Here is a 57,671-nt window from a genome sequence, read left to right on the forward strand (position 1 = left end):
CCCCCCCCCCCCCCCCCCCCCCCCCCCCCCCCCCCCCCCCCCCCCCCCCCCCCCCCCCCCCCCCCCCCCCCCCCCCCCCCCCCCCCCCCCCCCCGCCACCCACCCTCCCGAAAGCCACCACCCCACCAGCCCCGCGCAGCGGCCCCCACCCCGCCATCCGCCGGTAAGCCCCCGTTCAGCCGCTTCCGATCTGCACAATCCGGGAAGACCCAAAGAACGGGACTCAGGACACCCCGCCCAGGGAGGTACGGCCATGGCGTCAGGGCAGGAGCTGGAAGCCACAGCACGGCCGAGCAGCGCCGAGCAAGCCACCGAGCCACCCCTCCCCGGCACCTGGCAACCCCTGGGCGCCCGCTTCCGCCCCAGCCCCACCCCCCACCACCCCACCCCCCACACCCAGCACCCCAGCCCCACCCCCCACCACCCCAGCCCCCACCCCCAGCACCCCACCCCGGGCACCAACTTCGCCCTCTGGACCCCCGGCGCCGAGGCCGTCGACCTGTGCCTCTTCGACGAGGACGGCCGGGAGAGCCGGCACCGCCTCACCGAGCAGGACTTCCAGGTCTGGCACGGCTTCCTCCCCGGCGTCCTCCCCGGCACCCGCTACGGCTTCCGCGTACACGGCCGCTGGGACCCGTGGACGGGAGCCCGCTGGAACCCGGCCAAGCTGCTGCTGGACCCGTACGCCCGCGCCATCGACGGCTGTTACACCTCCCACGACGCCGCCTGCGCCGCCGTCCGCAACTGGCCGGAGGCGGACGTCGCCGACACCGTCCGGGACAACCGCGACTCCGCGCCGTACGTGCCCAGATCCGTGGTCGTGCACGATGACGACGACTGGTTCGACGACCACCGCCCGAAGACCCCCTGGGCCGAGACGGTGATCTACGAGCTGCACGTCCGCGGCTTCACCATGCGCCACCCCGACATCCCGCCGCACCTCCGCGGCACCTACGCCGGCCTCGCCCACCCCGCCGCCATCGCCCACCTCACCCGTCTCGGCGTGACCGCCGTCGAGCTGCTGCCGGTCCACCAGTACGCCAGCGAGGACCACCTGCAGACCCGCGGCCTGGTCAACTACTGGGGCTACAACACGGTCGGCTACTTCGCCCCGCACGCCGGCTACTCCGCCTCCGGCTCCCGCGGCGGCCAGGTCGGCGAGTTCAAGCGGATGGTCCGGGCCCTGCACGCCGCCGGGATCGAGGTGATCCTGGACGTGGTGTTCAACCACACCGCCGAGGGCGGCGCCCTCGGCCCGATGCTCTCACTGCGCGGCATCGACAACGCCGGCTACTACCGCCTGCCGCCGAACCGCCCGCGCGGCTACGCCGACTACACCGGCTGCGGCAACACCCTGGACACCCGCCGTCCGCAGGTGATCCGGCTGGTCACCGACTCGTTGCGGTACTGGGTCGCCGAGATGGGCGTGGACGGCTTCCGGTTCGACCTCGCCGCCGCCCTCGCCCGCGGCGGCCCGGGCGGCGGCGACGGCGTGGACATGGACCACCCCTTCCTCGCCGCGGTCTCCCAGGACCCGCTGCTGAGCCGGGTGAAGCTGATCGCCGAGCCCTGGGACGTCGGCCCGGGCGGCTACCAGGTCGGCGGTTTCCCCCCGCTGTGGGCCGAGTGGAACGACAAGTACCGCGACGCCGTACGGGACTTCTGGCGCGGCGCCCGCCCGGACGTCCGCGAGCTCGGCTACCGCCTCTCCGGCTCCTCCGACCTCTACCAGCGCGGCGGCCGCCGCCCGTACGCCTCGGTCAACTACGTGACGGCGCACGACGGTTTCACCCTGCGCGACCTGGTCTCCTACGACCGCAAGCACAACGAGGCGAACGGCGAGGCCAACCGGGACGGCACCGACGACAACCGCTCCTGGAACCACGGCGCCGAGGGCGAGACCACCGACCCGACCGTCAACGCCCTCCGTCTGCGCCAACTGCGCAACCTGATCGCCACCCTGCTGCTCTCGGCGGGCGTCCCGATGCTCACCGCCGGGGACGAGCTGGGCCGCACCCAGGGCGGCAACAACAACGCCTACTGCCAGGACAACGAGGTCAGCTGGCTGGACTGGTCGCTGCTGGCGGAGCCCGGCTGGCGGGAGCTGTGCGAGCTGACCGCCCGGCTCGTCCGGCTTCGCCGGGCGCACCCGGTGCTCCGCCGGCGGGCGTTCTTCTCCGGCCGGGCCACCGCCCCCGGCGGACAGCCGGACCTGGCCTGGTTCACCCCGCTCGGCAAGGAGATGACCGAGGCCGACTGGTTCGCGCCGACGGCCTGCCTCGGCATGCTGCTCTCCGGCTCCGCGATGTCCGAACGGGACGACGCCGGGCGCCCGTTGCGGGACGACAGCTTCCTGCTGCTGCTCAACGCCGGCCACCGCGAGGTGCTGTTCACCCTGCCCGGCGAGCCCTGGGCGGCCCCGGAGGCCGCGTACGAGACGGTGGTCGACACCGCCGCCGCCGGCACCGGCGAGCCGCACCCGCACGGCGCCGTCGTCCTGGGCGGGCGCTCACTGCAACTGCTGCGCGCACCCGCCCCGAACCCCTGAGCCCAAGCCCCGACCCCGCGCCCCCACCCCCCACCCCCCGAAGCCCCGACCCCGGAACCCCTGAGCTCCGACCCCCTGCCCCCCGCCCGTCAGCCCCGGGCGTGCCCCAGCTCCACGTTCTCCAGCACCCCGATCGCGTCCGGCACCAGCACCGCCGCCGAGTAGTAGGTGCTGACCAGGTACGAGGCGATCGCCTTCTCGTCGATGCCCATGAAGCGGACGTTCAGACCGGGCTCGACCTCGTCCGGGAGGTTGATCTGGGTCAGCCCGACCACGCCCTGGTTGTCCTCGCCGACCCGCATCGCGATGAACGAGCTGGTCTGCTGGTCGGAGACCGGGATCTTGTTGCACGGGAGGATCGGCACCCCGCGCCAGGTCGGCCGGTGCTTGCCGAGGACGTCGACGGTGGCCGGGTAGACGCCGATCTTGTTGCACTCCCGCTCGAAGGCGGCGATCGCCCGCGGGTGGGCGAACAGGAAGTCGGTGTCGCGCCGCATGCTCAGCAGCTCGTCCAGGTCGTCCGGGGTGGGCGCCCCGGAGCGGGTCTGGATCCGCTGGTCGAAGTCGGTGTTGCCGAGCAGGCCGAACTCCGGGTTGTTGATGAGCTCGTACTCCTGCCGCTCCCGCAGGGCCTCGACGGTCAGCCGCAGCTGCTCCTCGGTCTGGTTCATCGGCTTGTTGTAGAGGTCCGCGACCCGGGTGTGCACCTTGAGCACGGTCTGCGCGACGCTCAGCTCGTACTCGCGCGGCTTCAGCTCGTAGTCCACGAAGGCGCCCGGCAGCTCGTACTCGCCGTGGTGGCCGGCCGAGAGGTCGATCTTCGCCTCGCCGTGCGCGTTCTGGGCCTGCGCGGCGTCGGCGGCGAAGCCCAGCAGTTGCTCGCGCAGCGAGTCCGAGCGGTCGACCAGCTCCTGGAAGACCGTCCAGGGCAGCGCCATCGCGACGCCGGAGGTCGCGGCCTTCACGGTGTACGGCCAGGTGCCGCTCTGCTCGGTGAGCGCCTCGTCGCCGATGTGGTCGCCGTCGGCGAGGGAGCCGAGCACGGTCGGCTCGCCGTACTTGCCGGTGCCGATCCGCTCGACCTTGCCGTGCGCGACCAGGAACACCTCCTCGATCGGCGTGCCCTCCTCGACCAGCACGTCGCCCACCACGAAGTCCCGCTGCACGAACCGGCCGGCCAGCTCCTCCAGCACCGCGTCGTCCTGGTACCCGTGCAGCGCCGGCACCTCGCGCAGCGTGGGGGCGATCACGCTCACCGTCGACCCGGACGTGGAGAAGCTCACCCGGCCGCGCCCGGTGGCGAAGCTGAGGCGGCGGTTGACCCGGTAGGTGCCCGCGCTGACCTGCACCCAGGGCAGCATCTTCAGCAGCCAGCGGGAGGTGATCTCCTGCATCTGCGGCTTCGACTTGGTCGTCGTCGCCAGGTTCCGGGCTGCGGTCGTGCTGAGGCTGAGCCGGGCCCGCACCTGCACCATCGCGGAGCCGCCGGGGGCCGGGGTGGGTTCGGTTTCGACCGTCATGTCCACACTCCTGTCACTCAGGTATCAATGAGCATCCGTCAGGAGATTCCATCGGCCGATCGGCCGGGGCTCGCAAGAGGCGCACGGCGCAGTCGTCCCTGCACGAACCGCCGCGCACGCCCCGCCGTCCACCCCGCACCGCCCGTCCGGGTGGCCGGTTCTCGCCGGACGGCACCGACAGGGGCGAAAAACCGGATGAGAAATGACGGGCTCTCTGCCTACCCTCACCGCGATGGCCGAGAACCGACATGACACCGACAACCAGCCCGGCGACGCGCCTGCCGACGTGCCCGCCACCACGCCCGGAGGCGCTCCCGCCGACGCGCCCGCCAACGCAGCCGTGACCGAGCACCGCCACTCCACGGTCCGCTCCCTGCTGCGCCTGTGGCCGTACGCGCGCGCCGTCCGCGGCCGGCTGGCCGTGTCCGTGACGGCCGCCTCCCTCGGCATGCTGAGCACCCTCGCCGTCCCCGTGGTCCTCGGCCGGATCGTGGACGGCCCGCTCGCCACCCACGACCCGGCCGCCCTGTGGCCGCTGGTCGGCCTGCTGCTGGTCGTGGGCCTCTTCGAGGCCGGGCTCTTCTACACCCGCCGGGTGGTGCTGGCCCGCCCGCTGGCCGGGCTGGAGACGGCGATGCGCGGCGACCTCTTCGCCAAGCTCCAACGGCTGCCGGTCTCCTTCCACGACCGCTGGGGCTCCGGCCAGCTGCTCTCCCGGGCCACCGCCGACATGTACACCATGCGGCTGTTCCTGGCCTTCCCGCTGGTCTTCCTGATCGTCAACTCGGTGATGTTCCTGGCCGGCACGGTGGTGATGTTCACCCAGGACTGGCGGCTCGCGCTGATCGCCCTGGTGCCCGTCGTCCCGCTGTTCCTGCTCACCCGGAGCTTCGAGTCCCGCTACTCCGGCGCCTCCCGGCTCGCCCAGGACCAGAACGGCGACCTCGCCACCATCGTCGAGGAGTCCGTCCTCGGCATCCGGATCCTCAAGGCCTTCGGCCGCCACCGCTCGATGGCCGAGCGCTTCCGCGAGCAGTCCCGCGAGCTGCGCCGCACCGAGCTGCACAAGGCCCACCTGCTCGCCAAGCTCTGGGCCGTCATCATCGGCCTGCCGGAGCTCGCCCTCGGCTGCGCCCTCGCCGTCGGCGCCGTCCTGGTCGCCCACGACGAGCTGAGCGCCGGCACCCTGGTCGCCTTCCTCTCCACCGCGCTCGCGCTGCGCTGGCCGGTCGAGTCGCTCGGCTGGCTGCTCGCCTACGCCAACGAGGCCGCCACCGCCACCGACCGCTTCTTCGAGGTGCTGGACGAACCGGACACCCCGGATCCGGGCACCGTCACCGAGCTCGGCGCCCCCGACGGCATCCGCTTCACCGGCGTCCGCTTCCGCTACCCCGACGCCCCCGCGGACAGCCCCGACCTGCTGGCCGGCATCGACCTGCACATCCGCAGCGGCGAGACGATGGCCCTGGTCGGCGCCACCGGCAGCGGCAAGACCACGCTCACCGCCCTGCTCCCCCGTCTGCACGAGGCCACCGCCGGCACCATCACGCTGGACGGCCGGGACGTCCGCGACCTGCCCCGGGAGCGGCTGCGCGAACTCGTCGCGGTCGCCTTCGAGGAGCCCACCCTGTTCTCCGCCACCGTCCGGGAGAACGTCCTGATGGGCGCCCCCGGCGCCGACGGGGACCAGCTGCGCTCGGCCCTCGCCACCGCCCAGGCCGGCTTCGTCGACAGGCTCCCCGAGGGCGCGGACACCGAGGTCGGCGAGCAGGGCCTGAGCCTGTCCGGCGGCCAGCGCCAGCGGCTCGCGCTGGCCCGCGCGGTGGTCGGCGACCCGGCCTTCCTGGTGCTGGACGACCCGCTCTCCGCGCTGGACGTGCACACCGAGGCCCTGGTGGAGCGGGCGCTGCGCGAGGTCCTCGGCACCACCACCGCCCTGGTGGTCGCCCACCGCCCCAGCACCGTGCTGCTCGCCGACCGGGTCGCGGTACTGGCGGACGGCCGGATCGAGGCCGTCGGCACCCACCAGGAGCTGCTGCGCGACTGCGCGCACTACCGCGAACTGATGTCGGGTGAGGCCTCCCCCGCTCCCGTGCCCGACGCCCCCGCACCCAGCGCCCCCGTGCCCGGCGCCCTCGCACCCGACGCCCTCGTGCCCGGAGGAAGTACAGCCCCGTGACGACCACCGCCGAACCCGCCGCCCCGGCCGAGGAGGAGCTGCCCCCGCCCCCGGCCGACGAGGAGGACATCCCCGTCCCGCCCGGCGCGCCCCGGGCGCTGCTGCGCTCGCTGCTCGGCCCGCACCGGGCCCGGATCGCCGTCGCGATGCTGGTGATCCTGGTCCAGCAGGCCGCCCTGCAGTCCGGCCCGCTGCTGGTCGCGATCGCGATGGACCGCGCCATCCCGGCCCTGCGCGCGCACGACTCCGGCCCGCTGATCGCGGTCATCGCCGCCTACCTGTGCTGCGCGCTGCTCAGCCCGGTGCTGCAGTGGGCGTTCATCAAGATCAGCGCCCGGGTCAACCAGGACATCCTGCTGGAGCTGCGCGGCCGGATCTTCCGGCACGCCCAGCGGCTCAGCCTGGACTTCCACGAGCGCTACACCTCGGGCCGGATCATCTCCCGGGCCACCAGCGACATCGACGCGCTGCGCGAGCTGCTCTCCGAGGGCCTGCAGGAGCTTCTGACGGTCTTCCTGTCGCTCTGCTACATCTCGGTGCTGCTGCTGGCGCTGGACTGGCGGCTCGGCCTGGTGTCGCTGCTGTCCGGCGTGCCGCTGGCGCTGATCGCCCGCTCCTTCCGCAGCCGCTCGCGCCGGGTCTACCGCCGCTCCCGGACCTCGGCAGCCTCGCTGATCGTCCGTTTCACCGAGACCATGAACGGCATCCGCCCGGTGCAGGCCTTCCGCCGCGAGAAGGCCAACGACGCCGCCTTCGCCGTGGTCAACCGGCAGTCCGCGACCGCGACCGCGGACGGCCTGCTGGAGATCGCCCGCTACGTCGGACTGTCCCGCGCCACCGCCAACCTGTGGATCACCGGCGTGGTGCTGGTCGGCGCGTACCTGGTCGTCGACGACTCGCTGGAGCTGGGCGTGCTCACCGCCTTCACGCTCTACCTGCGCCGGCTCTACGACCCGATCGACCAGCTGGCGATGTTCCTGAACAGCTACCAGTCGGCCGCCGCGGCCCTGGAGAAGATCGCCGGTCTGCTCGCCCACGAGCCGACCGTGGCCGAACCGGCCCGGCCGACGGAGCTGCCCCCGACCACCCGGAAGGGCCGGGCGGTCTCCTTCGAGGGGACCCGTTTCGCGTACCGCACCGGCAAGGAGGTGCTGCCGCCCTTCGACCTGTCGATCCCGGCCGGGCAGACGGTCGCGGTGGTCGGGGCGACGGGCGCGGGCAAGTCGACGGTCGCCAAGCTGCTGGCCCGCTTCTACGACCCGACCGGCGGCCGGATCCGGCTGGACGGCGTGGACCTCCGCGAGCTGGCCACCACCGAGCTGCGCCGCGGGGTGGTGATGGTGACCCAGGAGTCCTTCCTGTTCTCCGGCACCGTCGCCGAGAACATCGCGATCGGCCGCCCGGGTGCCTCCCGCGAGGAGGTCGAGCGGGCCGCCCGCGACATCGGCGCGTACGAGTTCATCGCGGCCCTGCCGGACGGCTTCGACACCGACGTGCGCAAGCGCGGCGGCCGGATCTCGGCCGGCCAGCGCCAGCTGGTCGCCTTCGCCCGCGCCCTGCTGGCGGACCCGGCGGTGCTGATCCTGGACGAGGCGACCAGCTCCCTGGACGTCCCGGGCGAGCAGGCCGTCCAGCGGGCGATGCGCACGGTGCTGGCCGGCCGTACGGCGGTGATCATCGCGCACCGGCTCTCCACCGTGGAGATCGCCGACCGCGTCCTGGTGATGGACGGGGGCCGGATCGTGGAGGACGGCTCCCCGCGGGAGCTGATCGACGGCTCCGGCCGCTTCGCCGACCTCCACCGGGCCTGGCGGGACAGCCTGGTCTGAGGGGCCCGGCCCCGACCCGTGAATGTGCCCGACCGGGTGCGCCGTCACGCACCCGGCCGGGCCGCCCCCTTGGCCTCCCCCGGCCTCCCCCTCTTCCCGCTCGTCCTCCGGGGGCCGTCAGCCGACGGTCACCCCGTAGTCGGTGTGCCAGTCCGGCGAGGGGCGGTCCTCCTGGGTGGCCACCACGTCCAGCGTCCCGCCGGGCAGCACCTGCCCGGCGACGGCCGCCGGGTCGATCACCACCGCCGGGTCGACGAAGACCGCGTCGTGGTAGCGCGGCCCGCTCGGCAGGTGGCAGGTCAGCGTCCGCGGCCCGGTCGCCGTGCAGTCGTACGGCACGGTGCCGGTCAGCGTGGTGTGCTCCGGCGTGGTGATCGCCAGGTCGACCGGGTGGGTCGAGTACGAGGGGCCCGCGTTGTACACCCACAGCGGCAGGGTGACGGTCTCGCCGGGTTTGCCGGTGAGGTCGCCCGGCTGCGGCACCGGGTGGCCGGCCTCCCAGGCCGAGGAGGCGCCGACCATGAAGTGCGCCCTGGTGTCGGCGGTGGTGAGGCGGTACGGCGTGGTGTGGCCGGACTGGTCCGGGTCACCCGGGTAGAAGGCCTGGACGTCGCCGCTGACGGTGGTGAACGGAGAGGTGATCGGCGCGACGTACAGCGCCAGCCGCTCCACCGAGCTCGCCCCGGGCGCCAGGCCGGCCGGGACCTGGTAGGAGCTGCCGGTACCGAAGTAGGTCAGGGTGACCGGCGGGTCGGCCGACTGCACCACGCCGGGCGACGGGAAGTGCACGACCACCAGGGTCGCTCCGCCGGTGGCCGCCGGGCCGTGGTTGGTGACCCGCACCTCCAGGGTCCCGGTCTCGCCGGGCACCACCGGGTCCTGCGGCGGGCAGAGTTCGACGGACAGCCGTGCGGCCGCCGGTGGCGCCGCGAGCGGGGTGGTGGCCGCCCGGGCCGGCCACGCCACGAGGACGACGGAGAGCGCGGCGAGGGCGGCCGCGCGCAGGGTTCGGATCATGGGCATCACGCTCCCCCCGCCCGACACCCGGGGCAACCGGATGACTGCCGTCCGAGTTGGCGCACGGCAGTCATCCGTCACTCCGTCAGCGCAGCAGCCCCGCGTCCATCCCGACCGACTCGGCCGGCAGCGCGACCAGCCCCGGCTCGGCCGGGGAGGCCAGCCGCGGGTGGGCCGGCAGGACGCGGACGGTGTAGCCGAACGGTCCGGTCCGGCACAGCTCCAGCGAGCCCTCGTAGCGGGTGCGGCCGTCCAGGTCGGGCCCGCCGACCGGCTTGAGGGCGAGCAGGCAGGCGTCCGAGATGCCGTCCGACTCGTCCACCCGGCCGGAGACCACCTGTACCTCGACGTCGTCCGGCGCCAGCGAGCCCAGCGCGACCTGCACCCGCAGCGCCAGCGAGCTGCCCAGCTCCTGGGCCTCGGCCGGACAGTCCGCCTCGACGTGCTCGACCCGGACGGCCGGCCAGGCCTCCCGTACCTTCGCCTTCCAGACCGCCAGCTCCCGCGCGGGGGCGCCACCGGTGCCCGTCAGCTCGCGCTGGGCCAGGGCCGCCGGGGCGTACAGCCGTTCGACGTACTCGCGGACCATCCGTCCGGCGAGCACCTTGGGACCGAGGGTGACCAGGGTGTGCCGGACCATGGCGATCCACTGCTGCGGCAGCCCGTCCGCGTCCCGGTCGTAGAACCGGCCGGCGACCTGGTGCTCGATCAGGTCGTAGAGCGCGGCCGCCTCGATGTCGTCGCGCCGCTCGGCCTCGCCGCTGTCCGGGTCGAGCACCCCGCCGCTCTCGTCGGCGGTGGGGATCGCCCAGCCGTTGCGGCCGTCGTACCACTCGTCCCACCAGCCGTCCAGGACGGACAGGTTGAGGCAGCCGTTGAGCGCCGCCTTCATCCCGGAGGTGCCGCAGGCCTCCAGCGGGCGCAGCGGGTTGTTGAGCCAGACGTCGCAGCCCGGGTAGAGGTGCCGGGCCATCGCCATGTCGTAGTCCGGCAGGAAGACGATCCGGTGCCGGACGGCCGGGTCGTCGGCGAAGGCGACCATCTGCTGGATCAGCCGCTTGCCGCCGTCGTCGGCCGGGTGGGCCTTGCCCGCCACCACGATCTGGACCGGCCGGGTGGGGTGCAGCAGCAGGCCGCGCAGCCGCTCCGGGTCGCGGAGCATCAGGGTGAGCCGCTTGTACGAGGGCACCCGGCGGGCGAAGCCGATGGTGAGCACGTCGGGATCGAGCACCGAGGAGACCCAGCCGAGTTCGGCCTCGCCGGCCCCGCGCTGGCGCCAGGAGGCGTGCAGCCGACGACGGGCCTCGTCCACCAGCTGGGCGCGCAGGGTGCGGCGCAGCTCCCAGATCGCGGAGTTGCCGATCGCCTCCAGGCCGGTCCAGCGGGTGGCCTCGCCGGTGGTCATCGCCTCCTCGGCGCGCTCGGCGCCGATCTCGGCGGCGCCGAGCCGGACGACCGCCGGGTCGATCCAGGTGGCGGCGTGCACGCCGTTGGTGACCGAGGTGATCGGCACCTCGGCGGGGTCGAAGCCGGGCCAGAGGCCGTTGAACATCGAACGGCTGACCTCGCCGTGCAGGGCGGAGACCCCGTTGGCGCGCTGGGCCAGCCGCAGGCCCATGGCGGCCATGTTGAACAGCTTCGGGTCCCCGCCGCGCCAGGTCTCGGCGCCGAGCGCGAGCACCTGGTCGACCGGGACGCCGGGCAGCGCGACCTCGCCGCCGAAGTGACGGGCGACCAGCTCGCGGTCGAAGCGGTCGATGCCGGCCGGGACGGGCGTGTGGGTGGTGAAGAGGGTGCCGGCCCGGACGGACTCCAGGGCGGCGGCGAAGTCGAGGCCGTCGGCGCCCGGGTCGGCCGGGCCCGCGGCGACCAGCTCGCGGATCCGTTCGACGCCGAGGAAGCCGGCGTGGCCCTCGTTGGTGTGGAAGACCTCGGGGGCGGGGTGCCCGGTGAGCCGGCAGTAGGCGCGTACGGCCCGGACGCCGCCGATGCCGAGCAGCATCTCCTGGAGCAGCCGGTGCTCGCTGCCGCCGCCGTACAGCCGGTCGGTGACGTCGCGTTCGGCGGGCGAGTTGGCCTCGATGTCGGAGTCGAGGAGCAGCAGCGGCACCCGGCCGACCTGGGCCTTGCGGATGTGGGCCGCCAGGGTGCGGCCGCCGGGCAGCGCGAGGTCGACCCGGCAGGGGGTGCCGTCGGCCTCCCGCAGCAGACTGACCGCGAGCTCGTCCGGGTCGAGCAGCGGGTAGCGCTCCTGCTGCCAGCCGTCCCGGTCGAGCGACTGGCGGAAGTAGCCGTGCCGGTAGAACAGGCCGACGCCGATGATCGGGACGCCGAGGTCGCTGGCGGCCTTGAGGTGGTCGCCGGCCAGGATGCCGAGCCCGCCGGAGTACTGGGGCAGCGCGGCGGCGATGCCGTACTCGGGCGAGAAGTAGGCGACCGCGGCGGGCAGCGCGGCGGCCTCGGCCTCCTGCCGGGTCTGGTACCAGCGCGGGCCGCTCAGGTAGTCGCGCAGGTCGTCGGCGAGGTCGCCGAGTCTGCGCAGGAAGCGCCGGTCGGCGGCGAGCGCGGCGAGCCGGACGGCCGGGACCTCCCCGAGCAGCCGCACCGGGTCCTCGCCGGTCGCGGCCCAGACCTCCGGGTCCACGGACCGGAACAGGTCCCTGGTCTCGGGGTGCCAGGACCAGCGCAGGTTGAGGGCCAGCTCGTGCAACGGCTGGAGTTGTTCGGGCAGGACGGTGCGGACGGTGAATCTGCGGATTGCCTTCACGGCGTGAAGCGTAGCCGCGGCGGTCGGTCCGACAGTGCGTCAAGTGGGCTATTGGGCATCCGTTCGGCCTATTGATGAGATCGCATTCGGCGCATTGGTCTGCACGGGGGGCGCGCGAGGCGCACATTTCGGGGTCCCGCGCTACCAATGCGTGAACTCTGCGGTACGGATCCATTTCCGACCGCGCATCCGCTCGGGACAAGGTCCGAAACTACTGTCGTACCGGTGCAAAAACCTTGTCGCCGATGCGAGGATGGCCGAAGGTCGTTGATGCTGTGGAGAGTCCGGCGACGGGTGGCGTCCCCCTCTAAGCAGCACGTCCGAATCCTTTTCGCGTTGGCCGTTCCCCTTCTCCTTAGCCCGTTCGGCGCTCACCGCGCACCGGCGCGTGTCCTCACGCCCGGCCCGCTCGTTCACGGGTGGACCGGGCCGCCCAGGGGCGTGCTCCCGGAGGCGTGCGCCGGGACGCGCACGGGCTCCGGGGCGTCCCGCCACCGGCTCGGCGGGCGCCGGGCGGGTTGCCGGGGACAGCGGCGCGGGCAGGCTCCGGTCGCACGTCCTCCCCACCCAGCAGTCCTCCCGGTACTCCCTGGCCCGACCCCGGCCCGCGGGAGCTGCCGCTGATCTCGGGCAGGAGCTTGGCATGCACGGCGACACGCGGGACCAGTCCACACCGGTGGCCGAAACCCTCGACCCAGCGGTCGCGGAATCCGCCGGACGGATGGATTCTGACAGTCGTACAGATCCGGCGATGCCGGCGCCCAGGGCGTCCGGGCCGGTCGGTACCGGATCCTCCGAAGCCCGGTCATCCGCGGCGGCCCGAGAACCCGGGGCCGCGGAGGACCGGACCACGTCACCCCGCCGGCGCACCACCACGCGCCGCACCACCGCCACCGCGTCGGCCACCACCCCCGAGGCCGCCGCCGGGAGCGGCTCCGCACCGCGCCGGACCGCCGCCGCCAAGAAGACGGCCGCTCCGAAGGCGCCCGCCGCGAAGACCACCGGCCGGTCCGCCGCCAAGTCCGCCGCGAAACCCGCCCCGAAGCCCTCCGCCCGCAAGACAGAGAGCGACACCGTGATCGGCCGCATCCCCGTCCTGGACGTCAGCCCCCTCGTCGACGCCGGCCGCCGACCGGCGAAGGCCGTCGCCGGCGAGACCTTCCTGGTCACCGCGACCGTCTTCCGCGAGGGCCACGACGCCGTCAACGCCAACGTGGTGCTGCGCGACCCGCGCGGCCGCAGCGGCCCGTGGACGCCGATGCGGGAACTCGCCGAGGGCACCGACCGCTGGGGCGCGTACGTCACCCCGACCGCGCCCGGCCGCTGGTCCTACCTGGTGGAGGCGTGGAGCGACCCGATCGCCACCTGGCGCCGGACCGCCTCGGTGAAGCTGCCCGCCGGGATCGACACCGCGCTGGTCCTGGAGGAGGGCGCGCGCCTGTTCGAGCAGGCCGCGGCCGGGGTGCCGAAGAAGGACGGCCGCGCCGACGTCCTGGCCGCCGCCGACGCGCTGCGCGACCCGACCATGCCGCCGCTGTCCCGGCTGGCCGCCGCCCTCGCCCCCGAGGTGCTGGAGGTGCTGGCCCGTCACCCGCTGCGCGAACTGCTCAGCGCCTCCCGCCCGCTGCCGCTGCAGGTGGACCGCGAGCGCGCGCTGTTCGGCTCCTGGTACGAGTTCTTCCCCCGTTCGGAGGGCGCCGTGGTGGACCCGAGCGGCGTCGAGCCGCCGCGCTCGGGCACCCTGCGCACCGCCGCCGAGCGGCTGCCGGCGGTCGCCGCGATGGGCTTCGACGTGGTCTACCTGCCGCCGGTGCACCCGATCGGCCGAGCCTTCCGCAAGGGCCCGGACAACACCCTGACGGCCGGTCCGCACGACGTCGGCTCGCCCTGGGCGATCGGCTCCCCCGAGGGCGGCCACGACGCCGTCCACCCCGACCTCGGCACCATCGAGGACTTCGACCACTTCGTCAACGAGGCCCGGGAGCTGCACCTGGAGGTGGCGCTCGACTTCGCCCTCCAGTGCTCCCCCGACCACCCCTGGGTGAACAAGCACCCGGAATGGTTCAGCCACCGCGCGGACGGCACCATCGCCTACGCCGAGAACCCTCCGAAGAAGTACCAGGACATCTATCCGATCAACTTCGATCAGGACATGGATGGAATCGTCAAGGAAACCATCCGGATCCTTCGCTTCTGGATGTCCCACGGTGTGCGGATCTTCCGGGTCGACAACCCGCACACCAAGCCGGTGGTGTTCTGGGAGAAGGTCCTCGCCGACATCGCCCGCACCGACCCCGATGTCGTGTTCCTGGCGGAGGCCTTCACCCGTCCGGCGATGATGCACACCCTGGCGAAGATCGGTTTCCACCAGTCGTACACGTACTTCACCTGGCGCACCACCAAACCGGAACTCACCGACTACCTCACCGAACTCACCGGTGACGCGGCCGCCTACATGCGCCCCAACTTCTTCGCCAACACCCCGGACATCCTGCACGCCTACCTGCAGCACGGCGGCCGTGCCGCCTTCGCGGTCCGCGCGGTGCTCGCCGCCACCCTCTCCCCCAGCTACGGCGTGTACGCCGGCTTCGAGCTGTACGAGAACGAGCCGGCCCACCCGGGCTCCGAGGAGTACCTGCACTCGGAGAAGTACGAGCTGCGCCCGCGCGACTGGAACCGCACCGACACCCTCGCCCCGCTGCTGACGGTGCTGAACCGGCTGCGCCGGCGCCACCCCGCCCTGCAGCAGCTGCGCGACCTGCGCTTCCACCCCACCGACAACGACCAGGTGCTCGCCTACTCCAAGACCGCGACCACTCCCGAGGGGCTCACCGACCAGGTCATCACCGTGGTGAACCTCGACCCGCACCACGTCCAGGAGGCCACCGTCACGTTGGACGGCGACGGCCCGTACGCGGTGCACGACGAGCTCACCGGCGCCGTCTACACCTGGGGCCGGCACAACTACGTCCGGCTCGATCCCTCAGCCGAGCCGGCTCACCTCCTCACGGTTCGGAGGAACCCAGCGTGACAGTGAACGAGCCCGTCCCCGACACCTTCCCCGAGACCTCGAAGAAGAACCTGGACCCCGAGTGGTTCAAGCGTGCGGTCTTCTACGAGGTGCTGGTGCGGTCCTTCCAGGACAGCAACGGCGACGGGGTCGGGGACCTCAAGGGGCTCACGGCCAAGCTCGACTACCTCCAGTGGCTCGGGATCGACTGCCTCTGGCTCCCCCCGTTCTTCGCCTCGCCGCTGCGCGACGGCGGCTACGACGTGTCCGACTACACCTCGGTGCTGCCGGAGTTCGGCGACCTCGCCGACTTCATGGCGTTCACCGACGCCGCGCACGCCCGGGGCATGCGGGTGATCATCGACTTCGTCATGAACCACACCAGCGACCAGCACCCGTGGTTCCAGGCCTCCCGGACGGACCCGGACGGGCCGTACGGCGACTTCTACATGTGGGCGGACGACGACAAGCAGTACCCGGACGCCCGGATCATCTTCGTCGACACCGAGACCTCCAACTGGACCTACGACCCGGTCCGCAAGCAGTACTACTGGCACCGGTTCTTCTCGCACCAGCCGGACCTCAACTACGACAACCCCCGGGTCCAGGACGAGATGATCGCCGGGCTGCGGTTCTGGCTCGACCTCGGCATCGACGGCTTCCGGCTGGACGCGGTGCCGTACCTGTTCGCCCGCGAGGGCACCAACTGCGAGAACCTCCCGGAGACCCACGAGTTCCTCAAGCGGGTCCGCAAGGAGATCGACGCCGACTACCCCGACACCGTGCTGCTCGCCGAGGCCAACCAGTGGCCGGAGGACGTCGTCGACTACTTCGGCGACTTCACCTCGGGCGGCGACGAGTGCCACATGGCGTTCCACTTCCCGGTGATGCCGCGGATCTTCATGGCGGTCCGCCGCGAGTCCCGCTACCCGGTGTCCGAGATCCTCGCCAAGACCCCGCGGATCCCGGGCGGCTGCCAGTGGGGCATCTTCCTGCGCAACCACGACGAGCTGACCCTGGAGATGGTCACCGACGAGGAGCGCGACTACATGTACGCGGAGTACGCCAAGGACCCCCGGATGCGCGCCAACGTGGGCATCCGCCGCCGGCTCGCCCCGCTGCTGGAGAACGACCGCAACCAGATCGAGCTGTTCACCGCCCTGCTGCTCTCCCTGCCCGGCTCGCCGGTGCTCTACTACGGGGACGAGATCGGCATGGGCGACAACATCTGGCTCGGCGACCGGGACGGCGTGCGCACGCCGATGCAGTGGACCCCGGACCGCAACGCGGGTTTCTCCTCCGCCGACCCGGGCAGGCTCAGTCTGCCGCCCATCATGGACCCGGTGTACGGCTACCAGGTGACCAACGTCGAAGCGCAGCAGAGCAGTTCGAGTTCGCTGCTGCACTGGACGCGTCGCATGATCGAGATCCGCAAGCTCAATCCGGCGTTCGGCCTCGGCAGCTACGCCGAACTGCCGTCCAGCAACCCCGCCGTGCTCGCCTTCGTGCGCGAGCACGAGGGGGACCTGGTCATGTGCGTGAACAACTTCTCGCGGTTCGCCCAGCCGACCGAGCTGGACCTGCGGCAGTACGGCGGACGCTACCCGGTCGAGCTGATCGGCGGGGTGCGCTTCCCGTCGATCGGTGAGTGGCCCTACCTGCTCACCCTGGCCGGGCACGGCTTCTACTGGTTCCAGCTCCGGCAGCCCCCGCGCCTGAGCGGGACCAGGCGGTCGAAGTAACGATCCGCCGCACCCGTCACACCAGCACCACCAGACCCTCCGGGGGCGCGAGTTGAACCCCAGCGCCCCCGGAGTTCTCTGCACCACCGCGTACGGAGAACAGCCCAACGGCCACCCACACGAAGGCGTGACACCCGAGCCGTGCTCGCGTGCCGCGACCGCCGCGCCGCCGAAATCCGGAAGACTGACGGACCCGGCCACGACCCGTCGGGCAGTCCGCGTGCTTCCGGGGAAAGGGAGTCATGTCCGAAACCTCCCGCTCTCAAGCCCATGTGCAGCACGACGACCCGGCCGGAGCCACCGCGCCGGCCGGCGCGCGGGGCTCCGGGGCCCGGAGAACCGCACTGGGGGTCAGCGAGCTCGTCCAGGCGGCGCTCCCGCTGATCGCCGCGTGGCTGCCCACCCAACGCTGGTACGCCGGGAAGGGCCGGCCCATCACCGGGCTCACCCCTGTGGTCGGCACCCCGCTGCAGGTCGGCGACCCGGCCCTGCTGCACCTGCTGCTGCGGGTCGAGCACGCCACCACGGCCGGCGCGCCGCACGGCGACATCTACCAGCTGCTGCTCGGCATCCGCTCCCAGGGTCTCGGGGACATCGGCCCCGGCGCGGTGCTCGGGCGGCTCACCCAGGGCCCGTACGACGGCGCGACCCTCTACGACGCGGTGCACGACCCCGAACTCACCGGCCGCCTGCTGGAACACCTCGCCACCGGCGACCGCTTCGGCTCGCTGTCCTTCCGCCGCACCCCCGGCTCCGGACTGCCCGCCAACCTCCCCGGCCGCGCCTCCACCGCCGAGCAGTCCAACAGTTCGGTCATCTACGGCACCTCGTACATCCTCAAGCTGTTCCGCCGCATCCACCCCGGCACCAACCCCGACCTCGAACTCTCGCTCGCCCTGTCCCGGGCCGGCTCCACCCGGATCCCCCGGGTCGCCGCCTGGTTCGAGAGCCGGATGGAACGCGCCGAACCCGCCACCCTCGGCCTGCTCCAGCGCTACCTGCCGGACGCCGAGGACGGCTGGGAGCTCGCCCTCGACCAGGTCGGCCGGCTCAAGGGCGACCGCTCCCCCGGCAACTTCGCCATCGAGGCGCACCGGCTCGGCCGGGCCACCGCCGAGGTGCACCGGGTGCTGGCCCGCTCGATGCCGGTCGCCCGGCTCGACCGCGCCCAGACCGGTCGGCTGGCCACCGCGATGGCCGACCGGCTGGACAGCGCCGTCGCCGCCGTCCCCGGGCTGCTGCGCTTCCGGGCCGCGCTGCGCACCGCCTTCCAACAGCTCGCCGACGCCCACCCGGACGGCCTGCCGGTCCAGCGCATCCACGGCGACCTGCACCTCGGCCAGGCCATGCGGACCCCGCACGGCTGGGTGCTGCTGGACTTCGAGGGCGAGCCGGCCAAGTCGGTCAACGAGCGGCGCGAACCGCAGCCCGCCCTGCGCGACGTCGCCGCGATGCTCCGCTCCTTCGACTACGCGGCGGCCCACCTGCTGGCCGGCGGCCCGGTCGACCCGGAGCTGGCCCACCTCGCCGCCGCCTGGGCCCAGCGCAACCGCACCGCCTTCTGCGCCGGCTACACCGCCGGGGGCGGCGCCGACCCGGCCGCCTCGCCGGAGCTGATGCGGGCCCTGGAGATCGACAAGGCGGTGTACGAGGTGGTGTACGAGGCCCGGCACCGGCCGAGCTGGCTGCCGATCCCGTTGGCCGCGATCAACCGCCTCGCCCTGTCCGTCTGACGCTCCACCGTTCCGCGCACCGCCCGCAGGAGTTCGCCCACCCCCCGCCGCAGGAGGACCAAGCCGTGACGCCGCTCGACCCGACCGGCCGCCCCAACCGCTCAGTTCCGGCCACCTTCCTCGCTGGGCCGCAACCCTCCGGGCCGGACCCCTCCGGACCGGAGGCCTCGGCGCCGGAGGTTTCGCTGCCGGAGGCCTCGGCGCCGGAGGTTTCGCTGCCCGACGTCCCGGCGCCGGAGGCCCCGGCGCCGGCCCCGGCCGAGGAGCCCCGGGGGGCCGAGCACCCCGCCACCCCCCTCGGGGCGCTGCGCCTGCCCGAGGCGCCGCTGCCGCCGGCCGAGGTGGACCGGCTGGTGAGCGGGCAGCACCACGACCCGCACGCGCTGCTCGGCGCGCACCCGGTGCACGGCGGCACCGCGATCCGGGTGCTGCGCCCGTTCGCCGAGCGGGTGGTCGTCGAGACCGCCCAGGGCCCGGCCGAACTCACCCACCAGCAGGGCGGGTTGTTCACCGGACTGGTGGCCGGGCGGGAACTGCCGGACTACACCCTGCTGGTGACCTACCCGGACGGCGAGCCGCTGCGCCAGCACGACGGCTACCGCACCGCGCCCACCCTCGGCGAGCTCGACCTGCACCTGATCTCCGAGGGCCGGCACGAGCAGCTGTGGCGGGCGCTCGGCTCGCACGTGCGCACCGTCGACGGCGTGGCCGGCACCGCGTTCGCGGTCTGGGCGCCGAACGCCGCCGGGGTGCGGCTGATCGGCGACTTCAACCACTGGAACGGCACCGGGCACCCGATGCGCTCGCTCGGCTCCTCCGGGATCTGGGAGCTGTTCGTCCCGGGCCTGGCCGAGGGCACCACGTACAAGTACGAGGTGCACACCCGGCAGGGCTGGGTGCTCGACAAGGCCGACCCGCTGGCCCGGGCCGCCCAGTGCCCGCCCGGCACCGCCTCGGTGGTCACCTCCTCCGACTACCGCTGGCAGGACGACGAGTGGATGGCCCGCCGGGCCCGTGCCTCGCACCACCGGGCCCCGATGTCGGTATACGAGCTGCACCTGCCCTCCTGGCGCCCCGACCTCACCACCTACCGCGCCATCGCCGAGGAACTGCCGCGCTACCTGAAGGAGCTGAACTTCACCCACGTGGAGTTCATGCCGGTGATGGAGCACCCCTTCGGCGGCTCCTGGGGCTACCAGGTGTCCGGCTACTACGCCCCCACCGCCCGGCTCGGCGGCCCGGACGACTTCCGGCACCTGGTGGACACCCTGCACCGGCACGGCATCGGCGTCATCGTCGACTGGGTGCCCGCGCACTTCCCCAAGGACGACTTCGCGCTCGCCCGCTTCGACGGCGAGCCGCTGTACGAGCCCGCCGACCCGCTGCGCGCCGAGCACCCGGACTGGGGGACGCTGGAGTTCGACTACGGCCGCAAGGAGGTGCGCAACTTCCTGGTCGCCAACGCGGTCTACTGGTGCGAGGAGTTCCACATCGACGGCCTGCGGGTGGACGCCGTCGCCTCGATGCTCTACCTCGACTACTCCCGCGAGGGCGGCGCCTGGACGCCCAACCGGTACGGCGGCCGGGAGAACCTGGACGCCGCCTCCTTCCTGCAGGAGATGAACGCCACCGTCTACCGGCGCTGCCCGGGGGTGGTCACCATCGCCGAGGAGTCCACCGCCTGGGACGGCGTCACCCGCCCCACCGACGCCGGCGGCCTCGGCTTCGGGCTGAAGTGGAACATGGGCTGGATGCACGACTCGCTGGTCTACATGTCCAAGGAGCCGGTGCACCGCAAGTACCACCACAACGAGATCACCTTCTCGATGGTGTACGCCTACTCCGAGAACTACGTCCTGCCGATCTCGCACGACGAGGTCGTCCACGGCAAGCAGTCCCTGGTCTCCAAGATGCCCGGGGACTGGTGGCAGCAGCGCGCCAACCACCGGGCCTACCTGGGCTTCATGTGGTCCCACCCGGGCAAGCAACTGCTGTACATGGGACAGGAGTTCGCCCAGGGCGCGGAGTGGGACCACGAGCAGGGCCCGCAGTGGTGGGTGCTCGACGAGCAGTGGCCGGCCCACCAGGACCACCTCGGGGTGCGCCGCCTGGTCCGCGACCTCAACCGGCACTACCTCGACACCCCGGCCCTGTGGGAGCTGGACACCACCCCGGACGGCTTCCGCTGGCTCGACGGCGGGGCCGCCGACGACAACCTGCTCTCCTACGTCCGCTACGCGGCCGACGGCAGCCCGCTGGTCGCGGTCTGCAACTTCTCCCCGGTCGTCCGGCACGGCCGCCGGGTCGGCCTGCCCCGTCTGGCCGGCCGCGACCAGCTGTGGGAGGAGGTGCTGAACACCGACGCCGAGGAGTACGGCGGCGGCGGGATCGGCAACTCCCACCCGGTCAAGGCCGACCCGGTCGAGTGGGACGGCCAGCCCCGCTCCGCCGAACTGGTCCTCCCCCCGCTCGCCACCCTCTGGCTGCGCCCGGCACGCTGAGGACCCGAGCGCCTGCCCGGCCCGGGCAGGCGCTCGGCCCGGCCGCGGCACCGGGAACCCGGGCTCCTCGGCGGCGCCCCGGGCCGTGACCTTCGTCCCTTGCCCTGCGGGGCCGACTCTGCTCGCGGACGGGTGTTCGCGGTGCGAAGGTATGGTCGAGATGACCACCTTCCGAGACGACGGGACGGAGACATCCGCGTGGCGCGCAGCGTGTACGTGACCGGTATCGACCGGGGGGACGGCCGCCAGGCGGTCGAACTCGGGGTCATGGAACTGCTCACCCGCCAGGTGGACCGGGTCGGGGTCTTCCGCCCGCTGGTGCACGCCGCCGCACCCGGGCAGCCGGGCTCGGACCACGTCGTCGAGCTGCTGCGCGGCCGCTACCGGATCGACCAACCGGGCACCGAGTTGTACGGGCTCACCTACGAGGAGGCCGCCGCGCTGCAGGCCGCCCGGGGGCAGGACGAACTGGTCTCCGTGCTGGTCGACCGCTTCCGCGCGATGGAACGGCGCTGCCAGGCGGTGCTGGTGCTCGGCACCGACTTCGCCGACACCAACATCCCGGACGAGCTCGCCTTCAACGCCCGGCTGGCCAACGAGTTCGGCGCCGCCGTGCTGCCGGTGATCGGCGGGCACGCCGAGGACCCGGACGCCGTGATCGCCGAGGTGCGCAACGCCCACCGGGCGTACACCGACCTCGGCTGCGAGACCCTGGCGGTGATCGCCAACCGGGTCGCCCCGGCCGGCAAGCAGCGGATCCAGCGCGCGCTCACCGAGAAGCTGCCGATCCCCGCCTACGTCATCCCGGAGGAGCCGGCCCTGGCCGCGCCGACCGTCGCCCAGCTGGTCGAGGCGACCGGCGCCGAGGTGCTGCTCGGGGACGCGGCCGGCCTGGCCCGGGACGTGCGCGGCTACGTCTTCGGCGGCGCCATGCTGCCGACCTTCCTGGACGCGCTGACCGAGGGCGCGCTGGTCGTCACCCCCGGGGACCGCGCCGACCTGGTGATCGGCTCGCTCGCCGCGCACGCCGCCGGCGCCCCGCCGATCGCCGGGGTCCTGCTGACGCTCGGCCAGCACCCCGGCCCGAACGTGCTGGCGCTGGCCGCCCGGCTCGCCCCCGGCACCCCGGTCGCGGTCGTCCCCGAGGGCAGCTGGCCGACCGCCGCCACCCTGACCCACCTGGAGGGCAAGCTCACCGCGGCCAGCCCGCGGAAGGCCGAGATCGCCCTCGGCCTGTTCGAACTACACGTCGACACCGCCGAGTTGACCAACCGGATCGAGGTCGGCCGGTCCGAGCGGGTGACCCCGATGATGTTCGAGCACGAGCTGCTGGAGCGCGCCCGGGCCGGCCGCCGGCACGTCGTCCTGCCCGAGGGCACCGAGGACCGGGTGCTGCGCGCGGCCGAGATCCTGCTGCGCCGCAACATCTGCGACCTCACCCTGCTCGGCGAGCCGGACGCGGTGCGCCGCAAGGCCGCCGCACTCGGCATCGAGCTCCCGGAAGCGGGGACGCCTCCCGGCCCCCGGGCCGGGGGAGAGCCGGGCGCCGACCGCGCCCGGGTCCGGATCGTCGACCCGAGCACCAGCCCGCTGCGCCGCCAGTTCGCCGAGCTGTACGCGAAGCTGCGGGCCCACAAGGGGATGACGGTCGAGCTCGCCCTCGACGTGGTCACCGACGTCTCCTACTTCGGCACCCTGATGGTCCAGGAGGGCATCGCAGACGGCATGGTGTCCGGTGCGGTGCACTCCACCGCGGCCACCATCCGGCCCGCCTTCGAGGTGATCAAGACCTCGCCGGGCGCCGCGATCGTCTCCTCGGTCTTCTTCATGTGCCTGGCCGACAAGGTGCTGGTGTACGGCGACTGCGCGGTCAACCCCGACCCGGACGCCCAGCAGCTGGCCGACATCGCCATCCAGTCCGCCGCCACCGCCGCCCAGTTCGGGGTGGAGCCGCGGGTCGCGATGCTCTCGTACTCGACCGGCACCTCCGGCTCGGGCAAGGACGTCGACAAGGTGCGCAAGGCGACCGAGATCGTCCGCGAGCTGCGCCCGGACCTCCTGGTCGAGGGCCCGATCCAGTACGACGCGGCGGTGGACGAGCACGTCGCGGCCACCAAGCTGCCCGGCTCGCCGGTGGCCGGGCGGGCCACCGTGCTGATCTTCCCGGACCTCAACACCGGCAACAACACCTACAAGGCCGTCCAGCGCTCGGCCGGCGCGATCGCGGTCGGCCCGGTGCTGCAGGGGCTGCGCAAGCCCGTCAACGACCTCTCGCGCGGGGCGCTGGTGGAGGACATCGTCAACACCGTCGCGATCACCGCCATCCAGTCCCAGGACCGCACGCAGGACCGCAAGGAGCCGAAGGCATGACTGAAGGAACGCGGGTTCTGGTGCTGAACGCCGGCTCCTCGTCGGTGAAGTACCAGCTGATCGACATGCTGGACGGCACCCGGCTGGCCTCCGGGCTGGTCGAGCGGATCGGCGAGGCCGGCGGCCGGCTGGTGCACACCCCCCGCGCGGGCGAGCGGCGCGAGGCGCCGCAGGCCTTCCCCGACCACTCGGCCGCGCTGAAGGCCGTCGCCGAGGAGCTGGCCGCCGACGGCCTGGGGCTGGACTCCCCCGAGCTGGCCGCGATCGGCCACCGGGTGGTGCACGGCGGCAAGCGGTTCACCGCGCCGACCGTGATCACCGACGAGGTGCTCAAGGAGGTCCGCCGGCTGATCCCGGTCGCCCCGCTGCACAACCCGGCCAACATCACCGGGATCGAGGTGGCGCGGGCGCTGCGCCCCGACCTCCCCCAGGTGGCCGTCTTCGACACCGCCTTCCACGCCACGATGCCCGAGGCCGCGGCCCGGTACGCGATCGACAAGGACGTCGCCGACGAGCACCGGGTGCGCCGCTACGGCTTCCACGGCACCTCGCACCAGTACGTCTCGCGGGCCACCGCCCGGCTGCTCGGCAAGGACCCGGCCGAGGTCAACGTGATCGTGCTGCACCTGGGCAACGGCGCCTCGGCCTCGGCCGTCAGCGGCGGCCGCTGCGTGGACACCTCGATGGGCCTGACCCCGCTGGAGGGCCTGGTCATGGGCACCCGCTCGGGCGACATCGACGCCGGCGTGGTGTTCCACCTGCACCGGGTGGGCGGTCTGTCGATCGACGAGATCGACGACCTGCTCAACCGCCGCAGCGGCCTGCGCGGGCTGTGCGGCGAGAACGACATGCGCGAGATCATGCGCCGCGCGGACGAGGGCGACGCGGACGCCCGGCTCGCCTTCGACGCGTACGTGCACCGGCTGCGCAAGTACATCGGCGGCTACTACGCGGTGCTCGGCCGGGTGGACGCGATCGCTTTCACGGCGGGGGTCGGGGAGAACGCCGCGCCGGTGCGCGCGGCGGCCACGGCGGGGCTGGACGAGCTGGGCATCGCCGTCGACCCGGAGCTGAACTCGGTGCGCTCCGGCGAGGCCCGGATCATCTCGCCCGCGTACGCCCGGGTGGCGGTCGCGGTGGTGCCCACCGACGAGGAGCTGGAGATCGCCCGGCAGGCCTTCGCGCTGGTGCACCGGGAACCCGGCCGGTCCGGGGAATGACACCGAATCGTCTCGCTCCTCGGAACGTTCCGTCGGCGATTCCTCCAGGTCCGCGCCGAATGCGCGGATAACTCGAACGGATAGACTGACCGATATGCGCCGAGCGAAAATTGTCTGCACCCTGGGTCCGGCGACGGACTCCTACGAACAGCTGAAGGCCATCGTCGAAGCGGGCATGAACGTCGCCCGACTGAACATGAGCCACGGCAACCACGCGGACCACGAGGAGCGGTACCGCAAGGTCCGCCAGGTCTCGGAGGACACCGGCAAGGCCATCGGCGTCCTGGCCGACCTCCAGGGTCCGAAGATCCGTCTGGCGACCTTCGCCAACGGTCCGGTGACCGTCGACAACGGTGACGAGTTCACCATCACCACCGAAGACGTCCCCGGTGACCAGCACATCTGCGGCACCACCTACAAGGGCCTGCCCGGCGACGTGAAGCCCGGCGACCCGATCCTGATCAACGACGGCGTCATCGCCCTGGAGGTCGTCAGCGTCGACGGCCCGCGGGTGAAGACCGTGGTGGTCGAGGGCGGCGTGCTCTCGAACAACAAGGGCATCAACCTGCCCGGCGCGGCCGTGAACGTGCCCGCCCTGTCCGAGAAGGACAAGGACGACCTGCGCTTCGCGCTGCGTCTGGGCGTCGACATGATCGCCCTGTCCTTCGTCCGGAACGCGGACGACATCAAGGACGTCCACGAGGTCATGGACGAGGTCGGCATCCGGGTGCCGGTCATCGCCAAGATCGAGAAGCCGCAGGCCGTCGAGGCCATGGAGGAGATCGTCCTCGCCTTCGACGCCATCATGGTCGCCCGCGGCGACCTCGCCGTGGAGTACCCGCTGGAGCGGGTGCCGCTGGTCCAGAAGCAGCTGATCACGCTGGCCCGCCGCAACGCCAAGCCGGTCATCGTCGCCACCCAGATGATGGAGTCGATGATCCACGCCTCGCGCCCGACCCGCGCCGAGGTCTCCGACGTCGCCAACGCCATCCTGGACGGCGCCGACGCGGTCATGCTCTCCGCCGAGTCCAGCGTCGGCAAGTACCCGGTGGAGACCGTCCGCACCATGAGCCGGATCTGCGAGAAGGCCGAGGAGGAGCTCGTCTCCCAGGGCCTGCAGCCGCTCAACCCGGGCCGCAAGCCGCGCACCCAGGGCGGCTCGGTCGCCCGTGCCGCGTGCGAGCTGGGCGACTTCCTGGACGGCAGGGCGCTGGTCGCGTTCACCAAGTCCGGTGACACCGCGCGCCGGCTCTCCCGCTACCGCTCGCCGATCCCGGTGATCGCGTTCACCCCGGACTCCGCGACCCGCAACCAGCTCTCGCTGAGCTGGGGCGTCGAGGCGTACGTGACCGAGCAGGTCGCCACCACCGACGCCATGGTCGCCCAGGTCGACCGTGAGCTGCTGCGGATGGGCCGGCTCGGCGAGGGCGACACCGTGATCGTCACCGCCGGTGTCCCGGTCGGCATCCCCGGCACCACCAACATGGTGCAGGTGCACCACCTGGGCACCCGGGGCGCGTGAGCCTCGGGCCGTGACGCCCTGACGTCCCCCGACGTCCCGCCAACGCCCGTGGGGCGGTCCTCCGGAACCGGAGGACCGCCCCACGGGCGTTGCGGCGTCCGCTACTTGTCGCTGTAGGGCGCGTCGTCGTTGAACAGGTGCATCCCCGGGATGTGCAGGGTGCCGCCGAACTGACCGGCCTGCTTGGCGGTGACGCCGGTCAGCTCCAGGTCCAGCGGGATCGGGATGGCGCCGATCAGGTCGTACAGCCAGCGCGGCAGGGTGTCCGGGGTGAGGGTGATCTCGCCCAGGTCGATCGGGATCGGCAGGCCGAGCAGCTTGGAGAGGTGGCCGGACAGCCGCTCGACGTACATGGTGACCGGGCCGTTGCGCATGGTCGAGGTGGACCCCTTGGCGCCCTGGACGTGGAAGGTCACGCCATTGCCCTCCAGGGTCGACATGTCGAGGTTGTCGATGTCCACGCTGTCGACCACGAACTTCAGCACCCGCTTGCTGCCGGTCGGGGTCTTCACGTCGTAGACGCCGTGGAAGACCGCGCCGTGCAGGGCCAGACGACTGGTCAGCAGCGTCCAGTTCTGCTCCGGGACGACGTGCCCGGGCGCCGCCGCGCCGGCGGTCAGACTCCGGGTGTCCACGGCGCAGTTGGGGTTCGCGGTGGGCGAGGCGGTGGGCGAGGCGGACGGCGAGCCGGAGGCGCCCGCGGAGGGCGTGGCGGTACCGGTGGCACCCGCGGAGGGCGTCGCCTTGGGGCTCGCCTTCCCGCTCGGCGTCGCGGCGGGCGAGGGCGCGCCGGACGGCTGGGCCGCGGGCGCCGCCGCGCCCTGGCCGGCCGCCGGAGCCTGGGGCTGGGCGGGCTGCGCGGGCTGGGCCGGCGCGCCGGTCCTCGGGGCGGGGGCGGACGGGGTGGTGGCCGGCGGCGCCGGGGTCTGGCCGGGCTTGGGGGCCTGGGTCTGGGTCGGGCTCGGCGACGCGGTCGGGTTCAGCAGGTGGTTGATGCCGCCGACGATGTCGTCGATCAGCCCGGCCTGGGTCGCCAGGCCCGCACCGCTGCCGGTGCCCTGCGGGGCCGCGCCGGGGGCGACCGTACCGGGGGCGGCCGCGGCGGCGGGGGTGGTGGCCGCGTCGGTGGTGGTGGCCGCGTCGGTGGTGGTGGCCGCCGCCCGGGCGGCGGGCTGCTGGGCGGCGGGCGACGCGGCGGACGAGGGCTTGACCGGCGAGGTCGGCTGCTGGGTCGGCGTGGCGGAGGGCGACTGGGTCGGCGCGTGGGTGGGGGCCGCGGTCGGCGCCGTGGTCGGGCCGCCGGTGGGGCTTCCCCCGGCGCCGGTGGTCGGCGGCTGGGTCGGGGCCGTGCTCGGCCCGCCGGACGGGGCGGGCGGCGGCTCGGGCAGCTCGCTCTTGGGGACCGGCGTCTCGATCGGCGCGACGTCCGGCACGGTGACCGGCGCGTTGCCGCAGGGCTTGCCCGCCGCGGACTCGGCGATCGCCGGGTTGGGCGTGTAGGCGGCGGCCATCAGCAGCGCGGTCGGCACCGCGGCCATCGCGAGCGCGCGGCCTCTCAGCCGGACCCGTACGGGCGTGCGCCGGGCCGCGTGCCGGCCGGAGCGCTGCGCCGGGACGGTCGTGCCGTCGGCTTGCTCGGCCGGCCCGGTCACCGCGCCCCCTCCGGGTCGGCGGCGCCGGTCTGCTTCGGGACCTCGGGCCGGTCGGCGGGCTCGGCGGTGGCGGCCTCGGCGGCCGGCTCCTGCGGCGCGCCCTGGGCGGGCAGCTTGGCGGTCGGGGCCTCGGCGGCGGCTTCCGGCGCGGCCTCGACGGCCGGCTCGGCGACCGGCTCGGCGACCGGCTCCGCGGCGGCCGTCGGCTCGGTCGCGACGCTCTGCGCCACGGCGTTGCCCGCCGTCGCGCCGGCCGCGCCCTTGCCCCGGCGGCGTCCGTGCTTGGCCGTCGCCTCGGCCTTCGGCTCGGGCAGCGGCGCCCAGGAGACCATCAGCCCGCCGCCGATCAGCCCGGGCAGCAGCGACAGCCCGAAGCCCGCCAGGTTGGAGACCGGGATCGAGACCAGGGTCAGCAGGATGGTGGCGATGCCGCCGAAGACCCGCACCGCGGGCTGGAACCAGGCGGTCATCCCGAGGATGATCATCAGCACCCCGATGATCAGCGAGCCGGCCCCGGCGGTGGTGGACATCGCGATGGTCAGGCCACCGAACGACAGGTGCGCGTAGGGGAAGTAGAGGATCGGGACGCCGGCGATCATGGCCAGCAGGCCGCCCCAGAAGGGCCTGGTGCGCCGGAAATCACGGAAGTGCCGCCAGAGCCACCCGATCGGGTTCTGGTGGGCGGTCCGGGGTTCGACCGTTGCGCTGGACATGGTGCAGCTCCTCGATGTCGCTACGAGGGAAGAACAATGGGGGTGGGCCGGGGGTGGCGGTGGTCCGCCGCCCCCGGCCCCGGGTGGACCCGTCGATCGGGCCGGCCGTCCGGCGCGCCGTCAGGCGTGCCGACCGGCCGGGCCGTCAGGCGAGGCTCAGAAGCACTCGTTGCCCGCGCCGTCGCCGCTCTTCAGCGCGAGGTTCAGGCCGTTCAGCTTGAACGTGCCGGCCGAGGTGGCCCGGGCGGTCTGCTGAACGCCGCTCAGGTCGGCCTTCTTGGCGGCCTGGGCGAAGCCGGTCGCACCGGTCGGCAGGCCGGCGCCGCCGCCCGCCTTGGTGACGCCCGGGTGCGGGGTCCAGCCCTGGGTGGCGGAACCGGAGAGGGTGGAGGCGTCCTGACCGATGTTGATGTCGGTGAAGGTCGCGTCCGCCTTCAGCTGCTCCAGGTCGATCAGCAGGTTGTCGGCCTGGACGGGCTTGCCCGCCTCGGTGCCGGCGTGCAGCTGCAGGGTGATCTTGCCCAGACCGAACGCGGTCAGGTCGGTGACCACCGACTGGCACAGGTTGGTGATCTCGGCGTGGTCGAAGGCCGACACCGCGACGGGGTGCGGCTTGCCGTTCGCCTCGAGGTCGACCGAGCCGAACTGGGCGAAGTTGCTGCCGTGCAGCGCGTCGGTGCTGACCTTGAACTGCTGGCCGGAAATGCTGAACGAGGCGGCGAGCGCGCTGTTGGCGATCGAGACGCCGACCATCGCGGTGGCCGCGACGCTCGGCACCATCACCAGGGCGAAGCGCTTCCAGCGGGTCTTGCCGTAGGTCTTGGACATGCGAGTCCTCCTTCTAGGACGTACATCTCCGGCTCCCCGGCGGCGCGTCCCGCACCGGTGGGGGCCTGGGATGGGAGAGAGCTACGTCCTCGGTAGCGGAGAGCGCCTTGGGCGTCGTCGGACGCGGGAGCGGCCCGCGTAGAGCGGACCTCCCGGCCAAGCACCGGCCGACCTTGTGGGGCGGCGGGCAGGACCGACGACATCGGCGATCACCCCCGAGCGACAACCAGCGACCGCGCAGGGCCGCGCGGCCGGTCGAAGGACAGGAACCGCCGTGGGACCGCGGATACCCCCCTGCCCTCCCTACCGCCGACCGTGGCCGGCGGATCACCCGGTGGGGATCCCGCGCTCCGCGTGGCCGACGGGCTGTCGGAGGTGTGGAGTCTGGGACCGGGCGACGCCGATGCTGCTTGAATCCCGGGCGAAGCACAAGGGGTGCCTTACTGACGGGTAATGCAACATCCGGTGGCGTCGATCATGAAATGGACGCGACCGGCACCGTGCGTGACGCCTTGAAGGAAGCGTGACGGCGAAATCCGCCGGAAACACCAGGGAAACACCCGCGGGCGGTCACGCTTGGTGACCACCCGCGGGTGAAATCAAGATTTGGTAAACCTCTGTCCGGTTGACCGGATTGTCGCCAAATCACCCGGCGACACCGCAGGTCATCCGCCGTGCCAGTCGGCTGCCCGACAGCAACGCCGGAGCGACTCCGAAGCACCCCCGGCCGGGCCGGAAACGAATCGGAAACGCGCCGGGACGGACCCGGACGCCGACTCAGAACAGCACGCGCGCCAGCGCCGTACGGGCCGCGGTGACCCGCGGGTCCTCCGGGCCGATCACCTCGAACAGCTCCAGCAGGCGCAGCCGGGCGGTGTCCCGGTCCTCGCCGGCCGTCCGCCCGACGGTGTCCACCAGGCGCCCGAAGGCGTCCTCGACGTGACCGCCGACCAGGTCCAGATCGGCCGCCCGCAGCTGGACCTCGACGTTCTTGGGGTCGGCCGCGGCCGCCGCCCGGACGGCCTGCAGGTCCAGGCCCTCGACCCGCTGCAGCAGCTCGGCCTGGGCCAGGCCCAGCTTGGCCTCGGTGTTGCCCGGCTGCTCGGTCAGCACGTTCCGGTACGCCTGGATGGCGCCGCCCAGGTCTCCGGAGTCCAGCGCGTCGTGCGCGGCGGCCAGCGCCGGGTCCTCGGGGCGCTGCGGGGCGGCGGCCGGAGCCTCGCCCGGGGCGGCGCCCGCGCCGCCGGCCACGCCGAAGCGCTGCTCGGCGACCAGGATCAGCTGGTCCAGCACCTTGCGGATGTTGGCGGCGCTCTCCGCCCCCTGGAACAGCGGCACCAGCTGGCCGGCCACCACGGCCATCACGGCCGGGATGCCCTGGATGCCGAACTGCTGGGCGAGCAGCTGGTTGGAGTCCACGTCGATCTTGGCGAGCACGAAGCGGCCGGCGTACTCCTCGGCCAGGGCCTCCAGGACCGGGCTGAGCTGCTTGCAGGGGCCGCACCACTCGGCCCAGAAGTCGATGACGACCGGCACCTCGGTGGAGCGCTGGACGACCTCGGTCTCGAAGGTGTCCTCGGTGACGTCGATGACGAGCTGGTAGGCGGACTGCGCGGGGGCGGAGCCGTCCGCTTCGGCGGCGGCCGCCTGACGGGCCCGCTCGGCCCGGGCCTGCTCGGCCTTCTGGGCGGCCTCGCCGGCCGCCTTCACTGCGGCGAGGTCGACCGCACCGCGCAGGGCGGAGCTGTTGAGACGCGAATTCCGTGGCTGCATGGCACCATCCTCCCCCGTCCGCGCTGCTTGCGGGCACCATCCTCGGGAAAGTCGCTCCGCGCGGGCCGCGCGGTGCGGGTTCCCGGGCGCGGCACCCGCCCCCCGGTAGCCTGGACCGTTCGACGCGGATCCCCACCCGCGTCCGCGCCGCTCCCGTCCCACGGGTCGCGGCGCCTGGTTGTCACTGCTTTCGCTACGAGTCGTAGCGTAACTGGACCCGGTGCCCCGGCCGCAAGCCCATCCGGCGGTTCGGGGACGTGACCTGCCCCACTTTCCCGGGTGGCCCGGCTGCCCGAATCGGCGAACAGTCGCTACCGTTACCAGCCCCACCCAAGTTACTTACCAGTAAAGCGCAAGGAGGCCCGGTGCCGGCCGCCCAGCCCCCCGCGAGCCCGGAGAGCACCCGCCCGGCGTGCGCGGTCCCGGCGAACGCCGCCCCGGACGCCACGGACGCCCCGGACGCCACGGACGCCGCCCCGGAGGCCGTCGCCGCCCGGGCCAAGGGCCGCCCGCGCAGCGCCGCCGCCGACCGCGCGATCCTCGACGCGACCCGCGAAGCCCTCGCCGAACTCGGCTGGGGCGGGCTGACCATGGGCCACGTGGCGAGCCGGGCCGGGGTCGCCAAGACCACCCTCTACCGCCGCTGGCCGTCCAAGAACGAGCTCGTGGTGGACGCCGTCGCCACCCTCTTCGACGAGCTGGTGATGCCGGACCTCGGCAGCCTGCGGGCCGACATCGAGGCCGTGGTGGCCCAGTTCGCCGACCTGCTGGCCCGTCCGGAGACCCAGGCCGCGCTGCTCGCGCTGTTCGCCGAGGGCATCCGCGACCGTCAGCTGCACCGCCGGATCCGCGAGGCCATCGTGGACCCGCAGAAGCGGCTGGTCCACCAGGGCCGGACGGCCGCCCAGGCGCGCGGCGAACTCGAACCGGACACCGACGCCGACTCGGCCCGCGAGGAGGTCGACATCATCTTCGACACCATCGCGGGCACCGTCGAGCACCGCGTCCTGGTCAGCGGCGAACCGATCACCCCGGCGTGGACCCGCCGCTTCACCGACCTGCTGCTGGGGCCGCTCACCACCGGCTGACCGGCCCCGGACACGACGGAGCCGCCCGTACGGGAACCCGTACGGGCGGCCGGCGGCGCGCTCAGAACGCCGCGTTCTCCTGGTACGTCCCCCACTCCTGCCGCAGCGCGTTGCAGATCTCGCCGAGCGTCGCCTCGGCGCGCACCGCGTCCAGCATCGGCGGGATCATCGACTCGCCCGAGCGCGCCGCCGCCAGCATGGCGTCCAGCCCGGCCCGGACGGCCGCCTCGTCCCGGGCCGCCTTCCGCGCCGCCAGCACCCGGACCTGCTCGCGCTCGACCTCGTGGCTGACCCGCAGGATCTCCAGCTCCGGGGTGACGCTGCGCGGGTGGCAGTTGACGCCGACCACGCGCTTGTCGCCCTTCTCCACCGACTGCTGGTACTGGAAGGCCGCCTCGGCGATCTCGCCGGTGAACCAGCCCTCCTCGATGCCGCGCAGGATGCCGGAGGTGATCGGGCCGATCTCGTGGTCCTCGCGGCCCTTGTCCAGGATCCGCTGGAAGATCGCCTCGGCCTGCTGCTCGATCCGGTCGGTCAGCGCCTCGACGTACCAGGAGCCGCCCAGCGGGTCCGCCACGTTGGCGACGCCGGTCTCCTCCATCAGCACCTGCTGGGTGCGCAGGGCGATCTCGGCGGCCTGCTCGGAGGGCAGCGCCAGGGTCTCGTCCAGGGCGTTGGTGTGCAGCGAGTTGGTACCGCCGAGCACCGCGGCCAGCGCCTCGACGGCGGTGCGGACCACGTTGTTGTACGGCTGCTGCGCGGTGAGCGAGACGCCGGCGGTCTGGGTGTGGAAGCGCAGCCACTGCGCCTTGTCGGTCTTGGCGCCGAAGCGCTCGCGCATCCAGCGGGCCCAGATCCGGCGCGCCGCGCGGAACTTGGCGATCTCCTCGAAGAAGTCCAGGTGCGCGTCGAAGAAGAAGGACAGGCCGGGCGCGAAGACGTCCACGTCCAGCCCCCGGGACAGGCCCAGCTCGACGTAGCCGAAGCCGTCCGCGAGGGTGTACGCCAGCTCCTGCGCGGCCGTCGCCCCGGCCTCGCGGATGTGGTAGCCGGAGACGGACAGCGGCTTGTACGCGGGGATGCCCTCGGCGCAGTAGGCCATCAGGTCGCCGATCAGGCGCAGGTGCGGCTCGGGGGCGAAGAGCCACTCCTTCTGCGCGATGTACTCCTTGAAGATGTCCGTCTGCAGGGTGCCGTTGAGCACGGCCGGGTCGACGCCCTGGCGCTCGGCGGCGACCAGGTACATGCAGAAGATCGGGACGGCCGGGCCGCTGATCGTCATCGAGGTGGTGACCTCGCCGAGCGGGATGCCCTTGAACAGCACCTCCATGTCGGCCGCCGAGTCGATGGCCACGCCGCAGTGGCCGACCTCGCCGAGCGACTTGGGGTCGTCGGAGTCGTAGCCCATCAGGGTGGGCATGTCGAAGGCGACCGAGAGGCCGCCGCCGCCCGCGTCCAGGATCATCCGGTAGCGCTCGTTGGTCTGCTGCGCGTTGCCGAAGCCGGCGAACTGGCGGATGGTCCAGGTGCGGCCCCGGTAGCCGGTCGGGTGCAGGCCGCGGGTGTACGGGTACTCGCCCGGCCAGCCGATCCGCTCGAAGCCCTCGTAGGGCTGCCCGGCGGGCGGGCCGTAGACCGGCTCGACCTCGTCGCCGGAGAGGGTGGTGAAGTCCGCGTCCCGCTTGCGGGCCTTGTCGTACCGCTGCTGCCAGCGCTGCCGTCCGCGCTCGATCTCCTCGGCGTCCATGACCCCGAACTCCGCTCCGTACGGCCGCCACGGCGTCGGGGCGGCACAGCTATTAGGACGTCCTACTAATTTACTCGGACGTCCTAGTACTTGTCGATGGCAGGCGGCCGGGAGTGGCGGGCCGGGAGGCAGGGGCGGGAGGCATGGGCGGGAAGCGGCACCGGGAGACGCCGAGGGCCCCTCCCCCGCGGCGGGGAAGGGGCCCTCGGACGGCCGGTCGGCTCAGACGCCGGCCGGCTGGCGGGCGTCGGCGCCCGCCGTCAGCTTCGCGGCGGCCTCGCCGGCCACCTTGCGCTCGAAGACGAAGGAGAGGAACGGGATGCAGCCCGCCGCCAGGGTCAGCACCAGTCGGCCGAGCGGCCACTTCAGCTTCTGGCCGAGCAGGAAGGTCACCACGAAGTAGCCGATGTACAGGTAGCCGTGCAGCATCGCGACGTAGGTGGTCACCTCCTCGGCCTTGCCGAAGCCGTACTTCGCGACCATGAAGCCGCAGAACACCAGCAGTGCGACACCGGTCGCGATGGCCAGGGCCCGGTACCAGCCCAGCAGGGGGGTCGCCTTCATACTCTTCCTCGCCTCGCTCGGCAGTTTCGGGCGGTACGCCCGGATCCGCGCACCGCTCCCACGAGGGTAGCCGCCCTCACGCCCGCCCCTTCGCAGGCCCCTCGTCCGGCTCGGCGAAGTCGCCGGCCGCGACCCGCAGCGGCTTGAGCAGTTCGAAGACCTGGCGGCACTGCTCGGGGCCGTACTCCTCCAGCCCGAAGTCCATCGCCATGAGCTCCCGGGTGGCCTCCTCGACCACCTCGCGGCCGCGGCCGGTGATCGCGGCCAGCACGCCGCGGCCGTCCAGCGGGTTGGGGCGGCGGGCGACCAGGCCGGCCCGCTCCAGGCGGTCGACGGTGTTGGTCACGCTGGTCGGGTGGACCATGAGCCGCTCGCCGATCTTGGAGAGCGAGAGCTCACCGGTCCGGCTGAAGGTCAGCAGCACCAGCGCCTCGTAGCGGGCGAAGGTCAGCCCGTACGGCTTGAGCACCGCGTCCACGCGGGACAGCAGGATCTGGTGGGCGCGCATGATCGAGGTGATCGCCGCCATCGAGGGGACGCCGCCCCACCGGCGGGTCCACAGCTCGTCGGCGCGGGCGATCGGGTCGAAGTCGAGAGCGAGGGGCTTGGCCACCTCCTTACCGTACCGGCGGACGGTGCGCGTGTTACCAGCTGTCCTGATGGTGGACAAGCGCGACGCGTGGCGGGATCCCGCCAATCGGACGGCCAGGTCCATACCAGGACATTGCACCGGTGTGAACGGGTTGCAACGAACAGGCGGCGCACCGGGGCTGACCGCCGATCACGTGAACGCCGCGGTACCAGGCCTCGGTTCGGACGGTAACCCGCTGAAAGGCCGGGCGGTTCACCCCATTTGTCCGTTCGTTCACATTGCTTCGTCCTGGCGGGACTTGGCCAATCCATGAGCAAGACCTGTCATTTGATTTGCTTGATTGTCATGCTTTCGGCCAACCCCGAAAGGCCTCCACCACCCCCACCCCGGTGGCCCGGCCGATCGACCGCTCGGGGCCCCAGTACGACAGCGCCCGTTCCGCCCCTGTAGGTGCCGACCCCGGCCCCCGGAACGAGGTGCGACCGCACCCACGCGGTTTCCCGAAGGGACTCGTCCGTGAAGCGAAAGCTCGCCGCAGTCGCCGTTCTGTCCGCCACCGCCCTGCTCACCGGCGTCGTCCAGGTCAGCACCGTGGCCGTCGCGGACCCGGCCCCGCACTCCCGGGCCGCCGACCTGATCGCCCTGGCGAACAGCCAGGCCGGCAAGGTGGCGCACGCCCTGGCCCTGGGCGGCCAGGAGCAGCTGGTCGCCAAGGACGCCGTGGTGGACGCCGACGGCACCCGTCACTTCCGTTACGAGCGCACCTTCGCCGGACTCCCCGTCCTCGGCGGCGACCTCGTGGTGCACCAGAAGGCGGACGGCTCGACCACCTCCGTGGACAAGGCCACCGGCGCGACGATCGCCCTGCCGAGCCTCACCCCGCAGATCCCCGCCGACAAGGCCGCCGCCCAGGCCACCGGCGCCGTGCAGTCCACCGTCGGCATCACCGCCGACAAGGACGAGGCGCCGCTGACGGCGGTGCACCAGACCGGCAAGGCCGAGCTGGTGGTCTGGGCCACCGACGGCAGCCCGCGCCTGGCGTACCGCACCACCGTCGAGGGCGAGCGCGCCGACGGCACCCCGAGCCGTCAGCTGCTGGTCACCGACGCGGCGAGCGGCCAGGTGCTCTCCACCCACGAGGAGGTGCAGACCGCCACCGGCACCGGCAAGGGCGTCTTCGTCGGCACCGTTTCGCTGACCACCACCCAGAGCGGCACCAGCTACCAGCTGAAGGACGCGAGCCGCGGCGGCCAGGCCACCTACACCCTGAAGGGCAGGACCTCCGGCTCCGGCACCCTGGTCGCCAACTCGACCGACAGCTTCGGCAACGGCCTGTCCTCCAACGCGGAGTCCGCCGCCGTGGACGCCCAGTTCGGCGCGGCCGCCACCTGGGACTTCTACAAGAACACCTTCGGCCGCAGCGGCATCAAGAACAACGGCGTCGGCGCCGCGAGCCGGGTCCACTACGGGCGCAACTACGTCAACGCGTTCTGGGACGACTCCTGCTTCTGCATGACCTACGGTGACGGCACCAGCAACACCCACCCGCTGACCGAACTCGACGTGGCCGGCCACGAGATGAGCCACGGCGTCACCTCGGCCACCGCCGGCCTGAACTACTCCGGCGAGTCCGGCGGCCTCAACGAGGCCACCTCGGACATCTTCGGCACCCTGGTCGAGTTCTACGCCAACCTGCCCGCCGACAAGCCGGACTACCTGATCGGCGAGCTGATCGACATCAACGGCGACGGCACCCCGCTGCGCTACATGGACCAGCCGTCCAAGGACGGCTCCTCGGCCGACTACTGGTCCTCCGGCGTCGGCAACCTGGACGTGCACTACTCCTCCGGCGTCGCCAACCACTTCTTCTACCTGCTGGCCGAGGGCAGCGGCGCCAAGACCATCAACGGCGTCAACTACAACAGCCCGACCTACAACGGCTCGACCCTCGCCGGCATCGGCCGGGCCAAGGCCGCGCAGATCTGGTACAAGGCGCTGACCGTCTACATGACCTCCACCACCGACTACAAGGCCGCCCGCACGGCGACCCTGAAGGCCGCGACCGACCTGTACGGCGCCAACAGCGCCGAGTACAACGCGGTCGCCGCGACCTGGACCGCCGTCAACGTCAACTGACGTACGACGCCGTCGAACCGGACGCCCGGGGCCCCATCGGAGGGTAGGCCCCGGGCGTCCGCCCACGTCCGCCCACGTCCGCACACGTCCGGACGCGGCCCCCGCCGGCCGCCCGGACCCGGCCGGGCCCGCTCGGGCCGCCGGGGTGTCAAGGCCGCCCGGCTGGCGGAGTCCCGCCAGCGGGACGAACCGCCCGTACCGGGCATCCGGCGGCAGCCGAACCATCCGTACCGGGACTGGCGGTTCCTGGCCAATCCCCGGACGCGGCCTGTCCATTCCTGCCAACGATTGTCATGCTTCTGACCAAGCCCCGTCCGACCTCCGCCGCCCCCACCCTCGGCGGAGCGTCAGGAACCGCACGGGATCAGCACGTCCGCGCCCTACCGCCCCACGGCGTCACCCCCGGCGCCCCGGTACGCGGCGCACCCGCATGCACCCGCGGGTCTCGTGGAAGGAACCCCCGTCCGTGAAGCGAAAGCTGACTGTCGGAGCCGTACTCTCCGCCACCGCCCTGCTGGCCGGCGTCGTCCAGATCGCCGTCGTCCCCGCCGCCCAGGCCGCCGCCCCCTCCGCCGCGCAGCAGCAGTCCTCGCTGCTCGCCTTCGCCGCCGGGCAGAGCGCCCCGGTCGCGCGGGCCCTCGCCCTCGGCGACCAGGAGCGGCTCGTCCCCAAGGACGTGGTGGTGGACCGGGACGGCACCCGCCACCTCCGGTACGAGCGGACCTACGCCGGCCTGCCGGTGATCGGCGGCGACCTGGTCGTCCACCAGAAGGCCGACGGCACCGTGGGCTCGGTCGACCGGGCCTTCGCCGGCCGGCTGTCCGTGCCCAGCCTGACCCCGGACCTCGCCGCCGGCCAGGCCGCCGAACGGGCCACCGCCGCGGTGCGCGCGACGGTCGGCATCGCCGCCGACGAGGACGAGGCCGCGCTCAGCCGGGTCGACGGCGCCGGCGCGACCGAGCTGGTCGTCTGGGCGGCCGACGGCGCCCCGCGGCTGGCCCACCGCACGACGGTCACCGGCCAGCGGGCGGACGGCACCCCGAGCCGCCAGGAGGTCGTCACCGACGCCACCACCGGCCAGGTGCTCTCCAGCCAGGAGCACGTGCAGACCGCGACCGGCACCGGCAAGGGCGTCAACGTCGGCACCGTCACGCTGACCACCACCCAGAGCGGCTCCAACTACCAGCTGAAGGACGGCTCCCGGGGCAACCAGTCCACCACCGACCTCAAGGGCGGCACCTCCGGCAGCGGCACGCTGTTCACCAACACCACCAACTCGTGGGGCAACGGCTCGCCGTCCAACCGCGAATCCGCCGCCGTGGACGCCCAGTTCGGCGCGGCGGCCACCTGGGACTACTACAAGAACACCTTCGGCCGCAGCGGCATCAAGAACAACGGCGTCGGCGCCGCGAGCCGCGTCCACTACAGCACCAACTACGTCAACGCGTTCTGGGACGACTCCTGCTTCTGCATGACCTACGGCGACGGCTCCGGCAACACCCACCCGCTGACCGCCATCGACGTCTCGGGCCACGAGATGAGCCACGGCGTCACCTCGGCCACCGCCGGCCTGATCTACTCGGGCGAGTCCGGCGGCCTCAACGAGGCCACCTCGGACATCTTCGGCACCATGGTCGAGTGGTCGGCCAACCTGCCCGCCGACCCGCCGGACTACCTGATCGGCGAGAAGCTCAACATCAACGGCAACGGCACCCCGCTGCGGTACATGGACAAGCCCTCCAAGGACGGCGCCTCGGCCGACTACTGGTCCTCCACGGTCGGCAACAAGGACGTCCACTACTCCTCCGGCGTCGCCAACCACTTCTTCTACCTGCTCTCCGAGGGCAGCGGCGCCAAGGTGATCAACGGGGTCAGCTACAACAGCCCGACCTCCAACGGCTCGACGGTGACCGGCATCGGCCGGACCAAGGCGGCGGCCGTCTGGTACCGCGCGCTGACCGTCTACATGACCTCCACGACCAACTACAAGGCCGCCCGCACGGCGACCCTGAAGGCCGCGACCGACCTCTACGGCGCGACCAGCACCGAGTACAAGACGGTGGCGGCGGCATGGAGCGCCGTCAACGTCAACTAGCCGTCCCCGGCGTCAACCAGCCGTCCCCCGGCGTCGACGCGCCGTCCCGGCAGGAGAGCCACCCCCGGTGAGAAACGGCGACAGGCTGCCGCGGCCCTTTGGGAGAGGAGGCCGTGGCAGCCTGTCGCCCGTCCGCGCGGCGGACGGGAACCGTCGGATCAGGCGGTGGCGGGCTGCAGCTCGCCGCGCTCCTCGCGGCCGAGCATCCGCTCGGCGAAGAAGCCGCCGGTGGGCAGCACCGAGAGGACGAACAGCAGGATGCCGCGCTTGGCGTCCCACTTCTGCGCCTGCCAGGCCTGGATCCAGAAGACCACGTACAGGATGAACAGGATCCCGTGGACCATGCCCAGCACCGGGACGGCGTCGAAGGAGGTGGTCCGCTTCAGCACCGAGCAGATCAGCAGCAGGATGAACGAGACCCCTTCGGGGCCGGAGACCAGGCGCAGGCGGTGGACGGCGCTGCTGTTCACGTGGGATACCTCAATACGGGGGTCGGAGGCGCGGGCGCGCTTGTGAAGCGACTCACAAGCCTTCCGCCCATTATCACCGAGCACATGTCCGAGCTGCCGACGGGGGGCGGGCTCCGTGCCCGATCTCACAGTGCCCGGCCGCGCCGTCGCCGCACCGCCCGCACCGTCGCCGCACCGCCCGCGCCGCGCCGCCCGCCCGTGGTGTCACAGCTGTGTGCCGGATCGCGGCCGAACGCGACCGCCCGTCACCGGGAACCCCTATCCTGCTGCCCGCGCGCCCACCGATCCGGGCGCCGGACGCAACACGTCACGGGGGTAGCCACCACATGTTCAAGCGCGACTGGGACCGCAGGACCTGCGCCAAGCGCGGCCACACCACCTACGCGCCGACCGAGCCCGAGCTGGCCTCCCGGCTGCACGCGGCCACCGCCCTCGGCGACGCCTGGCGCTGCCTGCGCTGCGGCGACTTCGCGCTCGGCGCCCCGCACGGCTCCGGCCCGGCCGCCGACGCGCCGCTGGTGCCGCGCGGCAAGGCGCTCCGGGACCTCTTCATCCTGCGCTTCCTGGCCGTCGAGCGGGTGCTGCGCGGTCTGCTGATCATCGTGATCGCCTGGGCCGTGTGGAAGTTCTCCAACAGCCAGGACGCGGTGCACCGGGTCTTCGACGAGAACCTGACGGTCTTCCGGCCGGTCACCGAGCACTTCCACTGGGACCTCGAACACGCCCCGATCGTCGAGACGATCCGCAAGACCTTCGACTTCAAGAAGAGCACCCTGCTGATCGTCGCGGGCGCGCTGCTGGCCTACGCGGTGATCGAGATCGTCGAGGCGGTGGGCCTCTGGCTGAACAAGCGCTGGGCCGAGTACCTGACGGTGGTCGCCACCGCGGCCTTCCTCCCGCTGGAGGGCTACGAGCTGAGCCACCACGTCAGCGCGCTGAAGGTCTGCACCCTGCTGCTGAACATCGCGGCGGTCCTCTGGATCATGCTCTCCAAGCGCCTGTTCGGGCTGCGCGGCGGCGTGGTGGCCTTCGAGGCGGAGCGCCACTCGGCCTCGCTGCTGGAGGTCGAGCAGGCGGCCGGCGCGGTTCCGAGCCCCGGACCCGGGGCGCACGCCCGGTCCTGACCGGCGCGTTTGTCGCAGACCCGTACCAGTCGGGCACCGCACCCTCCCCGAGCCACGGCCGCAGCGGCTAGATTGCGGCCGTGGCACAGTTCAGACTCCAGGGATCGCGCGTGCTCGCCGTCGACTTGGGCGGGGACGCCGTCAAGGCCAGACACGGCTCCATGGTCGCCTACACCGGGCAGATGACCTTCAAGAAGCTGACCGGTGGTGGGGACGGCCTGCGCGGCATGGTCGCCCGTCGGCTGACCGGCGAGAAGATGACCGTCATGGAGGTGAAGGGCCAGGGCACCTGCTACTTCGCCGACAAGGCCACCGAGATCAACCTGGTCCGGCTGAACGGCGAGGCGCTGTACGTGGAGGCGGACAACCTGCTCTGCACCGAGTCCACCCTGCACACCGGCACCAGCTTCACCGGCCTCAACGGCATGTCCTCCGGCAACGGGCTGTTCACCACCAAGGTGGAGGGCCACGGCTGGGCCGCCGTCACCTCCAACGGGCCCGCCATCATCCTGCGGGTCGACAAGAGCATGCCGCTGCGCGTCGACCCGGGCGCGTACGTGGCGCACACCGGCAACCTGCACCGCAGCCTGAAGTCGGGCGCGGGCTGGACGACGGTGATCGGCGAGGGCGGCGGCGAGGCCGTCCAGGTCGAGTTCACCGGCGACGGCCTGGTCTACGTCCAGCCCTCCGAGAAGATCACCATCGGGGGTGACGTCTGATGGCCTTCACGAAGATCAACGGAAAGATGGTCGAGGCCCAGGTGGTCCCCGGGCAGCGGCTGTTCAGCCAGCGCGGCGCGATGCTCGCGTACAGCGGCGACGTCCGCTTCACGCCGAACATCACCGGCGGGCAGGGCGGTGTGATGTCGATGATCGGGCGCCGGGTGGCCAACGAGGACACCCCGCTGATGACCGTCGAGGGCCAGGGCCGGGTGATGTTCGGCCACGGCGGCCACCACGTCCACGTGATCGACCTGTTCGGCGACACCCTGTACGTGGAGGCGGACCGGCTGCTCGCCTTCGAGGGCACGCTGCGGCAGTCCACCATGTTCATGGGCTCGCAGGGCGGGGTGATGGGCATGGTCCGCGGCCAGGTCACCGGGCAGGGCCTGTTCACCACCAAGCTGGAGGGCAACGGCTCGGTCGCGGTGATGGCCCACGGCGGCGTCTTCGAGCTGCCGATCGTCCCGGGCCAGGAGGTGCACGTCGACCCGCAGGCGTACGTGGCGCACCGCGGCGACGTGCGCAACAAACTGTCCACCGCGCTCGGCTGGCGCGACATGATCGGCCGCGGCTCGGGCGAGGCGTTCCAGCTGGAGCTGTCCGGGCAGGGTGCGGTGTACGTCCAGGCGAGCGAGGAGAAGCTCTGATGTCCTACCCGCCGCAGCCCCCGTACGGGTCGCCGCACGACCAGCCGACCCAGCCCGGCTTCGTCGTCCCGCCGCCCCCGCCGAACCACGGCCCGCAGCCGGGCTACCCGTCGCAGGGCGGGTACCCCCAGCAGGGCGGCTATCCCCAGCAGGGCGGCTACCCGCCGCAGGGCGAGTACCCGGCGCCCCCGCCGCCGCCCCAACAGGCGTACGCCCAGGAGCAGTTCGGCGGCCCGATCGCCCCGCTGCCGACCGCCCAGGGCGGCACCGGCCCGGTGGTGCACGACATCCACAGCCTGCCGGTCAACGACAACGTCAACCCGTACGCCTTCTCGGTTGAGCTGAACGGGTCCTACTTCCTGCAGAAGGGGAAGATGGTCGCCTACTACGGCGACATCAGCTTCAAGGGCGTCGGCGCCGGCGCGATCGACCGGATGCTCGGGCAGCACTTCAACTCGCCGATGCACGCGTCGGACTGGGTGGTCGCCCAGGGCCGTGGCAAGCTGCTGCTGGCCGACCGGGCGTTCGACCTCAATTCGTACGACCTGGAGGACGGCAACCTGACCGTCCGCTCCGGCAACCTGCTCGCCTTCGACCCGACGCTCCGGCTCAAGCAGTCGATCATCCCGGGCTTCCTGACCCTGATCGGCACCGGCCGCTTCGTCGCCGCCTCCAACGGACCGGTGCACTTCGTGGAGCCGCCGATCCGGGTGGACCCGCAGGCACTGGTCGGCTGGGCTGACTGCCCGGCGCCGTGCCACCACTACGACCACGACTACATGCACGGGCTGATCGGCGGCATCCGCCGGCTCACCGGCATCGGCGGCGCCTCCGGCGAGGAGCACCAGTTCGAGTTCATCGGCGCCGGGCAGGTGCTGCTGCAGTCCAGCGAGAAGCTGATGGCGGAGCGGTCGGTCGGCGTGGTCGGCGCCGAGGCGGGCGTGCCGATGGGCGGCGTGCCGTCCCAGCCGGGCACGAGCGGCCACGGCGGCGGGAACCCCAACATCCCGGGGCTGGGTAACCTGGGCGACCTCGGCCGACGTTTCGGCCTGTAAACTTGTACAAGATTGAACTAAAGCGGCTATGCTGGATCCCATGGATACGCACACAATCAACACTGCGGACAACCCTCCGTCGCAGCCCGAGGAGGAGACTCCCTGGCTGACCGCCAGGGAGCAGCGGATGTGGCGCGCCCATCTGGAGGTCGCCAAGCTGCTGGAGTACCAGCTCAGCCGCGAACTCCAGCCGCACAACCTGGCCATCAACGACTACGAGATCCTGGTCGTGCTCTCCGAGGCACCGGACCGCCGGATGCGGATGACCGACCTCGCGACCGCCACCCTGCAGTCCAAGAGCCGGCTGTCGCACCAGATCACCCGCATGGAGAACGCCGGCCTCGTCCTGCGCCAGGAGTGCCCCGGCGACCGCCGCGGCCTCTACGCCCACCTCACCGAGCAGGGCTGGGAGACCATGCAGCGCGTCGCCCCCGACCACGTGCGCAGCGTCCGGGCCCACTTCATCGACCGCTTCACCCCGGAGCAGCTCGACGCCATGTTCGACGCCCTCGCCCCCATCGCCGACCACCTCCGCGGCCTCCGCGGCCGCGGCTAGGACCCACAGGCCACGCCCACTGCCCCGCCCCGACCCCGTCGCGGCGGGGCAGTGGGCGCTCCGGGCCGGCGCTCCCCTTCCCGCACAGGAAGTCGGCGGGTCCGACTTCCTGTGCAGGGTTGCGGAGGGGAGCGACGGGGCTCGTCAGCTCGCCGTGAGGCCGGCGACGAGTTCGTCGGCGGCGCCGTAGGGGTCGAGGGTGCCGGCGGCGACGCGTTCGGCGAGGGCGGCGAGGTGGCGGTCGCCGCGGAGGTCTCCGATGCGGGCGCGCAGTTCGGCGAGGGCGATGGCCTCGATCTCCTCGGCGGCACGGCGGCGGCGGCGGACGGCGAGTTCGCCGTGCTCCTCCAGCCAGGCGCGGTGCTTCTCCAGTGCCTCGACGACCTCGTCCACGCCTTCGCCGCGGGCCGCGACGGTCTTGACGATCGGGGGCCGCCAGTCCCCCGCCTCGCGGGCCTCGCCGAGGCCGAGCATGTGGTTGAGTTCCCGCGCGGTGGCGTCGGCGCCGTCCCGGTCGGCCTTGTTGACCACGAAGACGTCGCCGATCTCCAGGATCCCGGCCTTGGCGGCCTGGATGCCGTCGCCCATCCCGGGGGCCAGCAGGACCACGGTGGTGTCGGCCTGGGCGGCGATCTCGACCTCGGACTGGCCGACGCCGACGGTCTCGACCAGGATCACCTCGCAGCCGGCCGCGTCCAGCACCCGCAGGGCCTGCGGCGCGGCCCAGGAGAGTCCGCCGAGGTGGCCGCGGGTGGCCATCGAGCGGATGAACACCTCGGGGTCGGTGGCGTGGTCCTGCATCCGGACCCGGTCGCCGAGCAGCGCGCCGCCGGAGAACGGTGAGGAGGGGTCGACGGCCAGGACCCCGACCCGCTTGCCGAGCCGCCGGTAGGCGGAGACGAGTGCCGAGGTGGAGGTGGACTTGCCGACCCCGGGCGAGCCGGTCAGGCCGATCGTGTAGGCCTGACCGGTGTACGGCGCGAGCGCGGCCATCACCTCCCGCAGCTGGGGGGCGGCGTTCTCGACCAGGGTGATCAGCCGGGCGACGGCCCGCGGCCGGCCCTCCCGGGCCTGCTCGACGAGCGTGGCGACATCGATCATCAGGAGCTCCTAGCGCGGATGCGGATGCCGAAGGGGCTGCGGACCGCTTGTGGCGGTCCGCAGCCCCGAAGATCAGATCAGCTGATCAGGCCTTCGGGACGCGCACGATGAGCGCGTCACCCTGGCCGCCGCCGCCGCACAGCGCGGCCGCGCCGATCCCGCCGCCGCGGCGCTGCAGCTCCAGCGCGAGGGTCAGCACCACGCGGGCGCCGGACATGCCGATCGGGTGGCCGAGCGCGATCGCACCGCCGTTGACGTTGACGATGTCCGAGGAGACGCCCAGGTCCTTCGTCGACTGGTACGCGACGGCCGCGAACGCCTCGTTGATCTCGATCAGGTCGAGGTCGGCGACCTCCAGGCCCTCCTTGCCCAGCGCGTGCTTGATCGCGTTGGACGGCTGCGACTGCAGCGAGTTGTCCGGGCCGGCCACGTTGCCGTGCGCGCCGATCTCGGCGATCCAGGTCAGGCCCAGCTCCTCGGCCTTGGCCTTGCTCATCACGACCACCGCGGCGGCGCCGTCGGAGATCTGCGAGGAGGTGCCGGCGGTGATCGTGCCGTCCTTGGTGAAGGCCGGGCGCAGCTTGGCCAGGCCCTCGACGGTGGTGTCGGCGCGGATGCCCTCGTCCTGGCTGAACAGCACCGGCTCGCCCTTGCGCTGCGGGATGGCGACCGGGGCGATCTCGGCGTCGAAGACGCCGTCGGCCTGCGCCTTGGCGGCCCGCTGGTGGGAGGCGGCGGCGATCTCGTCCTGCACCTCGCGCGGGATGCCCAGGCGGGTGTTGTGCTTCTCGGTGGACTCGCCCATCGGGATGTTCTCGTACGCGTCGGTGAGGCCGTCGTACGCCATCGCGTCGAGCATCTCGACCGCGCCGTACTTGAAGCCCTCGCGGGACTTCGGCAGCAGGTGCGGGGCGTTGGTCATCGACTCCTGGCCGCCGGCCACGACGATGTCGAACTCGCCGGCCCGGATCAGCTGGTCGGCCAGCGCGATGGCGTCCAGGCCGGAGAGGCAGACCTTGTTGATGGTCAGCGCCGGGACGTTCATCGGGATGCCGGCCTTGACGGCGGCCTGGCGGGCCGGGATCTGCCCGGCGCCGGCCTGCAGCACCTGGCCCATGATCACGTACTGGACCTGGTCACCCGTGATGCCGGCCCGCTCCAGCGCGGCCTTGATGGCGACGCCGCCGAGGTCGGCACCGGAGAAGCCCTTGAGGGAGCCGAGCAGGCGACCCATCGGGGTCCGCGCACCGGCAACGATCACAGAGGTGGTGTTGGTCATGGGACGGGCCCCTTCGCACGTCGTGGCCAGGTGAGGATGCGCTCAATGTACTGACCTGTTACCCGCCCGTCACCGGAGCGACGGTGTGATCGAGCGCACTGGCACCCTCCAGTCAACACCGTGCCGACGCGGTCCGGGTGAACCCCGCAGCGTGTGAGCAGGCTCGCACGTCCGGCACTGGCGTCCGCCGCGGGCCATGCGCTGCACTTGGTGCCACCTTTGTCCGCCACCACCCCGGAGGTCGCCGTGCTGACCCGCATCGACCACATCGGCATCGCCTGCCGAGACCTCGACAAGACGGTCGAGTTCTACCGCGCCACCTACGGCTTCGAGGTCTTCCACTCCGAGGTCAACGAGGAGCAGGGCGTCCGCGAGGCCATGCTCAGGATCAACGGGACCGACGACGGCGGTGCCTCCTACCTCCAGCTGCTGGAGCCGACGCGGCCCGACTCGACCGTCGCCAAGTGGCTGGAGAAGAACGGCGAGGGCGTGCACCACATCGCCTTCGGCACCGCGGACGTGGACGGCGACGCCGAGGCCATCCGCGGCAAGGGCGTCCGGGTCCTGTACGACGAGCCGCGGATCGGCTCGATGGGCTCGCGGATCACCTTCCTGCACCCGAAGGACTGCGGCGGCGTGCTGACCGAGCTGGTCACCTCCGCGCAGAACGCGCACCAGGACGCGCACCCCGACGAGCACTAGGACGCACACCGGGACCGCCCCGGGAGCACACACCAGGAGCACCGATCGTTCACCGGACCGTCCCCAGGGTGCCGCACGCTCCGGCGGCACCCGACGGCCCGTCGGTCATGACCCGTCAGTAACCTGGCCGGGACAGCCGGAAAACCCCCATGCGGCCATTCCCCCGCAGTGCGCTCCCACTACAATGCCCAGGTGCGCGAAGACTCCGGGGGACGGAGGGGACGGGCACGGCCGAAGACAGGCCCGTCCGCCACGCGGCGGTCGGCCCGTCGCAAGGGGAGTCCATTACGCGGGCACGGCTGCACAGTCGCCAGACTGATCTGTCACCATTCTCCACAAGGCAAGAGTTCGCCCAGGAGTCCACCCGGACGGGGGAACGCGGTACCCCCGCGATCCCGCGCCCCGGACTCCGACGACCGCGGCGGGCGGCCCCGACTAGGCAAGGGGGCGTCCACCTGCTGCGGATGCAAGGACCAGTCGGACCGGCACCCGGTTTACGGGCGCCCGGAACCGGCCGGGTCGAGGACGCGACCAGGAGATGGATGGGACCGCGGAGTGCGGGGCAACGACCGCTACGAGGCTGACGATCACCTCTCCCAGTTCGAGGCCGAGATGGGTCGGACTCGGAAGGAGCGGGACAAGGCAGTCGAGCATGCCGAAGACCTCGCCTACCAGGTGGAGGTCCTCCGGGCGAAGCTGCACGAGTCCCGTCGCATGCTCGCCCAGCCGCGCGCCTTCGACGCGGTCTCCGGCCAGGCCGAGCAGATGCTCCGCACCGCCGAGATGCAGGCCCAGCAGCTGCGCGCGGACGCCGAGCGCCAGCTGCGCGACTCCCAGGCCGCCACCCAGCGGATCATGGCCGAGGCCGCCGAGCGCACCGCCCGGCTGGAGGCCGAGCTCGCCGCCCGCCGCCGCCAGCTGGAGGACGAGCTCACCGAGCTGCGCCGCACCGCCGAGCAGCACGTCAACGGCTGGGCCGAGCAGACCAGGGCCGGCTCCGAGCAGGAGGCCCAGCGCCTCCTCCAGGAGGCCCGGGCCGAGGCCGAGCGGATGGTCGCCGCCGCCCGCGCGGAGGCCGTCGCCCTCGCCGACCAGGCGCGCGCCCAGACCGCCGCCGACGTGGACGCCGCCCGCGGCGAGGCCCACGCCGCCGCCGAGGCCGCCCTCCAGCGCGCCCAGAGCGACGCCGAGCGCCTGCTGCGCGCCGCCTCCGAGCAGGCCCAGCAGGCCGGCGCCCAGGCCGCCGCGGACGTCGACGCCGCCCGCGGCCAGGCCCAGCAGGAACTCGCCGCGGCCCACGCCGCCGCCGAACAGCAGCTGGCCGTCGCGCACGGCGAGATCGGCCGGCTCAAGGAGCAGGCCGCCGCCGAGCAGGCCCGGGCCGAACAGCAGCTCGCCGCCGCCAAGGCCGAGATAGAGCGGCTGCGCGCCGAGGCCATCGCCGAGGCGGAGCGCACCCGTCGCGAGGCCGCCGAGCTGCGTGCCCAGGCCGAGCAGGCCGCCGAGCAGTTGCAGGCCGACGCCGAGGCCGCCGCCGTCCGCAAGGTCGCCGACGGCGAGGCCGCCAACGAGCAGCGCTCGCAGACCGCCCGGGCCGAGGTGGCCCGGATGGTGGCCCAGGCCACCAAGGAGGCGAACGCGATCCGCGCGGAGGCCGAGGCCGTACGGACCGCCGCCGCCACCAAGCAGGCCGAGGCCGACGCCGCCAAGGCCGCCGCCGCCGAGGAGAGCGAGCGGCTGCGGGCCACCGCCGAATCGGTCGCCGCCGAGCTGCGCGCCGAGGCCGAGGCCGCGATCGCCGAGCTGCGCGCGCAGGCCGAGCGGGACGTCGCCGAGCTGCGGGCGCAGGCCGCGGCCGACGCCCAGCGGCTTCGCGGCGAGGCCGAGGAGGCCGGCCGCGCGGCCGGCGCCAAGGACGCCACCGTCCACCTCGCCAAGGCCGCCAAGACCGCCGAGGAGGTGCTCGCCCGCGCCAACCAGGACGCCGAGACCGCCCGGGGCGAGGCCGCCGCCGAGGCCGAGCGGATCCGCAGCGAGGCCGCCGCCGAGGCGCAGCGGCTGCGCGAGCAGGCGCAGGCCGCCGTCGAGCAGGCCCAGAACGCCGCCCTGGACGACGCCGCCGCGATCCGCGAGCGGATCGAGCAGATGCAGGACGAGGCGGCCCGGCTGCGCGCCGAGGCCGAGGAGCTGCGGGCCCAGGCCGCCGCCGAGGCCGACCGGGTCCGCGGCGAGGCCCGCCGGCAGGCGGTGCTGCAGATCGAGGAGTCGGCGAAGAACGCCGAGGAGCTGCTCACCAAGGCCAAGGCGGACGCGGACGAGCTGCGCGCGGGCGCCGCCGACGAGATCGAGCGGCTGCGCGAGCAGGCCCAGGAGCAGGCCGCCGAGACCCAGGGCCGGGCCGAGCAGACCCTGGCCCGGGCCCGTGCCGAGGCCGCGAAGATCACCGCCGCCGCCGAGCAGCAGGGCCAGGACGCGCTGTCCGCGGCCAAGGCCGCGGCCGCCGAGAACCGTACCGCCGCCGAGCGCGAGACCTCCGAACTCCGGCGCGAGGCAACCGAGTTCGACCAGCGGGTGCGGGCCGAGGCGACCGCCGCCGCGGAGGCCGTGACCAGCGAGGCGCAGGCCGAGGCGAACGCGGTGCGCGACGCCGCGGTGGCCGACGCCGAGCGGGTGCGCACCGAGGCCGACGCCGAGGCCGCCCGGACCCGGGCCGAGGCCGAGGCCACCGCGAACGCGCTGCGCGAGGAGAGCCGCCGCGAGCGCGAGGAGGCCGCCGCCGGGCTGCTGCGCGAGCGCGAGGAGACGGCCGACCAGCTGGCCGCCGCCAAGGCCGCGCGCACCCAGGCCGAGCACACCGCCGCCGAGGTCCGCGACACCGCCGACGCCTACGCCGCCGAGGTACGGGCGGAGGCCGAGCAGGCCGCCGCCGAACTGCGCGCCGTCACGCAGCACGAGACCACCCGCCAGCGCGAAGCCGCCGAGGCCTACGCCGACCGCGTCCGCACCGAGGCCGAGCAGCACGCCGCCGACCTCACCGAACGCACCGCCGCGGAGACCACCGAACAGCGCGAGTCCGCCGACGCCTACGCCGCCGAGGTACGGGCGGAGGCCGAGCAGGCCGCCGCCGAGCTGCGCGCCGCCGCCCAGGACGAGACCACCCGCCAGCGCGAGGCCGCCGACGCCTACGCCGCCCAGCAGCGCGAGTCCGCCGACGAACTGCTGGAGCGCGCCGAGGCCACCGCCGAGCAGTACCGGGCGGAGGCCGCCAAGGACGCCAAGGCCACCCGCGAGAAGGCCGCCGCCGAGTTGGCGCTGGCCAACGAGCAGGCCGAGACCGTCCGCGCCGAGGCCGGCCGCGAGCTGTCCGAGGCCCGGGCCACCGCCGACGGCATCCGCGCCGAGGCCGCCGCCGAGCTGGAGCAGGCCGAGGCCGACCGCGCCGAGCTGATCGCCGCCGCCAAGGCCGAGGGCGCCGAGCTGGTCTCCGCCGCCGAGGACGAGGCCGCCGAGGTCCGCCAGTCGGTGGCCGGCATGCACGAGGCCGCCGCCGAGCAGATCGCCGCGCTCAAGGCCGCCGCCGAGCGGGAGGCCGCCGAGGTCCGTGAGGCCGCCGAGCAGGCCTCGTCCGAGCTGCGCGAACTCGCCGAGCGCGAGACCACCGAGCTGCGCGAGACCACCGAACGCGAGACCACCGAGCTGCGCGCCGCGGCCGACCGCTACGCCACCGAGGTCCGCGAGCTCGCCGACCGCGAGACCGCCGAACTGCGCGCCGCCGCCGAGGCCGAGGCCGCCGAGCACCGCGAGACGGCCGACCGGTACGCCGCCGCCCTGCGCGAGCAGACCGAGCGGGAGCTGACCGCCGAGCGCGAGGCCGCCGAGGCCGAGCTCGCCCGGCAGCGCGCCGAGGCTCTCGCCTACGACGAGCAGCTGCGCGCGGACGCCGAGAACGAGCTGCGCGCCGCCCGGGAGGCCGCCGAGCAGCTGCGCGCCGACGCCGAGGCACAGGCCGCCCGCACGGTGGCCGAGGCCGAGGCGCAGGCCGCCCGCACCGTCGCCGACGCCGAGGAGCTGGCCGCCGCGCTGCACTCCGAGGCCGAGGAGTACGCCCTGGCCACCCGCACCCTGGCCGACGAGTACGACAGCGCCACGCACGCCCGCGCCGACGCGTACGACGCGGAGACCCGGGAGGCCGCCGAGCAGTTCGACAAGGCCACCCGCGAGCGCGCGAAGTCCGTCCTGGAGAAGGCCTTCGCGGACGCCGAGGCGCTCGGCGAGGACGCCCAGACCACGGCCCTGGCCACCACCGCCGCCGCCGAGGAGCAGGCGGACGCGATGGTCGCCGCCGCCCGCAAGGAGGCCGACCGGCTGGTCGCCGCCGGCGAGGCGGCCGGCCAGGCCGAGGTCGAGAAGGGCCGCTCCGACGCCGACGCGCTGCTCGCCGAGGCCCGCCGGGACGCCACCGCGATCCGCGAGCGCGCCGAGGAGCTGCGCGAGCGCACCGACGCCGAGGTGGAGGCGCTGCACGAGCGCGCCCGCAAGGAGAACGCGGCGGCCATGAAGTCGGCCGGCGAGCGGGTGGACGCGCTGGTGACGGCCGCCCAGGAGCAGCTGACCGAGGCCGAGGAGCAGGCGGTGGCCACCGTCGCCGAGGCCGAGGACCGCGCCGCGGCCCTGGTCGCCGCCGCCGAGGACCGCGCGAACGAGCTCACCTCGGAGGCCTCCGCCGAGGCCAGCAAGGTCCGCCTCTCGGCGGTCCGCAAGGCCGAGGGCCTGCTCAAGGAGGCGGAGACCAAGCTCGCCAACTCCACCGACCGCGCCGAGGCGCTCATCGAGAAGGCCGAGGCGAAGCTGCGGTCCGCCGAGGCCGAGGCCGAGGAGCGGCTTGACAAGGCGGCGGCCGAGGCGGAGAAGCGTCTGCGGGACGCCGACCGGGCCTCGGACGAGCAGGTCGAGCTGGCGAAGGCGGAGGCCGAGCGACTGCTCGCGGAGGCCAAGGCGGAGGCGAAGCGGGTCACCGACGAGGGCCGGCGCGAGCTGGACGAGCTGGTGCGCCGCCGCAAGGACATCAACACCGAGATCTCCAGGGTGCAGGACGTGCTGTCCGCCCTGGAGGCATTCGAGGCACCGTCACCGGTCGCCCAGGCCAACGGGGGAAGCAGCACCAAGAAGGACGGGGGCGCCAAGGCCGGTGCCGGAGTTGGCTCCCCCCGGTCGGGTGGCAATCGCTCCAAGAGCTCACCACCCGATTGAGCGGACATTGTCCGCGAGACAACGGCATTTCGCCGTCGACACTCCGGTACCGTGTCAGGATTCCCTCAACCACCTCAGCGGTTTGACGACAGGAAGCCCAGAACCCCATGAGCGACAGTCACTCCCCTCACGGCTTCGACCTGGTGCGCCGTGGGTACGAGCGCGCCCAGGTCGACGAGCGGATCACCAAGTTGGTGGCCGACCGCGACAGTGCCTTGACCCGGATCAGCGCGCTGGAGAAGCGCATCGAGGAGCTCCACCTGGAGACCCAGACCGCCCAGGCGGCGGTCGTGGAGCAGGAGCCCTCGTACGCCGGTCTCGGTGCCCGCGTCGAGAAGATCCTGCGGCTCGCCGAGGAGGAGGCCAAGGACCTGCGCGACGAGGCGCACCGCGCCGCCGAGCAGCACCGCGAGCTCGCCGAGGCCGCCGCCCAGCAGGTCCGCACCGAGGCCGAGAACTACGCCAAGGACCGCAAGGCCAAGGCGGAGGACGAGGGCCTGCGGATCGTCGACAAGGCCAAGAGCGACGCCGCCCAGCTGCGCGCCGAGGCCAACAAGGACGCCCAGAACAAGCGCGAGGAGGCGGACGCCCTCTTCGAGGAGACCCGCACCAAGGCCGCCCAGGCCGCGCTGGAGTTCGAGACCAACCTGGCCAAGCGCCGCGAGCAGTCCGAGCGCGACCTGGCCGCCCGTCAGGCCAAGGCCGAGAAGCGCCTGGCCGAGATCGAGCACCGGGCCGAGCAGCTGCGCCTGGAGGCCGAGAAGCTGCGCACCGACGCCGAGCGCCGCGCCCGCCAGACCGTCGAGACGGCCCAGCGCCAGTCCGAGGACATCGTGGCGGACGCCAACGCCAAGGCCGACCGCATCCGCAGCGAATCCGAGCGCGAGCTGGCGGCGCTCACCAACCGCCGCGACAGCATCAACGCCCAGCTGACCAACGTCCGCGAGATGCTGGCGACGCTGACCGGCGCGGCCGTGGCCGCCGCCTCGCTGCCGAACGACGACACCATGGGCGTGCCCGCCCAGCAGTCGCGCTGACGCCGCACCACCCCCGTGCCGACAGGCCCTCACCCGCCCGGGTGAGGGCCTGTCGGCTGTCGCCCCGTCATCACCTCGGGCACTCCTACCGGGGGTAGGCGCCGTCCGGCCGCTGGTGCCCGCTGCTGAGCTGGTTGCCCTCGTCGTCGGAGACCGTGCCGAACCAGGAGGTGCACCAGACCGAGACGGAGTCGGGCCAGTACTGCACCTCGAAGGGGTGCCCCGAGCCGTGGTCGCCGTACGAGGTGACGATGAAGGTCTCCCCCGGGCGCATCCAGTAGTCCTCGCCGAGCGGTTCCAGGGTCAGCTCGACCAGCCCCTCGCTCCGGTTGGTCACGGGCATCCGGCCGCTCACCTCCAGCGCCGAGAAGTCCCAGGCGGCCGCTTCCTCGCTCATCCGGCGGCCACCCGGCGCAGCAGGGCGCGGACGGCGGTGTCGAAGACCTCGGGCGCCTCCAGGGCGCTCAGGTGCCCCACCCCGGGCAGGACGGTCAGCTCGGCGTCCGGGCGGGCCCGGACCATCAGTTCGGCCGCCTCCGGCGCCATCACGGCGTCCTGGGCGCCCGCCACGACCGCCACCGGCACCCGCAGCCCGGCCAGGACGTCCAGGGCGTCCGGACGGGCCGCCATGGCCCGTTGGGTCCAGGCGACGGTGGCCGGCGGGGCGGCGGCGATCATCGACTCCACCCGCTCCACGAGGTGCTGCGAGTCCGGCCCGAGCAGCTTGGCCGCGAGCCGCTCCTCCAGCAGCAGTCGCACGCTGTCCCGCGCGGTGACGGCGGCGGCGATCCGCTCCCGGTTGGCCCGTACGTCGTCGGTGTCGGCGGTGGCGAGGGTGTTGGCCAGCAGCAGGCCGGACAGCCGCCCGGGGTGGCGACGGGCGAAGGCCAGCGCCACGTAGCCGCCCATGGAGAGCCCGCCGACCACCGCGCGCTCGATCCCGGCCGCGTCCAGCAGCAGGGCGAGGTCGTCCGCGACCGCGTCCAACGAGGGCTCGTCGGAGCCCAGCTCGGTGCCGCCGAACCCCCGCTGGTCGGGGGCGAGCACCCGGGCCCCGTCCCCGGTCAGTCCGGGCAGCGCGTCCAGCTGGGACGACCACATCGAGGCGTTCAACGGGAAGGCGTGCAGCAGCACGAGGGGTGTTCCGGTACCGCTCTCGCGGACGGAGACTGCGGAGGGGAGCTGGGTCATGCGCCCACCGTATTCCGGTGCGCCCGGCGGGCCCACTCAGCGGGCCGCGATATCCGCTTTGTCCTAGCCTGACAGAGAGTAAGGGAGCGCGAATGATCGAGTTGCACGACCTGACAAAGCGTTACGGCAGGACTCTCGCGGTGGACCGGCTCAGCTTCACCGTCCCCCGGGGCGTGGTGACCGGCTTCCTCGGCCCGAACGGCGCCGGCAAGTCCACCACCATGCGCATGATCCTCGACCTCGACCGCCCCACCGGCGGCCGGGTCACCATCGACGGCAAGCGCTACGGGCAGCTCAGCGAGCCGCTCAAGTACATCGGCGCGCTGCTGGAGGCCAAGGCCGTCCACCCCGGCCGCACCGCCCGCGACCACCTGCTCTGGCTCGCCCAGAGCAACCGCGTCCCCGAGCGCCGGGTGGACGAGGTGCTCGCCCTGGTCGGCCTGACCCCGGTGGCCCGCAAGCGGGCCCGCGGCTTCTCCCTCGGCATGGGCCAGCGGCTGGGCATCGCCTCCGCCCTGCTCGGCGACCCGGAGATCGTCATGTTCGACGAGCCGGTCAACGGCCTGGACCCGGAGGGCATCCTCTGGATCCGCAACCTGATGAAGCGCCTCGCCGGCGAGGGCCGCACGGTCTTCGTCTCCTCCCACCTGATGAGCGAGATGGCCGTCACCGCCGACCACCTGGTGGTCATCGGCAAGGGCCGGCTGCTCGCCGACCTGCCGATGCCGGAGTTCATCCGGCGCAACTCCCGCTCCGCCGTACGGCTGCGCAGCCCGGAGCCCGAGCGGCTGCTCGACGCGCTGGCCTCCGCCGGCCTGCGGCACGAACCGGGCCCGGACGGCTCCTACGAGGTGGTCGACGGCGACCTCGCCCGGCTCGGCGAACTGGCCGCCGCGCACGGCGTGGTGCTGCACGAACTCAGCCCGCAGCAAGCCTCGTTGGAGGAGGCGTTCATGCAGATGACGGCCGACTCGGTGGAGTACCACGCCGGCGACGGACCGGGCCGGGACGCGGCCGGCGCACCCGGCGTCTGGGGCGCCGGCTGGAAGGCGGGCGACGCCCGGCAGACCGCCGCGGCGCGGCAGGAGGAGAACTGAGATGGCGTCCTTCCCGGCGATCCTGCGCTCCGAGTGGACGAAGATCCGCAGCGTCCGCTCGACGGTCTGGACCCTCGCGCTGGCCTTCGTCGTCACCGTCGGCATCGGCGCGCTGCTGTCCCTGCTCACCAACAACAACTTCACCGAGTTCCGGCGCAACGAACAGTCCCCCTTCGACGCCACCGGGACGGCCTTCTCCGGCATCATGCTCGGCGAGCTGGCCGTCATCGTCTTCGGCGTGCTGGCGATCGGCAACGAGTACAGCAGCGGCATGATCCGGGTGACACTGGCCGCCGTCCCGCAGCGCGCCACCCTGCTCGGCGGCAAGGCGACGGTGCTCGGCGCGCTCGCCCTCGCGGTCTCGCTGGTGACGGCCTTCGTCACCTTCTTCGTCGGCCAGGCGCTGCTGGGCCCGCACTCCACCACGCTCGGCCAACCGCACGTGCTGCGCGCGGTGTTCGGCGCCGCGCTCTACCTGACGATGCTCTGCCTGTTCGCGGCGGGCGTCACCACGATGCTGCACAACCAGACGCTCGCGCTCGGCGTGCTGGTGCCGTTCTTCTTCCTGCTCTCGCCGATCCTCTCGGCGGTGCCGAAGGTCAAGACCCTGGCCCACTACTTCCCCGACTACGCGGGCTCGCGGATGCTGCTGGTGTACGAGCAGCACGGCCAGCCGTACGGGCCGTGGGCCGGCTTCCTGATCTGCCTCGCCTGGACGGCCGCGGCGCTGACCGGCGGCGCGCTGGTGCTCAAGAAGCGTGACGCCTAGGACCGTTCGACCAGGGGTCCTCAGTAGCGCGGAGCGCCGCGGCCTCGCAGGACGTTGGAGGCCCGGCGCTCCCGCGCTCCCCAGCACGCGCGGTGCCAGTGCCGCCGGTCGTCCACCCCGGCGCCGTGCATCGGCCAGGCCACCACGTGGCCGACCCCCGGCGGGATCTCCTGGTCGCAGCCCGGGCAGCGGTAGAACCGCCCCGCCGTCCCGGCGACCGTCTGCACCACCCAGTCGTCGCCCTGGTAGCTCTCGGTGCGGCGCAGCGATCCGCCGAGCGGCGCGGCCGGCTCGGCGCTCTCGCGGGGGGCGGCGCTCTTGATCCGGTTGCGGCGCGGCGACACGGCGGACTGCCTCTCTTCCGGGGCTCTGGGCCGTTCCAGCCTACGGCCGGTCGGCCCCCACAACGGCCACTATCACGGCACCGGCCGATGCTCCGGCCTTTTTGCCGAGATCCACCCGATCATCGGGGAAATCAGGGGTTCGGCGTGCCATTGGCACATGACATCCGATACCCAGAGGGGGAAGAGGCGGGGCCCGCAGACCCTGCGCGCACCCGAGGAGGCCCAAGAATGACCAAGACCGGCGCCCGTACCGAGACCCGTCGACCCGTCGGGGCCCGACCGCCGGCCCCCGGCCCGACCCTGACCGCCGTCCCCCCGGTGACGGCGGTCGCGGGCGAGCCGCTGCCGACGCCGCAGCGGGCGGGGGCCCTGCCGGCGGACACCGCGCCGGTCCGGGTCGGACTGTTCATGCTGTCCGCGCAGTTCCCCGGGCAGAGCCACGGCGAGGCGCTGGAGCGTACCGTGCGGTCCGCCGTCGAGGCCGAGCGGGCGGGCCTGGACAGTGTCTGGCTGGCCGAGCACCACTTCGTCCCGTACGGGGTCTGCCCCGACGCCGCGACGCTGGCCGGGCTGCTGCTCGGCCGCACCCGCCGGATCGGCGTCGGTACGGCGGTCAGCGTGCTCTCCACCCGGCACCCGGTGGCCCTCGGCGAGCAGGCCGCGCTGCTGCACCTCACCTCCGGCGGGCGGTTCACCCTCGGGGTCGGCCGCGGCGGGCCGTGGATCGACCTGGACGTGTTCGGCGACGGCCTGAGCGCCTTCGAGAACGGTTTCCCGGAGCGGCTGGACCTCCTGCTGCGCTGGCTGCGCGGCTCCCGGGTGGGCGCGGACGGACCGCAGTTCAGCTTCCCCGAGGTGGCGGTGGTGCCGCGGGCCGCCGAACCGCTGCGCCGGCCCGGCCTGAGCAGCTGGCTCGGCCTCGGCGAGCAGTCCGGCCCGGTGCGCCTGCCGCGCCAGCGGCAGGACGAGGAGGGCCTGGGCGGCGAACTCACCACCACCGGGCGGCCGGTGGCCGGTCCGCCGGTGGTGGTCGCCTGCACCTCGCCGGGCGGGGTGAAGCTGGCCGCCGAGCGCGGTCTGCCGATGCTGCTCGGCATGCACTCCGGGGACGACGACAAACTGCACATGCTGGAGCTGTACCGCACCGCCTGGCTGGCCGCCGGGCGCAGCGAGGAGCAGCT

Annotated in this window: 40 protein-coding genes (1 of these 40 running past the window's edge); 24 read left to right on the forward strand and 16 right to left on the reverse strand. The window is 73.1% G+C overall.

Features of this window, described 5'->3' with window-relative positions; genetic code table 11:
- Positions 1-253: 253 nt before the first annotated feature.
- A complete protein-coding gene (gene glgX, locus ACIRD3_RS28030; protein WP_402222010.1) occupies positions 254-2,548 on the forward strand; it encodes a glycogen debranching protein GlgX in 2,295 nt (764 codons plus the stop codon).
- 89 nt (positions 2,549-2,637) lie between these two features.
- Here the strand turns inward: glgX and ACIRD3_RS28035 are convergent, their stop codons facing one another.
- Positions 2,638-4,068 carry a family 2B encapsulin nanocompartment shell protein gene (locus ACIRD3_RS28035; protein WP_402222012.1) on the reverse strand — a complete coding sequence of 477 codons (1,431 nt, stop codon included), beginning with the start codon at positions 4,066-4,068 and terminating at the stop codon, positions 2,638-2,640.
- 232 nt (positions 4,069-4,300) lie between these two features.
- Here ACIRD3_RS28035 and ACIRD3_RS28040 point away from each other — a divergent pair, with 232 nt between their 5' ends.
- Both ACIRD3_RS28040 and ACIRD3_RS28045 read left to right on the forward strand, forming a co-directional pair.
- Complete coding sequence (locus tag ACIRD3_RS28040) at positions 4,301-6,247, forward strand: ABC transporter ATP-binding protein (protein WP_402222015.1); 1,947 nt, start codon at positions 4,301-4,303, stop codon at positions 6,245-6,247.
- Between the two features lie 38 nt (positions 6,248-6,285).
- Entirely contained in the window at positions 6,286-8,076 is a 1,791-nt protein-coding gene (locus tag ACIRD3_RS28045; protein WP_402222254.1) for an ABC transporter ATP-binding protein, read from the forward strand.
- Between the two features lie 117 nt (positions 8,077-8,193).
- Here the strand turns inward: ACIRD3_RS28045 and ACIRD3_RS28050 are convergent, their stop codons facing one another.
- Together ACIRD3_RS28050 and glgP are read right to left on the reverse strand one after the other, a co-directional pair.
- Positions 8,194-9,093, reverse strand: coding sequence for a hypothetical protein (locus tag ACIRD3_RS28050; RefSeq protein ID WP_402222018.1), 900 nt, complete (start codon positions 9,091-9,093; stop codon positions 8,194-8,196).
- Between the two features lie 85 nt (positions 9,094-9,178).
- A complete protein-coding gene (gene glgP / locus ACIRD3_RS28055) occupies positions 9,179-11,860 on the reverse strand; it encodes an alpha-glucan family phosphorylase (protein ID WP_402222021.1) in 2,682 nt (893 codons plus the stop codon).
- 1,075 nt (positions 11,861-12,935) lie between these two features.
- On the opposite strand from glgP, the gene ACIRD3_RS28060 reads away from it, so the two are divergent.
- From ACIRD3_RS28060 to pyk, 7 genes are all read left to right on the forward strand, one after another.
- Complete coding sequence (locus tag ACIRD3_RS28060) at positions 12,936-14,891, forward strand: alpha-1,4-glucan--maltose-1-phosphate maltosyltransferase (protein WP_402222257.1); 1,956 nt, start codon at positions 12,936-12,938, stop codon at positions 14,889-14,891.
- The gene (gene treS / locus ACIRD3_RS28065; protein WP_402222023.1) at positions 14,888-16,612 is read left to right on the forward strand and encodes a maltose alpha-D-glucosyltransferase; all 1,725 of its coding nucleotides are present in this window, start codon (positions 14,888-14,890) and stop codon (positions 16,610-16,612) included. Before ACIRD3_RS28060 ends, treS begins: the two co-directional genes overlap by 4 nt.
- A gap of 242 nt (positions 16,613-16,854) precedes the next feature.
- Positions 16,855-18,345, forward strand: a complete 1,491-nt coding sequence (locus tag ACIRD3_RS28070; RefSeq protein ID WP_402222026.1) for a phosphotransferase — start codon at positions 16,855-16,857, stop codon at positions 18,343-18,345.
- A gap of 65 nt (positions 18,346-18,410) precedes the next feature.
- Positions 18,411-20,846, forward strand: a complete 2,436-nt coding sequence (gene glgB, locus ACIRD3_RS28075; protein ID WP_402222028.1) for a 1,4-alpha-glucan branching protein GlgB — start codon at positions 18,411-18,413, stop codon at positions 20,844-20,846.
- 198 nt (positions 20,847-21,044) lie between these two features.
- On the forward strand, positions 21,045-23,216 hold the full coding sequence (gene pta / locus ACIRD3_RS28080; protein ID WP_402222031.1) for a phosphate acetyltransferase: 2,172 nt from the start codon (positions 21,045-21,047) through the stop codon (positions 23,214-23,216).
- The gene (locus tag ACIRD3_RS28085; protein WP_402222034.1) at positions 23,213-24,436 is read left to right on the forward strand and encodes an acetate kinase; all 1,224 of its coding nucleotides are present in this window, start codon (positions 23,213-23,215) and stop codon (positions 24,434-24,436) included. Before pta ends, ACIRD3_RS28085 begins: the two co-directional genes overlap by 4 nt.
- A 94-nt stretch (positions 24,437-24,530) precedes the next feature.
- A complete protein-coding gene (gene pyk, locus ACIRD3_RS28090) occupies positions 24,531-25,958 on the forward strand; it encodes a pyruvate kinase (protein WP_402222037.1) in 1,428 nt (475 codons plus the stop codon).
- 101 nt (positions 25,959-26,059) lie between these two features.
- On the opposite strand, the gene ACIRD3_RS28095 is transcribed toward pyk, so the two are convergent.
- From ACIRD3_RS28095 to ACIRD3_RS28110, 4 genes are all read right to left on the reverse strand, one after another.
- Positions 26,060-27,610: a hypothetical protein gene (locus ACIRD3_RS28095; RefSeq protein ID WP_402222040.1), complete on the reverse strand. Its 1,551-nt coding sequence runs from the start codon at positions 27,608-27,610 to the stop codon at positions 26,060-26,062.
- Positions 27,607-28,323 carry a DUF6114 domain-containing protein gene (locus ACIRD3_RS28100; RefSeq protein ID WP_402222042.1) on the reverse strand — a complete coding sequence of 239 codons (717 nt, stop codon included), beginning with the start codon at positions 28,321-28,323 and terminating at the stop codon, positions 27,607-27,609. The genes ACIRD3_RS28095 and ACIRD3_RS28100 overlap by 4 nt, the downstream gene beginning before the upstream one ends.
- A 156-nt stretch (positions 28,324-28,479) precedes the next feature.
- Positions 28,480-29,151 (reverse strand): DUF6230 family protein, encoded by a 672-nt coding sequence (locus ACIRD3_RS28105; protein ID WP_402222045.1) that lies wholly within the window; start codon positions 29,149-29,151, stop codon positions 28,480-28,482.
- Positions 29,152-29,928: 777 nt separating this feature from the next.
- Complete coding sequence (locus ACIRD3_RS28110; protein ID WP_402222048.1) at positions 29,929-30,924, reverse strand: tetratricopeptide repeat protein; 996 nt, start codon at positions 30,922-30,924, stop codon at positions 29,929-29,931.
- Positions 30,925-31,460: 536 nt separating this feature from the next.
- Here ACIRD3_RS28110 and ACIRD3_RS28115 point away from each other — a divergent pair.
- Positions 31,461-32,012, forward strand: coding sequence for a TetR/AcrR family transcriptional regulator (locus tag ACIRD3_RS28115; RefSeq protein WP_402222259.1), 552 nt, complete (start codon positions 31,461-31,463; stop codon positions 32,010-32,012).
- Between the two features lie 61 nt (positions 32,013-32,073).
- Here ACIRD3_RS28115 and ACIRD3_RS28120 read toward each other — a convergent pair whose 3' ends face one another.
- The 3 genes from ACIRD3_RS28120 to ACIRD3_RS28130 all read right to left on the reverse strand — a co-directional run bounded on the left by ACIRD3_RS28120 (position 32,074) and on the right by ACIRD3_RS28130 (position 34,936).
- Positions 32,074-33,759 carry a methylmalonyl-CoA mutase gene (locus ACIRD3_RS28120; protein ID WP_402222051.1) on the reverse strand — a complete coding sequence of 562 codons (1,686 nt, stop codon included), beginning with the start codon at positions 33,757-33,759 and terminating at the stop codon, positions 32,074-32,076.
- A 222-nt stretch (positions 33,760-33,981) separates the two neighbouring features.
- Complete coding sequence (locus ACIRD3_RS28125) at positions 33,982-34,323, reverse strand: DUF3817 domain-containing protein (RefSeq protein ID WP_402222054.1); 342 nt, start codon at positions 34,321-34,323, stop codon at positions 33,982-33,984.
- Positions 34,324-34,399: 76 nt separating this feature from the next.
- Positions 34,400-34,936: a MarR family winged helix-turn-helix transcriptional regulator gene (locus tag ACIRD3_RS28130; protein ID WP_402222057.1), complete on the reverse strand. Its 537-nt coding sequence runs from the start codon at positions 34,934-34,936 to the stop codon at positions 34,400-34,402.
- A gap of 495 nt (positions 34,937-35,431) precedes the next feature.
- Here ACIRD3_RS28130 and ACIRD3_RS28135 point away from each other — a divergent pair, with 495 nt between their 5' ends.
- Both ACIRD3_RS28135 and ACIRD3_RS28140 read left to right on the forward strand, forming a co-directional pair.
- A complete protein-coding gene (locus ACIRD3_RS28135; RefSeq protein WP_402222060.1) occupies positions 35,432-37,051 on the forward strand; it encodes a M4 family metallopeptidase in 1,620 nt (539 codons plus the stop codon).
- A gap of 430 nt (positions 37,052-37,481) precedes the next feature.
- Positions 37,482-39,146, forward strand: coding sequence for a M4 family metallopeptidase (locus tag ACIRD3_RS28140; RefSeq protein WP_402222063.1), 1,665 nt, complete (start codon positions 37,482-37,484; stop codon positions 39,144-39,146).
- Between the two features lie 158 nt (positions 39,147-39,304).
- Here ACIRD3_RS28140 and ACIRD3_RS28145 read toward each other — a convergent pair whose 3' ends face one another.
- Entirely contained in the window at positions 39,305-39,616 is a 312-nt protein-coding gene (locus tag ACIRD3_RS28145; protein ID WP_402222066.1) for a DUF3817 domain-containing protein, read from the reverse strand.
- A gap of 326 nt (positions 39,617-39,942) precedes the next feature.
- Between ACIRD3_RS28145 and ACIRD3_RS28150 the strand changes: the two genes are divergently transcribed.
- From ACIRD3_RS28150 to ACIRD3_RS28170, 5 genes are all read left to right on the forward strand, one after another.
- The gene (locus ACIRD3_RS28150; protein ID WP_402222069.1) at positions 39,943-40,740 is read left to right on the forward strand and encodes a DUF2127 domain-containing protein; all 798 of its coding nucleotides are present in this window, start codon (positions 39,943-39,945) and stop codon (positions 40,738-40,740) included.
- An 80-nt stretch (positions 40,741-40,820) separates the two neighbouring features.
- Positions 40,821-41,459 (forward strand): AIM24 family protein, encoded by a 639-nt coding sequence (locus tag ACIRD3_RS28155; protein WP_402222072.1) that lies wholly within the window; start codon positions 40,821-40,823, stop codon positions 41,457-41,459.
- Entirely contained in the window at positions 41,459-42,109 is a 651-nt protein-coding gene (locus ACIRD3_RS28160; RefSeq protein WP_402222075.1) for an AIM24 family protein, read from the forward strand. Before ACIRD3_RS28155 ends, ACIRD3_RS28160 begins: the two co-directional genes overlap by 1 nt.
- A 245-nt stretch (positions 42,110-42,354) precedes the next feature.
- Positions 42,355-43,164, forward strand: a complete 810-nt coding sequence (locus ACIRD3_RS28165; RefSeq protein WP_402222262.1) for an AIM24 family protein — start codon at positions 42,355-42,357, stop codon at positions 43,162-43,164.
- Positions 43,165-43,204: 40 nt separating this feature from the next.
- Positions 43,205-43,720 (forward strand): MarR family winged helix-turn-helix transcriptional regulator, encoded by a 516-nt coding sequence (locus ACIRD3_RS28170; RefSeq protein ID WP_402222078.1) that lies wholly within the window; start codon positions 43,205-43,207, stop codon positions 43,718-43,720.
- A gap of 144 nt (positions 43,721-43,864) precedes the next feature.
- On the opposite strand, the gene meaB is transcribed toward ACIRD3_RS28170, so the two are convergent.
- Both meaB and ACIRD3_RS28180 read right to left on the reverse strand, forming a co-directional pair.
- Positions 43,865-44,821 (reverse strand): methylmalonyl Co-A mutase-associated GTPase MeaB, encoded by a 957-nt coding sequence (gene meaB / locus ACIRD3_RS28175; protein ID WP_402222080.1) that lies wholly within the window; start codon positions 44,819-44,821, stop codon positions 43,865-43,867.
- A gap of 85 nt (positions 44,822-44,906) precedes the next feature.
- The gene (locus ACIRD3_RS28180) at positions 44,907-46,100 is read right to left on the reverse strand and encodes an acetyl-CoA C-acetyltransferase (RefSeq protein ID WP_402222083.1); all 1,194 of its coding nucleotides are present in this window, start codon (positions 46,098-46,100) and stop codon (positions 44,907-44,909) included.
- 246 nt (positions 46,101-46,346) lie between these two features.
- Here ACIRD3_RS28180 and mce point away from each other — a divergent pair, with 246 nt between their 5' ends.
- The 3 genes from mce to ACIRD3_RS28195 all read left to right on the forward strand — a co-directional run bounded on the left by mce (position 46,347) and on the right by ACIRD3_RS28195 (position 53,089).
- Positions 46,347-46,802, forward strand: coding sequence for a methylmalonyl-CoA epimerase (gene mce / locus ACIRD3_RS28185; RefSeq protein WP_402222265.1), 456 nt, complete (start codon positions 46,347-46,349; stop codon positions 46,800-46,802).
- Between the two features lie 555 nt (positions 46,803-47,357).
- Positions 47,358-52,052, forward strand: a complete 4,695-nt coding sequence (locus tag ACIRD3_RS28190) for a hypothetical protein (RefSeq protein WP_402222085.1) — start codon at positions 47,358-47,360, stop codon at positions 52,050-52,052.
- A gap of 107 nt (positions 52,053-52,159) precedes the next feature.
- The gene (locus ACIRD3_RS28195; RefSeq protein ID WP_030057505.1) at positions 52,160-53,089 is read left to right on the forward strand and encodes a cellulose-binding protein; all 930 of its coding nucleotides are present in this window, start codon (positions 52,160-52,162) and stop codon (positions 53,087-53,089) included.
- 85 nt (positions 53,090-53,174) lie between these two features.
- Here the strand turns inward: ACIRD3_RS28195 and ACIRD3_RS28200 are convergent, their stop codons facing one another.
- Positions 53,175-53,486 carry a hypothetical protein gene (locus tag ACIRD3_RS28200; protein WP_402222088.1) on the reverse strand — a complete coding sequence of 104 codons (312 nt, stop codon included), beginning with the start codon at positions 53,484-53,486 and terminating at the stop codon, positions 53,175-53,177.
- On the reverse strand, positions 53,483-54,280 hold the full coding sequence (locus tag ACIRD3_RS28205; RefSeq protein ID WP_402222091.1) for an alpha/beta fold hydrolase: 798 nt from the start codon (positions 54,278-54,280) through the stop codon (positions 53,483-53,485). The genes ACIRD3_RS28200 and ACIRD3_RS28205 overlap by 4 nt, the downstream gene beginning before the upstream one ends.
- Before the next feature lie 92 nt (positions 54,281-54,372).
- On the opposite strand from ACIRD3_RS28205, the gene ACIRD3_RS28210 reads away from it, so the two are divergent.
- The gene (locus ACIRD3_RS28210) at positions 54,373-55,377 is read left to right on the forward strand and encodes an ABC transporter ATP-binding protein (protein WP_402222094.1); all 1,005 of its coding nucleotides are present in this window, start codon (positions 54,373-54,375) and stop codon (positions 55,375-55,377) included.
- 1 nt (position 55,378) lies between these two features.
- A complete protein-coding gene (locus tag ACIRD3_RS28215; protein WP_402222097.1) occupies positions 55,379-56,146 on the forward strand; it encodes an ABC transporter permease subunit in 768 nt (255 codons plus the stop codon).
- 20 nt (positions 56,147-56,166) lie between these two features.
- Here ACIRD3_RS28215 and ACIRD3_RS28220 read toward each other — a convergent pair whose 3' ends face one another.
- Complete coding sequence (locus tag ACIRD3_RS28220; protein ID WP_402222100.1) at positions 56,167-56,490, reverse strand: ATP/GTP-binding protein; 324 nt, start codon at positions 56,488-56,490, stop codon at positions 56,167-56,169.
- Between the two features lie 408 nt (positions 56,491-56,898).
- On the opposite strand from ACIRD3_RS28220, the gene ACIRD3_RS28225 reads away from it, so the two are divergent.
- On the forward strand, positions 56,899-57,671 hold the 5' portion of the coding sequence (locus ACIRD3_RS28225) for an LLM class flavin-dependent oxidoreductase (RefSeq protein ID WP_402222267.1). 358 nt of this gene lie beyond the right edge of the window; the window shows 773 of its 1,131 coding nt (coding positions 1-773); the start codon lies at positions 56,899-56,901; the stop codon falls past the right edge of the window.

Source organism: Kitasatospora sp. NPDC093550 (assembly GCF_044764985.1).
GTDB lineage: Bacteria > Actinomycetota > Actinomycetes > Streptomycetales > Streptomycetaceae > Kitasatospora.

Bases quoted from the DNA above. Each gene is read 5' to 3' on its own strand.
- pyk (WP_402222037.1), top strand. From the start codon at position 24,531: ATGCGCCGAGCGAAAATTGTCTGCACCCTGGGTCCGGCGACGGACTCC.
- ACIRD3_RS28085 (WP_402222034.1), top strand. From the start codon at position 23,213: ATGACTGAAGGAACGCGGGTTCTGGTGCTGAACGCCGGCTCCTCGTCG.
- ACIRD3_RS28050 (WP_402222018.1), bottom strand. From the start codon at position 9,093: ATGATCCGAACCCTGCGCGCGGCCGCCCTCGCCGCGCTCTCCGTCGTC.
- meaB (WP_402222080.1), bottom strand. From the start codon at position 44,821: ATGATCGATGTCGCCACGCTCGTCGAGCAGGCCCGGGAGGGCCGGCCG.
- ACIRD3_RS28105 (WP_402222045.1), bottom strand. From the start codon at position 29,151: ATGTCCAAGACCTACGGCAAGACCCGCTGGAAGCGCTTCGCCCTGGTG.
- ACIRD3_RS28215 (WP_402222097.1), top strand. From the start codon at position 55,379: ATGGCGTCCTTCCCGGCGATCCTGCGCTCCGAGTGGACGAAGATCCGC.
- ACIRD3_RS28205 (WP_402222091.1), bottom strand. From the start codon at position 54,280: ATGACCCAGCTCCCCTCCGCAGTCTCCGTCCGCGAGAGCGGTACCGGA.
- ACIRD3_RS28120 (WP_402222051.1), bottom strand. From the start codon at position 33,759: ATGGACGCCGAGGAGATCGAGCGCGGACGGCAGCGCTGGCAGCAGCGG.
- ACIRD3_RS28195 (WP_030057505.1), top strand. From the start codon at position 52,160: ATGAGCGACAGTCACTCCCCTCACGGCTTCGACCTGGTGCGCCGTGGG.
- ACIRD3_RS28160 (WP_402222075.1), top strand. From the start codon at position 41,459: ATGGCCTTCACGAAGATCAACGGAAAGATGGTCGAGGCCCAGGTGGTC.
- ACIRD3_RS28070 (WP_402222026.1), top strand. From the start codon at position 16,855: ATGTCCGAAACCTCCCGCTCTCAAGCCCATGTGCAGCACGACGACCCG.
- ACIRD3_RS28210 (WP_402222094.1), top strand. From the start codon at position 54,373: ATGATCGAGTTGCACGACCTGACAAAGCGTTACGGCAGGACTCTCGCG.
- ACIRD3_RS28140 (WP_402222063.1), top strand. From the start codon at position 37,482: ATGCACCCGCGGGTCTCGTGGAAGGAACCCCCGTCCGTGAAGCGAAAG.
- ACIRD3_RS28170 (WP_402222078.1), top strand. From the start codon at position 43,205: ATGGATACGCACACAATCAACACTGCGGACAACCCTCCGTCGCAGCCC.
- ACIRD3_RS28200 (WP_402222088.1), bottom strand. From the start codon at position 53,486: ATGAGCGAGGAAGCGGCCGCCTGGGACTTCTCGGCGCTGGAGGTGAGC.
- ACIRD3_RS28040 (WP_402222015.1), top strand. From the start codon at position 4,301: ATGGCCGAGAACCGACATGACACCGACAACCAGCCCGGCGACGCGCCT.
- ACIRD3_RS28100 (WP_402222042.1), bottom strand. From the start codon at position 28,323: ATGTCCAGCGCAACGGTCGAACCCCGGACCGCCCACCAGAACCCGATC.
- ACIRD3_RS28125 (WP_402222054.1), bottom strand. From the start codon at position 34,323: ATGAAGGCGACCCCCCTGCTGGGCTGGTACCGGGCCCTGGCCATCGCG.
- ACIRD3_RS28035 (WP_402222012.1), bottom strand. From the start codon at position 4,068: ATGACGGTCGAAACCGAACCCACCCCGGCCCCCGGCGGCTCCGCGATG.
- glgX (WP_402222010.1), top strand. From the start codon at position 254: ATGGCGTCAGGGCAGGAGCTGGAAGCCACAGCACGGCCGAGCAGCGCC.
- ACIRD3_RS28180 (WP_402222083.1), bottom strand. From the start codon at position 46,100: ATGACCAACACCACCTCTGTGATCGTTGCCGGTGCGCGGACCCCGATG.
- ACIRD3_RS28150 (WP_402222069.1), top strand. From the start codon at position 39,943: ATGTTCAAGCGCGACTGGGACCGCAGGACCTGCGCCAAGCGCGGCCAC.
- ACIRD3_RS28110 (WP_402222048.1), bottom strand. From the start codon at position 30,924: ATGCAGCCACGGAATTCGCGTCTCAACAGCTCCGCCCTGCGCGGTGCG.